At 54.5% G+C, this 57,671-nt stretch carries 44 protein-coding genes and 2 tRNA genes (1 of these 46 running past the window's edge); 29 read left to right on the forward strand and 17 right to left on the reverse strand.

Annotation, left to right across the window (positions count from 1 at the left end):
- The first annotated feature begins 235 nt into the window (after positions 1-235).
- Together KM934_RS04280 and queF are read left to right on the forward strand one after the other, a co-directional pair.
- Positions 236-925: a queuosine precursor transporter gene (locus KM934_RS04280; protein ID WP_215759389.1), complete on the forward strand. Its 690-nt coding sequence runs from the start codon at positions 236-238 to the stop codon at positions 923-925.
- A gap of 1 nt (position 926) precedes the next feature.
- Complete coding sequence (gene queF / locus KM934_RS04285; protein ID WP_215759390.1) at positions 927-1,394, forward strand: preQ(1) synthase; 468 nt, start codon at positions 927-929, stop codon at positions 1,392-1,394.
- A 138-nt stretch (positions 1,395-1,532) separates the two neighbouring features.
- On the opposite strand, the gene KM934_RS04290 is transcribed toward queF, so the two are convergent.
- Entirely contained in the window at positions 1,533-2,378 is an 846-nt protein-coding gene (locus KM934_RS04290) for a hypothetical protein (protein ID WP_215759391.1), read from the reverse strand.
- Between the two features lie 245 nt (positions 2,379-2,623).
- On the opposite strand from KM934_RS04290, the gene KM934_RS04295 reads away from it, so the two are divergent.
- The 3 genes from KM934_RS04295 to KM934_RS04305 all read left to right on the forward strand — a co-directional run bounded on the left by KM934_RS04295 (position 2,624) and on the right by KM934_RS04305 (position 8,181).
- The gene (locus tag KM934_RS04295) at positions 2,624-4,393 is read left to right on the forward strand and encodes a biotin/lipoyl-binding protein (protein WP_215759392.1); all 1,770 of its coding nucleotides are present in this window, start codon (positions 2,624-2,626) and stop codon (positions 4,391-4,393) included.
- Between the two features lie 24 nt (positions 4,394-4,417).
- The gene (locus KM934_RS04300; RefSeq protein ID WP_215759393.1) at positions 4,418-4,957 is read left to right on the forward strand and encodes an HD domain-containing protein; all 540 of its coding nucleotides are present in this window, start codon (positions 4,418-4,420) and stop codon (positions 4,955-4,957) included.
- Between the two features lie 410 nt (positions 4,958-5,367).
- Positions 5,368-8,181, forward strand: coding sequence for a putative LPS assembly protein LptD (locus tag KM934_RS04305; protein WP_215759394.1), 2,814 nt, complete (start codon positions 5,368-5,370; stop codon positions 8,179-8,181).
- A 148-nt stretch (positions 8,182-8,329) separates the two neighbouring features.
- Here the strand turns inward: KM934_RS04305 and KM934_RS04310 are convergent, their stop codons facing one another.
- The 3 genes from KM934_RS04310 to KM934_RS04320 all read right to left on the reverse strand — a co-directional run bounded on the left by KM934_RS04310 (position 8,330) and on the right by KM934_RS04320 (position 12,025).
- Positions 8,330-10,582: a cation:proton antiporter gene (locus tag KM934_RS04310; RefSeq protein ID WP_215759395.1), complete on the reverse strand. Its 2,253-nt coding sequence runs from the start codon at positions 10,580-10,582 to the stop codon at positions 8,330-8,332.
- A 122-nt stretch (positions 10,583-10,704) separates the two neighbouring features.
- Entirely contained in the window at positions 10,705-11,928 is a 1,224-nt protein-coding gene (gene pepT, locus KM934_RS04315; protein ID WP_215759396.1) for a peptidase T, read from the reverse strand.
- 23 nt (positions 11,929-11,951) lie between these two features.
- Positions 11,952-12,025 (reverse strand) — tRNA-Arg (locus KM934_RS04320).
- A 499-nt stretch (positions 12,026-12,524) separates the two neighbouring features.
- On the opposite strand from KM934_RS04320, the gene KM934_RS04325 reads away from it, so the two are divergent.
- From KM934_RS04325 to mnmA, 6 genes are all read left to right on the forward strand, one after another.
- The gene (locus KM934_RS04325) at positions 12,525-12,755 is read left to right on the forward strand and encodes a hypothetical protein (protein WP_215759397.1); all 231 of its coding nucleotides are present in this window, start codon (positions 12,525-12,527) and stop codon (positions 12,753-12,755) included.
- Positions 12,756-12,899: 144 nt separating this feature from the next.
- Complete coding sequence (locus KM934_RS04330) at positions 12,900-15,128, forward strand: alpha-N-acetylglucosaminidase (RefSeq protein ID WP_215759398.1); 2,229 nt, start codon at positions 12,900-12,902, stop codon at positions 15,126-15,128.
- Between the two features lie 5 nt (positions 15,129-15,133).
- Positions 15,134-16,339, forward strand: coding sequence for an acyltransferase family protein (locus tag KM934_RS04335; RefSeq protein WP_252344888.1), 1,206 nt, complete (start codon positions 15,134-15,136; stop codon positions 16,337-16,339).
- 160 nt (positions 16,340-16,499) lie between these two features.
- Complete coding sequence (locus tag KM934_RS04340; protein WP_215759399.1) at positions 16,500-18,191, forward strand: putative transporter; 1,692 nt, start codon at positions 16,500-16,502, stop codon at positions 18,189-18,191.
- 84 nt (positions 18,192-18,275) lie between these two features.
- Entirely contained in the window at positions 18,276-19,712 is a 1,437-nt protein-coding gene (locus tag KM934_RS04345; protein WP_215759400.1) for a threonine/serine exporter family protein, read from the forward strand.
- A gap of 36 nt (positions 19,713-19,748) precedes the next feature.
- The gene (gene mnmA, locus KM934_RS04350) at positions 19,749-20,831 is read left to right on the forward strand and encodes a tRNA 2-thiouridine(34) synthase MnmA (protein WP_215759401.1); all 1,083 of its coding nucleotides are present in this window, start codon (positions 19,749-19,751) and stop codon (positions 20,829-20,831) included.
- 142 nt (positions 20,832-20,973) lie between these two features.
- Here the strand turns inward: mnmA and KM934_RS04355 are convergent, their stop codons facing one another.
- The 5 genes from KM934_RS04355 to lysS all read right to left on the reverse strand — a co-directional run bounded on the left by KM934_RS04355 (position 20,974) and on the right by lysS (position 27,715).
- A complete protein-coding gene (locus tag KM934_RS04355; RefSeq protein ID WP_215759402.1) occupies positions 20,974-21,930 on the reverse strand; it encodes a hypothetical protein in 957 nt (318 codons plus the stop codon).
- 482 nt (positions 21,931-22,412) lie between these two features.
- Entirely contained in the window at positions 22,413-23,147 is a 735-nt protein-coding gene (locus KM934_RS04360) for an HAD family hydrolase (RefSeq protein ID WP_215759403.1), read from the reverse strand.
- A gap of 377 nt (positions 23,148-23,524) precedes the next feature.
- The gene (locus tag KM934_RS04365; RefSeq protein ID WP_215759404.1) at positions 23,525-24,883 is read right to left on the reverse strand and encodes a glucose-6-phosphate isomerase; all 1,359 of its coding nucleotides are present in this window, start codon (positions 24,881-24,883) and stop codon (positions 23,525-23,527) included.
- 2 nt (positions 24,884-24,885) lie between these two features.
- Complete coding sequence (locus KM934_RS04370; protein WP_215759437.1) at positions 24,886-25,881, reverse strand: NAD(P)H-dependent glycerol-3-phosphate dehydrogenase; 996 nt, start codon at positions 25,879-25,881, stop codon at positions 24,886-24,888.
- Positions 25,882-25,981: 100 nt separating this feature from the next.
- Positions 25,982-27,715 carry a lysine--tRNA ligase gene (lysS, locus tag KM934_RS04375; protein WP_215759405.1) on the reverse strand — a complete coding sequence of 578 codons (1,734 nt, stop codon included), beginning with the start codon at positions 27,713-27,715 and terminating at the stop codon, positions 25,982-25,984.
- A gap of 257 nt (positions 27,716-27,972) precedes the next feature.
- On the opposite strand from lysS, the gene KM934_RS04380 reads away from it, so the two are divergent.
- The 3 genes from KM934_RS04380 to KM934_RS04390 are packed head-to-tail and all read left to right on the forward strand — an operon-like array spanning position 27,973 to position 30,065.
- Entirely contained in the window at positions 27,973-28,953 is a 981-nt protein-coding gene (locus KM934_RS04380; RefSeq protein ID WP_215759406.1) for an SPFH domain-containing protein, read from the forward strand.
- 12 nt (positions 28,954-28,965) lie between these two features.
- The gene (locus KM934_RS04385) at positions 28,966-29,184 is read left to right on the forward strand and encodes a DNA-binding protein (protein ID WP_215759407.1); all 219 of its coding nucleotides are present in this window, start codon (positions 28,966-28,968) and stop codon (positions 29,182-29,184) included.
- A gap of 53 nt (positions 29,185-29,237) precedes the next feature.
- Positions 29,238-30,065, forward strand: a complete 828-nt coding sequence (locus KM934_RS04390) for a hypothetical protein (RefSeq protein WP_215759408.1) — start codon at positions 29,238-29,240, stop codon at positions 30,063-30,065.
- Positions 30,066-30,243: 178 nt separating this feature from the next.
- On the opposite strand, the gene KM934_RS04395 is transcribed toward KM934_RS04390, so the two are convergent.
- Positions 30,244-31,203 carry a DMT family transporter gene (locus KM934_RS04395; RefSeq protein WP_215759409.1) on the reverse strand — a complete coding sequence of 320 codons (960 nt, stop codon included), beginning with the start codon at positions 31,201-31,203 and terminating at the stop codon, positions 30,244-30,246.
- Between the two features lie 577 nt (positions 31,204-31,780).
- On the opposite strand from KM934_RS04395, the gene KM934_RS04400 reads away from it, so the two are divergent.
- Together KM934_RS04400 and KM934_RS13280 are read left to right on the forward strand one after the other, a co-directional pair.
- Positions 31,781-32,503, forward strand: coding sequence for a hypothetical protein (locus KM934_RS04400; protein WP_215759410.1), 723 nt, complete (start codon positions 31,781-31,783; stop codon positions 32,501-32,503).
- A gap of 23 nt (positions 32,504-32,526) precedes the next feature.
- Positions 32,527-34,644: an outer membrane beta-barrel protein gene (locus KM934_RS13280; RefSeq protein ID WP_215759411.1), complete on the forward strand. Its 2,118-nt coding sequence runs from the start codon at positions 32,527-32,529 to the stop codon at positions 34,642-34,644.
- Between the two features lie 412 nt (positions 34,645-35,056).
- Here the strand turns inward: KM934_RS13280 and rsgA are convergent, their stop codons facing one another.
- From rsgA to rsmA, 3 genes are all read right to left on the reverse strand, one after another.
- A complete protein-coding gene (gene rsgA, locus KM934_RS04410) occupies positions 35,057-35,989 on the reverse strand; it encodes a ribosome small subunit-dependent GTPase A (protein WP_215759412.1) in 933 nt (310 codons plus the stop codon).
- A 3-nt stretch (positions 35,990-35,992) separates the two neighbouring features.
- On the reverse strand, positions 35,993-36,553 hold the full coding sequence (gene frr / locus KM934_RS04415; protein ID WP_215759413.1) for a ribosome recycling factor: 561 nt from the start codon (positions 36,551-36,553) through the stop codon (positions 35,993-35,995).
- 74 nt (positions 36,554-36,627) lie between these two features.
- Entirely contained in the window at positions 36,628-37,428 is an 801-nt protein-coding gene (gene rsmA / locus KM934_RS04420; protein WP_215759414.1) for a 16S rRNA (adenine(1518)-N(6)/adenine(1519)-N(6))-dimethyltransferase RsmA, read from the reverse strand.
- A 2,001-nt stretch (positions 37,429-39,429) separates the two neighbouring features.
- Between rsmA and KM934_RS04425 the strand changes: the two genes are divergently transcribed.
- The 5 genes from KM934_RS04425 (at position 39,430) to KM934_RS04445 (ending at position 46,312) form a co-directional block, all read left to right on the forward strand.
- Positions 39,430-40,434 (forward strand): lysylphosphatidylglycerol synthase transmembrane domain-containing protein, encoded by a 1,005-nt coding sequence (locus KM934_RS04425; protein WP_215759415.1) that lies wholly within the window; start codon positions 39,430-39,432, stop codon positions 40,432-40,434.
- A gap of 27 nt (positions 40,435-40,461) precedes the next feature.
- Entirely contained in the window at positions 40,462-41,916 is a 1,455-nt protein-coding gene (locus KM934_RS04430) for an aminoacyl-histidine dipeptidase (protein ID WP_215759416.1), read from the forward strand.
- 254 nt (positions 41,917-42,170) lie between these two features.
- Positions 42,171-43,097: a magnesium transporter CorA family protein gene (locus tag KM934_RS04435; RefSeq protein ID WP_215759417.1), complete on the forward strand. Its 927-nt coding sequence runs from the start codon at positions 42,171-42,173 to the stop codon at positions 43,095-43,097.
- 487 nt (positions 43,098-43,584) lie between these two features.
- Positions 43,585-44,127 carry a tetratricopeptide repeat protein gene (locus KM934_RS04440; protein ID WP_215759418.1) on the forward strand — a complete coding sequence of 181 codons (543 nt, stop codon included), beginning with the start codon at positions 43,585-43,587 and terminating at the stop codon, positions 44,125-44,127.
- Between the two features lie 214 nt (positions 44,128-44,341).
- Positions 44,342-46,312, forward strand: a complete 1,971-nt coding sequence (locus KM934_RS04445; protein ID WP_215759419.1) for a DUF349 domain-containing protein — start codon at positions 44,342-44,344, stop codon at positions 46,310-46,312.
- 302 nt (positions 46,313-46,614) lie between these two features.
- On the opposite strand, the gene KM934_RS04450 is transcribed toward KM934_RS04445, so the two are convergent.
- Both KM934_RS04450 and KM934_RS04455 read right to left on the reverse strand, forming a co-directional pair.
- Positions 46,615-47,373 carry a M15 family metallopeptidase gene (locus KM934_RS04450; RefSeq protein WP_252344889.1) on the reverse strand — a complete coding sequence of 253 codons (759 nt, stop codon included), beginning with the start codon at positions 47,371-47,373 and terminating at the stop codon, positions 46,615-46,617.
- Between the two features lie 54 nt (positions 47,374-47,427).
- Positions 47,428-47,498: transfer RNA gene (locus KM934_RS04455), tRNA-Gln, on the reverse strand.
- 330 nt (positions 47,499-47,828) lie between these two features.
- On the opposite strand from KM934_RS04455, the gene rsfS reads away from it, so the two are divergent.
- From rsfS to KM934_RS04470, 3 genes are read left to right on the forward strand one after another with little or no spacing between them, the layout of a single operon-like run.
- Positions 47,829-48,188, forward strand: coding sequence for a ribosome silencing factor (rsfS, locus tag KM934_RS04460; protein WP_215759420.1), 360 nt, complete (start codon positions 47,829-47,831; stop codon positions 48,186-48,188).
- Positions 48,189-48,243: 55 nt separating this feature from the next.
- Positions 48,244-50,349 carry an ATP-dependent zinc metalloprotease FtsH gene (gene ftsH, locus KM934_RS04465; protein WP_215759421.1) on the forward strand — a complete coding sequence of 702 codons (2,106 nt, stop codon included), beginning with the start codon at positions 48,244-48,246 and terminating at the stop codon, positions 50,347-50,349.
- Positions 50,350-50,404: 55 nt separating this feature from the next.
- A complete protein-coding gene (locus KM934_RS04470) occupies positions 50,405-51,274 on the forward strand; it encodes a phosphatidate cytidylyltransferase (RefSeq protein ID WP_215759422.1) in 870 nt (289 codons plus the stop codon).
- A gap of 150 nt (positions 51,275-51,424) precedes the next feature.
- On the opposite strand, the gene lpxB is transcribed toward KM934_RS04470, so the two are convergent.
- Entirely contained in the window at positions 51,425-52,624 is a 1,200-nt protein-coding gene (lpxB, locus tag KM934_RS04475) for a lipid-A-disaccharide synthase (RefSeq protein WP_215759423.1), read from the reverse strand.
- 33 nt (positions 52,625-52,657) lie between these two features.
- Positions 52,658-53,428, reverse strand: a complete 771-nt coding sequence (gene surE, locus KM934_RS04480) for a 5'/3'-nucleotidase SurE (RefSeq protein ID WP_215759424.1) — start codon at positions 53,426-53,428, stop codon at positions 52,658-52,660.
- Between the two features lie 135 nt (positions 53,429-53,563).
- Between surE and KM934_RS04485 the strand changes: the two genes are divergently transcribed.
- From KM934_RS04485 to KM934_RS04505, 5 genes are all read left to right on the forward strand, one after another.
- Complete coding sequence (locus KM934_RS04485) at positions 53,564-54,328, forward strand: ParA family protein (RefSeq protein WP_215759425.1); 765 nt, start codon at positions 53,564-53,566, stop codon at positions 54,326-54,328.
- Positions 54,329-54,337: 9 nt separating this feature from the next.
- The gene (locus tag KM934_RS04490; protein WP_215759426.1) at positions 54,338-55,231 is read left to right on the forward strand and encodes a ParB/RepB/Spo0J family partition protein; all 894 of its coding nucleotides are present in this window, start codon (positions 54,338-54,340) and stop codon (positions 55,229-55,231) included.
- A gap of 54 nt (positions 55,232-55,285) precedes the next feature.
- Entirely contained in the window at positions 55,286-55,981 is a 696-nt protein-coding gene (locus KM934_RS04495; protein ID WP_394369480.1) for a DUF5683 domain-containing protein, read from the forward strand.
- Between the two features lie 97 nt (positions 55,982-56,078).
- Complete coding sequence (locus KM934_RS04500) at positions 56,079-57,557, forward strand: lytic transglycosylase domain-containing protein (protein ID WP_317192659.1); 1,479 nt, start codon at positions 56,079-56,081, stop codon at positions 57,555-57,557.
- Between the two features lie 87 nt (positions 57,558-57,644).
- Positions 57,645-57,671: the start of a RelA/SpoT family protein gene (locus tag KM934_RS04505; protein ID WP_215759427.1), read on the forward strand. It continues 2,256 nt past the right edge of the window; the window shows 27 of its 2,283 coding nt (coding positions 1-27); its start codon is at positions 57,645-57,647; the stop codon falls past the right edge of the window.

Consider the following 57,671-nt stretch of genomic DNA (forward strand, 5'->3'; position numbering starts at 1 on the left):
CGCGCCTGTCGCAACCTGCTCGAAACAAACGCTAACAAGAATTAAAATCTAATGATCGATTTGGGTTAAAGCCCCATTGGCAAACCCGTTTCCTCTTTAACCCAATCATCGCAGCACAAAGCGTACGTTTCACTTTTCCTTCCAGAAAGAGGAATTCTTTGGAGTTTTATTCGTAACTTTGCACCCGCAAACTTACCGAGGGGTACTTGCTCAACCCCCTTTAACAAAACAAGACATGAAAAAACAGAACCAAACCGTGAGTGTGCTGTTTATGCTTTTCAGCATACTCTTCTGCGTTTGCCTCATTGCGGCAAACGTGCTCGAGACCAAACAAATTGCCGCTGGCCCCATCACGCTGACCGGAGGGCTTATCGTGTTCCCCATTTCCTACATCATCAACGACTGTGTGTGTGAGGTGTGGGGCTTCCGCAAAGCGCGCCTGCTCATCTGGACGGGCTTCGCCATGAACTTCCTCTTTGTGGCCCTCGGTGCCCTCTGCGACGCCATTCCCGGTGCCTCCTATTGGCACAACGACGAGGGATTCCACGCCATCTTCGGCTTGGCTCCGCGCATTGCGGCCGCCTCGTTTGTGGCGTTCCTCATCGGCAGTTTCATGAACGCCTACGTGATGAGCAAGATGAAGATACGCGACGGCGGACGCCATTTCTCGGCTCGCGCCATCCTGTCGACGGTGGCGGGCGAAACATGCGACAGCCTCATCTTCTTCCCTCTGGCCTTGGGAGGCGTAGTGCCGGCCGAAGAATTGCCAGCGCTCATGCTCTGGCAAGTGGTGCTCAAGACCGCCTACGAGGTGGTAGTGCTGCCTGTCACCATCCGTGTGGTGAAGGCCATGAAGCAACATGAGGGCGAAGACGTTTACGACAATGGCATTAGCTACAACGTTTTGAAAATCAAAGCTTTATAATATGCAAACAAGAGAAGAAGAGGGACTGAAGTCGCTCGGAAAGAAAACTGAATACCGGATGGATTATGCGCCCGAGGTGCTGGAGACCTTCGTCAACAAGCATCAGGACAACGACTATTGGGTGCAGTTCAACTGTCCCGAGTTCACCAGTCTCTGCCCCATCACCGGGCAGCCCGATTTTGCGGAAATCCGCATCAGTTACATCCCCGACGTGCGAATGGTGGAGAGCAAGAGCCTGAAGCTTTACCTGTTTAGCTTCCGCAACCACGGCGATTTCCATGAGGATTGTGTCAACATCATCATGAAGGACCTCATCAAACTGATGGATCCCAAGTATATCGAGGTAACCGGACTGTTCACCCCACGCGGTGGCATCAGCATCTATCCTTACGCCAACTACGGTCGCAAGGGCACAGCCTACGAGGAGTTGGCCCGCACGCGCTTTGCCCAGCACGGCCTACGCGGTTAATCGCCCACAAAACAAAATCGGTCATTAGACGCATGAACAACAATGCTTGTTCCGTCTAATGACCGATTGTTTTTATTCCCAACCGAACGTCCCTATTGAGCCAAACGTTTGACTATAAGGCGGCTGGCCGCCATTCCACTACTCGGTGGTCTGTTCCAACGCCTTCTGCGAGCGCATGGCGGCAATGGCCTTGGCGCGCCGGTTCACGTCGTTGATGTCGTTCTTGCGGTAATAGCTGCGCGAAGCCTCGCGGTCGGTAAGCACCAGCGAGTCGTCGTCGAGATAGTCGATGGAGCACGTGTCGTACGAAACGCTCTCGTAGCCCACCACCGTATTGTCCTTGCCCGAGTACTTGGGCTTACCGCTAATCATCACAAACTTGCCGTTCCAGATGTGCCATGCGATGAACCATCCCAACGGAGGATAAACCACCGGGCTCTCTTCAGCCAGCGTGCTCGACTCCTGCACATACCCCACACTGGTGGCCTCCCACTGGCGCTTCAGCCAAAAGCCATACTCGCGGGGAATGAAATACATGTTTTTCAGCGAGTCGGACATCTGCCGCATGGCCTGTGCCTGCTCCTGCTTCGTCATCGTCTCATGGCCGCGCAACTGCGGCATAACGATATAGCACCAAACGCCCTTGAGCTGGTCGAGGTCGATCACAATGTCGGCCTCATGCTTATTGGTCTTGTTCAGCACCACACCAATCCAGTCGCCCGTCTTTATTCGGCCCAACACCCGGTGCTGCCTACTGGCCTTGAGGATGTTATAGGTCACGGGGTCGCTACCATCATTGGGCAGCAACACCACCACCGTGTCGGAGCACCCCTCACACGCCAGTCCGTAGATGGTGCTATCGCCCTTCAAGGGCTGGTCGTAACTGGGAAGCTGTTGAACCTTCTCAACAGGCTTCTTCTCTTCGTGGCACGCCGTCAGAGCAAGGGCGGCCAACAGGGAAACAAACAGAATCTTGACGTTCATCTTAATGTTGTTTATGGTGCGGAGATAGCGCAAACGAGCGCCATGAAAGCTTGCTTTCAAATGGCCGAGTGCAGCCTATCTTATGCAAAGATAGTTATAAAACATAAAAAAACAATCGGATAGTCCGTAATTTGATTTTTTTTATCTAATTTTGCAGCCCAGTACCAACTCCTCATTTATTAGGTATGCAAATGGGTGTTGGCTGCTATCTTTATAAAAATAAGAAATCATCAAGATAAGAATAAATGAAGAAGAAAATTCAGTTCAGTCTCGTCTATCGCGACATGTGGCAGAGCTCAGGCAAGTTCCAGCCACGTAAGGACCAGCTGGAGCGCATCGCTCCCGTCATCATCGATATGGGCTGCTTTGCCCGTGTGGAAACCAACGGTGGCGCTTTCGAGCAAGTGCAGCTCCTCGCCGGCGAGAACCCCAACGACGCCGTGCGTGCCTTCTGTAAGCCTTTCAACGATGTGGGCATCAAAACACACATGCTCGACCGCGGCCTTAACGCCCTCCGCATGTACCCCGTGCCCGACGATGTTCGCGCCATGATGTACCGCGTGAAGCACGCACAGGGTGTTGACATTCCCCGCATCTTCGACGGTCTGAACGACATCCGTAACATAGCTCCGTCCATCAAGTGGGCCAAGGAGGCTGGCATGACACCGCAGGGAACACTCTGCATCACCACATCGCCCGTCCACACCTTGGAGTACTACGCTGAGTTGGCCGACAAGGAGATCGAGGCAGGTGCCGAGGAGATCTGCTTGAAGGACATGGCCGGCATCGGACAGCCCGCTTTCCTGGGCAAGCTCACCAAGATGATCAAGGACAAGCACCCCGAGATCATCATCGAATACCACGGACACTCAGGACCCGGACTCTCTATGGCCTCTATCCTCGAGGTCTGCGAGAACGGCGCCGACATCATCGACACAGCCATCGAGCCTCTGTCATGGGGTAAGGTTCACCCAGATATCATCTCTGTGCAGTCGATGTTGAAGCACGCCGGTTTCGACGTTCCCGAGGTCAACATGAGCGCATACATGAAGGCTCGCGCGCTCACTCAGGAGTTTATCGACGAGTGGTTGGGCTACTTCATCAACCCCGGCAACAAGGTCATGTCGTCGCTCCTGCTCACCTGCGGACTGCCTGGCGGCATGATGGGCTCTATGATGGCCGACCTGGGTGGCATGCGCACCACCATCAACAACCTCAGAAAGAAGAAGGGCGAGGAAGAGTTGTCGATGGACGACCTGCTCATCAAGCTCTTCGATGAGGTGGCATACGTATGGCCTCGCGTGGGTTATCCTCCCTTGGTAACCCCGTTCTCACAATACACCAAGAACATCGCCCTGATGAACCTGCTCACCATGGAGCAAGGCAAGGGCCGTTTCGTCATGATGGACGACGCCATGTGGGGCATGATCCTTGGCAAGAGCGGCAAGGTGCCCGGAGAGATCACACCAGAATTGAAGGAGCTTGCAAAGAAGCAAGGCCGCCAGTTCACCGACGCCGATCCCCACACGCTGCTCCCCAACGCCCTCGACGACTTCAAGAAGGAGATGGACGAGAACGGCTGGGAGTATGGCAAGGACGACGAGGAGCTCTTCGAGCTGGCCATGCACCCCGAGCAGTATCGCAACTATAAGAGCGGCCAGGCCAAGAAGAACATGTTGGCCGATATGCAGAAAGCTAAGGACGCCGAGATTGGCGCAACCGTTTCGCCTGAGGAGGCTGCCGCATTCAAGCACGCCAAGGCCGACGCTATCGTGGCTCCTGTCAAGGGCCAGATCTTCTGGGAGTTCCAGGGCGACGGCGAGGCTGCACCCGCAGTGGAGCCTTACATCGGCAAGGCTTACAAAGAGGGCGACGCCTTCTGCTGGATCCAAGCTCCTTGGGGCGAGTTTGTCGAGGTCAAGGCCGACCTGGGTGGCAAGCTCGTAGAGATCAACGCCAAGCAGGGATCGAAGGTCCAGAAGGGCAATGTGCTGGCTTACATCCAGCGCGACTAATACGCTTTGAATCCCCTATCGAAGATGGATTATCAGAAAATCATCGACAAATATTATCCCGAGGCCAATCGGCTTCGGGATATTTTGATTCTGCATAGCCGGCAAGTGGCCGACCGTGCCTTGCGCATCTGCAACGCCCACCCAGAGATGGGGCTCGACCGCCAGTTTGTAGAGGAGGCTGCCATGCTACACGACATCGGCATCTTCCGTTGCGATGCGCCAGGCATTGCCTGCCATGGCACGGAACCCTACATCTGCCACGGCCGCATCGGAGCCGAGCTCTTGAGAAGCGAGGGCTACGAACGCCACGCCCGAGTGTGCGAGCGCCACACAGGCGCCGGACTGTCGCTCCACGACATCACCTCGCAAGACCTGCCCCTCCCCCACCAAGATTTCCTGCCCGAAACGCCTGAGGAGAAGGTCATTTGCTATGCCGACAAGTTCTATAGCAAGTCGAATCTGCAAAAGGTAAAGACCCAAGAACAAGCCGAGAAGAGCCTCGCCAAGTTCGGACAAGAGGGCCTGGCACGCTTCAAGACATGGGAAAAGCTGTTCGAAGGATAGTTAAAAATAAGAAAAACATCCATAAATCCCTTATTATTGCGTAATTTTGCAGTTCGTTGAGGACAAGCCCTCTCCAACAAGGAGGGCACACATCCTCCCAAAGGAAGGCGCTTCTTATCCAACCAAGAAACGCGTTTCCAATAAAAGGAACATAAATCTCCAACAACGAGAGCACAAACTCTCAGTAACGGGAACTCAAAGTTTCAACTACGAGGACTCAAAAACTCGACAACAAGAACTCTGAGGTTTGACAACAAGAACTCTGAGGTTTGACAACAAGAACTCTGAGGTTTGGCAACAAGAACTCTGAGGTTTGGCAACAAGAACTCTGGAGGGCGACAACGAAGACACACGTCTTCGGTGACGGGAACGCACTTCTCATATTTCAATAAGGGATATTCCGCAGTTTAATGAGGACGAAATCATTCATAGCACTTCTGCTTTTCGCCGTGGCATTTGCCATGGCCGATAGCTCCGTGCCCCAATTTTGGAAACGCAATAAGCCTGCCGCAGCCGATTCGGTAGGCACGGCCGATTCCATCCTTTCACCCACCGACACGACTCAGATGGACTCTCTTCAACTGGCCATCTACCGTCACAACAAGGCCATCGACGACTCCATCCGCCTCGACTCGCTCAACCGCCAGAAGAAGAACGGCATCGACGCCCCCGTGGTCTACGAGGCGCAAGACTCGCTGGTCTACGATGCCGCTTCCAACACCGCACACCTTTATGGCTCATCGACTGTCGACTACGAGAACATGAACCTCCAAAGCGACAAGATCTACATGAGCCTCGACAGCAGCCTGGTGCACGCCACAGGCTCGCCCGACTCAACGGCCGAGGATGGTCTGAAGGGCAAGCCCGTGTTCACCATGGGTCAAGACAAATACGACACTGACACAATGGCCTTCAATTTCAAGACGAAGAAGGGCCTTGTTCGCAACGCATACACTGAGCAGCAGGATGGTTTCCTCACCAGCCAGGTGTCGAAACGCAACGACAACGGTGACATTTACCTGGCTCACGGACGCTACACAACGTGCGATGCGGAGCATCCCGACTTCTACATCGCCCTTTCTCGCGCCAAGGTTCGCCCGGGCAAGGACGTGGTTTTCGGCCCCGCCTATCTCGTTGTGGCCGACGTTCCCCTGCCCTTGGCCATTCCCTATGGCTTCTTCCCCTTCACGAAGAGCTACTCCAGCGGCTTCATCATGCCTACGTATGGCGACGAGAACACACGCGGTTTCTATCTCCGCGACGGTGGATACTACTTTGCCATGAGCGACAAGTGGGACCTGAAGCTGTTGGGCGAGATCTACACGAAGGGCTCATGGGGCATCTCCGCCGCCAGCAACTACCGCAAACGCTACAAGTATAGCGGATCGTTCTACTTCAGTTACCAGGACACCAAGACCGGCGACAAGGGCATGCCCGACTTCCAAAAGCAAGAGAGCTTCAAGATTCAATGGAGCCATCGCCAAGACGCCAAGGCCAACCCGTTCAGTTCCTTGTCGGCCAGCGTAAACTTTGCGTCGACGAGCTATGAGCGCAACAACCTGAACAGCATGTACAATCCGCAATCGCTCACCCAATCGACGCGCACCTCTTCCGTCAGCTGGAGCACCACGTTCTCGAGCCTCGGACTGTCGCTGAGCAGCTCGGCCAACCTCTCGCAGAACATGCGCGACTCATCTATCGCGATGACATTGCCCGACCTGAATGTCAGCATTAGCCGCTTCTACCCCTTCCGCCGCAAGCACATGGTGGGCGATGAGCGCTGGTACGAGAAGATCTCGCTGAGCTACACGGGTCACCTGAGCAACTCCATCAGCACGAAAGAAGACAAGTTGATGCACTCGAACCTCATCAAAGACTGGCGCAATGGCATGCAACACAACATCCCGGTGAACGCCAACTTCACGTTGTTCAATTACCTCAACGTCACTCCTTCGTTCAACTTCACCGACCGAATGTACTCGAACAAGGTGACCCGCTCGTGGGACGAGGAGCGCCAAGTGGAAGTTTCCGACACCACTTACGGCTTCCATAACGTTTACAACTGGAACCTCAGCCTCTCGGCAAGCACCAAGCTCTACGGTATGTACACGGGTAGCCCGCGCTTGTTCAAGAAGCATCCATGGCAAATTCGCCACGTGTTCACGCCGCAGGTGAGCTTCAGCTACGCTCCCAACTTCGGTTCGGCTCGCTACGGCTACTACGACACTTACCAGAAGACCGACGCCAACGGCAACGTATCGCTGGTGGAATACTCGCCCTATAGCAACTCCCTCTATGGCGTTCCCGGCAAGGGTCGCACGGGAAGCATCTCTTGGGACGTGAGCAACAACGTGGAGATGAAGATAAAGACCGACAAGGACTCCACAGGCTTCAAGAAGATTAGCATCATCGACGAGTTGGGTGCCTCCATGTCTTACAACATGGCAGCCGCCACACATCGTTGGAGCGACCTGTCGATGCGCTTGCGCTTGAAGTGGTGGAAAAACTACACCTTCAACATGAACGCCGTGTTTGCCACCTACGCCTACGAGCTCGACGAGAACGGCCATCCCTACGTTGGCAACCACACCGAGTGGGGCAAGGGACGCTTCGGACGCTTCCAGGGCATGTCGCAAAACTTCTCCTTCACGCTCAACCCTCAGCAACTGAAGAAGTGGTTTGGCGGAGGCGACGACAAGAAGGACAACAAGAAAGACGACAACGATGATGAGGGCATGGACACCGACGTTGAGAGCAACGTCGACGACGACATGGTGAAAGGCCAGCGTGGCGCCAAGGGCGGCAACAACGGCGGCAAGGCCGAGACCGACGCCGACGGCTATATGCGCTTCTCCTTGCCTTGGTCGCTGACCATCGGCTATGGTGTCACCATGCGTGAGGACACCCGCGAGGCCAAGTTCAACAAGAAAACCATGCGTTATCCCTACCGTTTCACGCAGACCTTGAACTTCAGCGGCAATGTGCGCATCAGCGACGGCTGGAACATCAGCTTCTCGAGCGGTTACGATTTCGAGAATAAGGAGATCAGCATGACCACCGCTTCCTTGCAGCGCGACCTCCACTGCTTCAACATGAGCTGCTCTGTGGTGCTCGCTCCCTACACCAGCTACAACTTCTCCTTCCGTTGCAACGCCGCCACTCTGACCGATGCGCTCAAGTATGACAAGCGAAGCGGCTACAGCAACGCAGTGCAGTGGTACTAAGCCCTCAATCGGTCATTAGAACGAAAAGATTAGATTATTAGGCATTTTCAACAACCAATTTGGACTAAACGCAACACCCCGGTGCCAACAATGGTTAGCACCGGGGTGTTGCGTTTTTATATCCTAAGGGGCTGTAAGGCCCTAACAGCTAATTGGTCGCCACCAGATCGGCGATCGATTTGCGCTCCCCCACTATCCAGATGATGTCACCCTGCTTGAATTGTCGCGAGGGATTGATCATCGTCAGGTCGTGCTGGCCATCCTCCAATCCCACCAACATACAGTTGTAAACGTCTCTTATGCCACTCTCCGAGAGCGACTTGCCGATAAACGGGCAGTTGGCCGAAAGCTTCATCTTCTGCAGTTTCATCTCGCGCTCCTCGATATGGGGATCCTCAGGCACCAGCTCCCCCTTGAGCGACTGTCCGAAAGCCTGCAACTGTTCGTCGTTTCCGATGACCTGCAACCTATCGCCAGGGAAGATGATGGCGTCGCCACCGGGTATGTTGATACGCTGTCGGCCACGCAGCACACTGCTGACGTGCACGCCAAAGCGCGAACTAAAGCGCAGGTTGGCCAGCGTCTGTCCGGCCCACTGCGAGTCCTTGGGAATGTCGAACGACCCAATATGAATATCGCGGTCTATCAGTTTTCCTTCGAAGAGCGGGCGCCTCTTTCCACTCACCTGCTCAGCAATGTCGCGCGAGCGGAGGTTCTGCACAAAGCGCCTCTCCATGGTGATGCTCTGCCTTTTCAGGTTTCTCGACATCACCATGAGCACGATGGCCACCACGGCCAGCGTGATGACGATGGCGTTGGCAAAGCGAGCCAGATAGTTGCAGATGTAGAACAGGATGGCGGTGGCTATGGCGCTGCGCACCAAGATGGTGAAGAGGAGCGGCAGGCGATTGAGGCGGCTCTCCGTCCACAGGGTGCGAAACTCCTCGCTATGGTTGTTTTTCATGACCAACGCACGCATGAAGGGCGACAGGCAGAGCACCGTCAGCACTCCCGTCACACCGTTGGCCCACCAGTGGGGCAGCAGGTGACGCATGAACTGGAGCACAAAGGTAAGCATCACCGCCGTCACGGCGATACACAGGATGGTATAGATCAGCGTGTTGACCCCCATCTTCTTGAAGAGCCTGCGCCACAAGCTCTGCTCGGCGTTGGTCGACTGGTGGGCCACGCCCATGTGCTCAAGGCGTCGGCGCCACCTATGCGGCAAGTGGTGTTCCAACAACGAATAGGTGGGCTCAGCGGCCCTTATCATATAAGGTGTGAGAAACGTGGTGATGACGCTCACCGCCACAATGACCGGGTAGAGAAAGTCGCTGATGACATGGAGCGACCGTCCCAACGAAGCGATGATAAACGCAAACTCGCCCACCTGCGCCATGGAGAAGCCGCAGCGCATAGCCGTTCGGAGCGGTTGGCCACTGAGCATGTAGCTGAACGTGCCAAGCACCGCCTGCCCCAAGAGAATGGTCACCACCAGCACACCGATGGGTGCGGCATAGGCCACCAGCACATGGGGGTCGACCAGCATGCCCACCGACACGAAGAAGATGGCTCCGAAGAGGTTCTTCACCGGTGCCACCACCTCCTCGATACGCTCCACCTCAATGGTCTCGGCCAAGATGCTACCCATGACAAAGGCGCCAAAGGCCGAGCTGAAGCCCACCGCCGTGGAGATCCACGCCATGGCACAGCAAAGGCCGAGCGCCACGATGACCAGCGTCTCGTCGGTCATGAGTTTGCGGGTGGCCCTCAGGAACGTGGGCACCACATACAGTCCGACCACGAACCACAACACCAGGAAGAAGCCGATGCGCACCAGCGACCCAAGCATCTGCCCGCCATCGGGGTTGCTGCCACTGGCAATGGCCGACAGCATCACCATCATCACGATGGCCAGAATGTCCTCCAGGATGAGAACGCTCATCACCAGTCGGGCAAACGACTGCTGCAAGAGTCCCATGTCGTCGAACGCCTTGTAGATAATGGTTGTCGACGACATGGCCACCATACCGCCCAGGAAGATGCAGTCCATGCGGTCCCAGCCGAAGGCCCCCGCCACTCCCATGCCCATCATGAGCATGAAGAAGATGATGCTTACGGCCGCTATGACGGGCGCCATGCCCATCTTCAGGATTTTCTTAACCGAGAATTCGAGTCCCAATGCAAAGAGCAGGAACGTCACGCCTATGTCGGCCCATGTGTGTATGTCGCCCTTGTCGACCACCGACATGGTGTAAGGCATGTGTGGCGACACCACGAATCCGGCCACGATGTAGCCCAGCACGAGAGGTTGTTTCAGCCGTTTGAACACAAGGGTCACCACGCCGGCCACCACAAGGATGAGCGCCAGGTCTTTAATAAGGTTGGGAAGTTCTGCCATAAAGGAATGTGTTTGTATGTTATGATGGCCTGAGCCGCTCGCCGGCCCCGCCCAAAAAGCAAAAAGGGGCACATCTACATGCGCCCCTTATCTCATACTGATTGTGCTAACACGAGCACACGTTAGTCGTTGTAAGTACCAGTTATCTCGCAAATCTTAGTGATGACCTTCACGGCTTTCTCCATCACCTGGATGGAAACAAACTCGTAGGGGCCATGGAAATTGACACCTCCGGCGAAGATGTTGGGGCAAGGCAGGCCGCGGAAGGAGAGCTGCGCGCCGTCGGTTCCGCCACGGATGGGCTCCACCTTCGGTGTGACACCACTTTCCTGCATGGCTTTGAGCACGATATCGATGACATACATGTTGGGATCGATCTTCTCCTTCATGTTGTAATACTGGTCTTTCATCTCGATGGCCACAGTGCCTTCGCCATACTTCTTGTTCATCTGCTCCGCAATGCTCTCCAGGAAGTCCTTGCGCTGCTCAAAGCGCTTGCGGTCGTGGTCGCGTATGATATAGCTGAGCTTGGCCTCCTCACAGTGGCTGTTGATGCCTATCAGGTGGAAGAAGCCCTGATAGCCCTCGGTGGTCTCAGGGATGTCGGTGTCGGGGATGAAGGCGTTAAACTCGCATGCCAATCGCGAGGCGTTCACCATCTTATCCTTGGCATAGCCCGTGTGTACGCTGATGCCCTTGATGGTCACCTTGGCTGCCGCAGCGTTGAAGTTCTCATACTCCAAGTCGCCAATGTCGCCACCATCCATGGTGTAGGCCCACTGGCAACCAAACTTCTCCACGTCGAAATGGTGGGCGCCCATGCCAATCTCCTCATCGGGGTTGAAGGCCACACGGATGTCGCCGTGCTTTATCTCGTTGTGGTCGCGCAGGTAGCACATGGCCTGCACAATCTCGGCGATGCCGGCCTTGTCGTCGGCGCCGAGCAGCGTGGTGCCGTCGGTCACGATGATGTCCTCGCCCTTGTGGGCCAGCAGCTCGGGGAATTTCTTGGGCGATGACACGATGCCAGGCGAGAGCTCAATGTCGCCGCCATCGTAGTTGCTCACCACGCGCGCCTTGATGTTGGCGCCACTGGCGTCGAGCGCCGTGTCGTAGTGGGCGATGAATCCGATGGTGGGCACGTCCTTATCGGTGTTTCCAGGCAGGGTGGCGTAGATATAGCCCATCTCGTCCATCTCAACGTCCTTGAGCCCCTCGTCCTCAAGCTCTTTCTTGAGATACTGGGCGAAGATCAACTGTTTTGGGGTACTGGGTACGGTCTGAGAGTCCTCAGCCGACTGTGTGTCAAACTTGGTGTAGTTAATAAAGCGTTCGGCTATGTCCATAGTACTATGGTTATTGATTGTAGTGACTCCGGCGGGACTCAAACCCGCGACACTCAGAACCGGAATCTGATGCTCTATTCAACTGAGCTACGGAGCCTTAGTTTCCTTTCACTTGCAAAGTTAGCAATTCTTTTATATAAAACCAAGGCTTCGCAAAAAAAAATCGGTGGTCCCACAAACACAAGAACGAAATGGCCAACCACTGCCGCCCCACTTTCTCGCATTGCTTTCCCCGTTCTCATTGGTTTTCGGCAGTTCCGACCGACCATCGGTTCACCACCCCACCCTCATTCGTTTCATGCCATCGCCCACACCCGAACACCCGCCGCACAACAACCTAAAAATCGCAACAAACTACATTAAAAACTACACATTTGTTTTCCACGACACAATGATTTGTCGCAAATACGCAATTCTCAGCACTTTTACGCAAACACCTAACAATCAGCACATTACGTTTTTAGCCCTACATTTCACACTTCATTTTTCACCTCACGCCTTGCGATACATGCCTTTTCGCAATGCGATAGCTTACCTTTCGAGCCACGAAACATGCCTACAGGCAACTCCATTAGCCATCTTTCGCAACTCGATACATGCCTAACGGCAACCGCATGGCTATTTTTCACCGCGCCCATCCCACAAAAACGCCGTTTTCGCACTCTATTTCACGCAAAATCCTGACACAACTTTATGGCAATAAAATCGAACAAGCGGGCACAGGCAATCGACCATCCGACGGACAAGGGCAAGCGACCCTAAAGCACCAATGGAAAGAAACAAAAAAAGGCGACCCACTTGCCGCCCCGATACAAAGAGAGAAATAACAAAAGCAAAAACTATTGGCCCTTTTGTTTTGCATTACCCTTCGTTTGCATTATCTTTGCATATTGGAAAGGATGGAACTCCAATCCACAAGAAAGCCTTTTCCAATCAGACGAACTGTTATCGCTACATCTATCTATTAAATTATGAGAGCCCTACTTTTATCCCTCTTCTGCCTGTTGACCCTGGGAGCACAGGCCAATCCCGTAGACGGACTATTGGAACGCATCGACCATGGCGCATCGCGGAAGATCAAGACCGAACTGGTTAAGCAAGACCGCGACTTTTTCGAAATAACCACCAAGGGCGGAAAGCCTTGCATCAAGGGCAACACCTGGGTGAACATAGCCTCAGGACTCAACTGGTACCTGAAATACTACGCAGGCGTGCAACTGACGTGGAACCAGATGAAGGCCACGCTGCCCGCCACGCTGCCGCTGCCGAAGAAGCCTGAGCGGCGCGAGACCGACCTGAAGTTGCGCTACGATTTCAACTACTGCACCTTCTCCTACTCCATGGCCTTCTGGGACTGGGCACGCTGGCAGACCGAGATCGACTGGATGGCGCTCCACGGCGTCAACCTGCCGCTGGCCGTGGTCGGCGAGGAGTGTGTGTGGCGCAACTTGCTGCTGCGCTTGGGCTACACCAAGGACGAGGTGAACCAGTTTATCGCCGGACCAGCCTTCTTGGCGTGGTGGGAGATGAACAACCTGGAGGGTTGGGGCGGCCCACTGCCCGACACATGGTACACACAGCAGGAAAAACTGCAAAAGCAGATACTCAGGCGCATGAAGGAATGGGGCATGGAGCCTGTGCTGCCCGGCTACAGCGGCATGCTGCCCAGCAACGCCCACAAGAAGTTGGGCGTGAACGTGGCCGACGGTGGAAAATGGAACGGTTACACACGGCCCATCTTCCTGCAACCCACCGACAGCAGATTCCATGAGATAGCCTCGCTCTACTACGATGAGCTCACCAAGCTTTTCGGCAAGGCCAACTACTACTCCATGGACCCCTTCCACGAGGGGGGCAACGCGCAGGGCGTGGACCTCGACGCATCGGGCAAGAGCATCATGCGCGAGATGAAAGCCGTCAACCCCAAAGCCGTATGGGTGATACAGGGATGGAGCGAGAACCCACGCAAGGCGCTCATCCACAACCTGCCGCAGGGCGACCTGCTCATCCTCGACCTCTTCGCCGAGTGCCGCCCGAAGTGGGGCATCGCATCCATCTTCCAGAACGACGAGGGCTACGGACAGCACCAGTGGCTCTTCTGCATGCTCGAAAACTTTGGAGGAAACGTGGGACTGCACGGCCGCATGGACCAACTGCTCAACAATTTCTACCAAACCCAAACCAACCCCAAGGCCGCGCACCTCAAGGGCATCGGCTTCACCATGGAAGGCTCAGAAAACAACCCTGTGATGTTCGAACTGATGAGCGAGCTGCCCTGGCGCCCCACGAAGTTTGGCAAGGAGGAGTGGCTCAAGGGCTACGTGCGCGCCCGCTACGGCACCAACGACCCCACGCTCCAAGAGGCTTGGCAACTGCTGGGCGCCACCATCTACAACTGTCCTATGGGCAACAACCAGCAGGGGCCTCACGAGAGCATTTTCTGCGGACGGCCATCGGCCAACAATTTCCAAGCATCGAGCTGGTCGAAGATGTCGAACTATTACGACCCCGACGACATATTGCGCGCCGCCACGCTCTTTGCCAGTGTGGCCGACAAGTATCGTGGCAACAACAACTACGAATACGACCTCGTCGACATTGTAAGGCAGGCCATGGCCGACCAGGCCCGTGTGCAGTATGAGCAAACCATGGCCAGCTACAAGTCGTTCCGCCGCAAGGCGTTTGCCACCAACAGCGAGCGCTTCCTGAAGATGCTGCTGTTGCAAGACAAGTTGCTGGGCACACGCAGCGAGTTTCGCTTGGGACGCTGGACCACACAGGCCCGCAGCCTCGGCACCACGCCCCAGGAGAAAGACCTATACGAATGGAACGCCCGCGTACAGATTACCACATGGGGCAACCGCACCTGCGCCGACGAAGGCGGACTGCGCGACTATGCCCACAAGGAATGGCAAGGACTGCTCAAGGACTTCTATTACCTGCGGTGGAGCACCTATTTCCGTGAGCTCACGAAGCAGATGGAGGCCAAGTCGAAGCCCGACATCGAGAAACTGGGGTCGGGCAAATACAAGGGCATGACCACCGATGAGCTCTTCAGCCTGGCCTTGGAGCAGGACGTGCACATCGATTGGTACGCCATTGAGGAGCCGTGGACCCTGCAGCACAACCCCTACTCGCCCCAGCCCGAAGGCCAACCGGTCGACGTGGCGAAAGAAGTAATCAGTTTTCTTAACCGATAAAGCCCATGAACGAACCAAACGCAACACCCCACACGCAACCCACCCACGCCACACCTCCCACGGCCACAGGAAAGAACCAACGACTGATGAGCCTCGACGTGCTCAGAGGACTCACCGTGATGCTGATGATCTTCGTGAACAACGGAGCGGGCGACGACATCTTCCCCATGCTGAAACACGCCAAGTGGAACGGCATGACGCTGGCCGACTTGGTGTTTCCCTTCTTCCTCTTCATCATGGGCGTAGCCTCTTATCTCAGCCTGAAAAAGTATCAGTTTGAATGGTCGGCGCCTCTCGTCAGGAAGATTATGAAGCGCACCGTGCTGCTCTTCGCCATTGGCCTGGGCCTCAACTGGTTCCATATGCTCTGCGCCGGCAACCCATTCGACCTGGCCCACCTGCGCGTGATGGGTGTGATGCAGCGCATCGGCCTCTGCTATGGCTTCACCTCCTTCGCGGTGCTCATCTTCGCCACAGTGGCGCGCGCCAGCGGCACCAAGCGTGCCATGACGGGCGGCCTGTCGGCGCTTATCGCCATCATCATCATCTACCACGCCTTCATGTTGCTGGCCTATGGCGGCTTCAACTACGACGCGTCGACCAACTTCTTGGCCCAGTTCGACCAAACAATTCTCGGCAGCGACCACCTCTACCACAAGTCGCCCGTCGACCCCGAGGGCCTAAGTTCAACGCTGGCCGCGGCCTGCAACACGCTCATCGGGTTCCTGATGGCATCGCTGGCCTTCGGCAAACGGCGCCCCGACCCCGCCCGCGTGGCCCTGCGCGTGTTTGGCGACGGTGGCGGACTGCTCCTGGTGCTGGCCACCTTGCTGTGTGGCTTCATCAGCCTCAACAAGCGAGTGTGGAGCCCCACCTACATTCTCATGACCTGCGCGCTGGCCGCCCTGCTGCAAGCGGCGCTCATAGCGCTCATCGACGTGTACCCCATGGCACGCAAGTGGATGGTGGCGAAAGGCTTGGGCAAACTGACCCTCATCTTCGGCACCAATCCTCTCTTCCTCTACGTGGGATCTGAGATGGTGGCCATCGTTCTCTCGGCCATCGGTGTGAGCGACGCATACTACAACCTGCTGCATAGCGCCATACCCAGCGCTGCGTGGGCCAGCGTGGCCTATAGCCTCACTTTCGTGGCCCTCATGACCCTCATGGGCTACCCCCTGTGGAAGCGGCGCATCTTCATCAAACTGTAATCCATTTTGACGGCCATGGCCCCCGCCAACCCAAACGGCGAGAGCCATGGCCCACCTTTTACCACTTACTCGCTGAATGAAAGGTGTTTCCGTTGGTCGGTTCGGAAAAACTTCGTAACTTTGCACTCACAAAATTCATCTATTAAGTTTTTCGACATCCATGGAATTGCTTAACAAATTATTTTTTGGATCGGACCAATACTGGGCCGGCGGAGTTTCCCACTCCATCTTTATCTTGGCACTTGTCATCACGCTGGGCTTGACTCTCGGCAAACTGAAGGTGCGCAACGTATCAATCGGGCTCACTTGGGTGCTGCTCATCGGTGTGGTATTCGGCTATTTCAGCCTGAGCCTCAATGAGCAACTGCTCCACTTCCTCCGCGAGTTCGGCCTCGTACTCTTCGTTTATTCCATCGGTTTGTCGGTGGGTCCCAGTTTCTTCTCATCATTTAAGAAAGGAGGACTGGCGCTCAACATACTCGTGCTCATCACGATCTGCCTGAGCCTGCTGACCGTGGTGGCCATTCATTTCACCACCAACACGCCCTTCACCGCCCTCGCAGGCATCCTCTCGGGTGCCGTAACCAACACACCCGGACTGGGAGCCGCTCAGCAAACATACTTTAGCATGACCGGCGTAGACGCACCCGACATTGCCATGGGTTACGCCGTGGCCTACCCCATGGGTGTCATTGGCACCATCCTGGCTTTCATCCTGCTGCGCTACCTGCTGCGCATTAAGCCTACCGACGAGGAGCAACAGGCTGAGCGCGGACTCGGACAGCTGGAGCAGCTCACCGTGAGAAGCATCACGCTGGAGGTGACAAATCCCCGCATCGACGGACAGACGGTGAAGGAGCTGCGCCACATCGCTGAGCGCCGCTTCGTGGTGTCGCGCATTATCATGGATGGCGACGAGAAGCACAACAAGCTCGTCAACGGCGCCACAACACTCCACATGCACGACAAGCTGCTCATCGTGGCAGCACCTATGGACATCGACGCCATCACAGCGCTCGTGGGCACACCAGTTGAGGTTGACTGGGCGCCGTATGAGAAGGAGTACATCAGCCGCCGCGTGCTTGTCACCAAGCCCGAGGTGAACGGCAAGACCCTGAGTCAGCTCAACCTCGGCGACAACTTCGACGCTACCGTGACGCGCGTGAACCGTTCGGGCGTGGACCTCGTGGCACACCCCAGCCTGATCCTCCAACTTGGCGACCGCCTCACCGTGGTGGGCTCAGAACTGGCCATCGGCAAGGTGAGCAAGATGCTGGGCAACTCGCTCAAGCGCCTCAACCACCCGAACCTCATTCCCATCTTCCTGGGCATTGCACTGGGTTGTGTTGTGGCAAACATTCCCCTGCTCATTCCGGGCATTCCTGAGCCCGTCAGACTCGGACTGGCCGGCGGTCCGTTTATCGTGGCCATCCTCATGGGCTACTTCGGCCCGCGTTACCACCTCGTTACCTACAACACCATCTCTGCCAACATGATGCTCCGCGAGATCGGCATCACCATGTTCTTGGCTTGCGTGGGTCTGGGAGCCGGGCAAAGCGTTAACAGCAGCCTGTTCAACACACAAGGTCTCTCATGGTTTGCGTATGGCATCATCATCACCATGGTGCCCATCATCTTGGGTGGCATCATCGGCCGCAAGTTCTTCCACCTCAACTACTACACACTGATGGGTGTGCTCTCGGGTGGCAACACCAACCCGCCGGCCCTGGCTTTCTCGAACACGCTTACCGACAGCGACTCGCCTGCCGTGGGATACGCCACCGTTTACCCCTTCGCCATGTTCCTGCGTATCATATCGATACAAATCATGGTGCTGCTCTTCCTATCGTAAGCAGCGCCACAATACATAACCCTTTCATTCACCTAACATTCTTACATGAAGAAAGAGATTCAAGAATTATCGTTTGAAGAACAAATGAAACAAGAAGAAGCCATCGTCGAAGAACAAGAAATCAAGAGCGAACAAGGCACCGACGTGCAAACGCTACGCCGCAAGCTCGACCTACTGGTGCGCACAGCATGCCTGCTGATGGCCAGCAACGCCGACTGTGCACGCATCATGCGCAACCTACACCGTTGTGAGGCGTATCTGGGTTTGCCGCACGAGTACATTCACATTTACCTCAACTTCAACATCGTGATGGTGAACCTCAGCGATGAGACCCACTCCTTCTCCAAATACCAGCGCATCGACAGCCACTGCGTGGATTTCACCATCATCTCGAAGGTGAGCAAGGTGCTGTGGACAGCCATCAGGGAAGACTGGAGCCTCGACAGATACGAGGCGGAGCTCACGGCGCTCAAAAATGCCAAGAAGAACTACACGCCTTGGATGATTGCAATTGCAGCAGGCTTTGCGTGCGGCGGATTCTGTGTGCAGTTTGGTTGCGACTGGCCCGCCTTCTTCTATGCGTCGTTCGCTGCCATTCTGGGCTTCCGCCTGAAAATGTTCTTGAGCAAACTCCATTGGAACGGATATGTGGGCATCGCCATTAGCGCGTTCTTCGCCACCCTGCTGGGCTGGCTCACCACATTCCTGTCGACCAACCCAACGCTGGCCAGCCAGGTCCCCGACTTCATGCATTCCGACACGCCTTTCCATCCGCTCATGGCCTGCACACTGTTTATCGTGCCGGGCGTGCCGCTCATCAACTTTGTGACCGACATGGTGGGCAACTATGTGCAAGTGGGCATCACCCGAGCCCTCATCACGCTGATGATGATCATTGCCATGTCGTTCGGCATCGTGTTTGCCATACAGATCTGTGGCATCGACAACTTTGTGAAGGACCTCAGCATGACACCGCACAACACCTTTGTAAACTACGCTATCGCAGCAGCCGTCTCGGCCATGGGTTTCGCTACCATCTTCAACGCCCCGAAACGCATCATGCCGGTGCTGGCCATCATGGGCATCTGCGCTGTCTGCATACGCAACTTTGTGAACCTCGGTCCGTCGAATGGCAACGTCGGTCTCGACCAAGGCATCATCATCGGTTCGTTTGTGGGATCATGCGTGGCAAGTCTTATCGCCACACAGTCGCAGCATTGGCACCATGTGCCCCATCAGGTCATCGCCATACCAGCGGTCATCCCCATGATTCCGGGTGTGATGATGTATCGCGCACTCTTCGGATTCATACAGATGGACGGCGTGATCGGCGAACTCACCGTGGCCTTCAACTGGGCCATCAAGGCTTCGCTCGTCATCCTCTTCATCGCACTGGGTGTGGCCATCCCTAACATCTTCGTGCGCCGACTGATTCAGCCGAAGCGTAAGATGAAGCTGCTGAAGCTCGTGGAGGAGCGCCACAGACGCCATAACGACATGGTGGACCTCAAGAAACTGTAAACCACAGGGGCAACACCCCGCAACAACCAACGGCAAATGAACATAGACGAGATAAAGGACAAGCGCATAGCCCTGCTCCTCTCAGGAGGGGTGGACAGCAGCGTGGTGGTGTACGAGCTGACAAGGCTCGGCCTCCATCCCGACTGCTTCTACATCAAGATTGGACCTGAGGAGAAGGAGGAATGGGACTGCAGCTCGGAGGAAGACCTCGAAATGGCCACCGCCGTGGCAGCCAAGTATGGTTGTAAGTTGCAGGTAGTCGACTGCCACAAGGAATACTGGAACCAAGTGACGCGCTACACCATGGACAAGGTGAAGGCGGGCTTTACGCCCAACCCTGACGTGATGTGCAACCGCCTCATCAAGTTTGGCGCATTCGACGAGAAGGCCGGGCACAACTACGACCTCATCGCCACAGGCCATTACGCACAGACGGAATGGATCGACGGACGGAAATGGCTTACCACAAGCCCCGACCCCGTGAAAGACCAAACCGATTTCTTGGCGCAGATACAGCAGTGGCAACTCAAGAAGGCCATCTTCCCCATCGGCCATTACCTGAAACATGAGGTCCGTGAGATTGCCGAACGCGAGCATCTTGTCAGCGCAAGGCGCAAAGATTCGCAAGGCATCTGCTTCCTTGGCAACATCGATTACAACGAGTATGTGAGGCGATACCTCGGTGAGAACCCAGGCGAAGTGATCGAACTGGAGACGGGAAAGAAGATCGGCGAACACAAGGGACTGTGGTTCCACACCATCGGACAACGCAAGGGACTGGGCCTCGGAGGCGGTCCGTGGTTTGTTATCAAGAAGGATGTGGAGCGCAATGTGTTGTATGTTAGCCACGGATACGACCCCCAAGACGCATATAAGCAGGAGTTTGTGATCCACGGTTTCGACTTCCTGACAGAGGGAATCAGCGAACTGCCCAAACGTGTTACGTTTAAGATTCGGCACACTCCCGAGCATCATGGAGCCACCGTGGTGACAGAGGAGGGTGGCCGTTACCGCATCTTGTCGGACGATAAGATACACGGTGTGGCACCTGGCCAGTTCTGCGTGATATACGATGCGGAGCACCACCGTTGCTACGGTTCAGGCGAAATCACGGTTTAACCCAAACATATATAATAAGGTCGAGACGTTTTGGTTATCCTATTGGAAACCAAAACGTCTCGACCTTTTTTATCTCTAATCCAACTACGGAGCGCCCTTCGGCATCATTTCTCCCAAATCCGTCATTAGATTTCAATTCTTGTTAGTGTTTGTTTCGAGCAGGTTGCGACAGGCACGACTTGTTCTTTTTCGTTACCGCCTCTTGCTGTTGGCGCTCCGCATGCTCCTTTTCGGCAGTTGTCGATTGAAGGTTGGCAGCGCCTTGCATGTCGAGTTGCAGCTCACGACGGGTGTTTGTGGTCTGTTCGCGCAGGCCATTCGTTTTCTTGGCAACAAGGGTGTCGGACTTAACGTGAAGCGAATCGGTGGCGATGGGCAGGCTATCGCCACTTGTTGCCAAGCTATCTTGCTGCGTCAGGCGTTGCGTTTCGGCCGCCGCCTGCCTCAGTTTTTCCTCTCTTTTCTTCCGCAACAGCGCAATTCGCTCGTCCAGGGCTTGCTGTTGTTCCTGATGCAAGCGGTTGGCTTCTTGGCCTTTCAGATAAGCATTCACCACAGGGTCGTCGTCGAGCTGATCCATCTTCTTAAACGCTGCGCGCACCTTCTTCAAGTGCTTGCGGTCGCGTCGGCCCCTTTTATCGAGCATATTGGCAAAGTCGAAGCTGGCCACACCACTGGGAGCCTCGGCCGCGCCTTGCTGAATGGCTCGCGCAAAGCCGTCAGCCATTTTCTCGTTGATGCTTTGAGAACCATCCTTTCCCCACACCACGACCTCACGAAGCGAACTGCCGCTCGGAATGAGATAGGTGGTATCGGCCACCTCTTTCATCGTCAGCTTAGCGGTTAGGTAGCCCGCCTTATATACCATTAGCGTGTCGAAATCGGTGGGAATGTGCACAACGCCCCGATAATTGGTACTGTCGCGATAACCATCCTTGGTGGCGACAACGGCCTTGCGAATTGGAACACGGGTCTCCATGTCGGCCACAACAAACTTGCGCACGGGTCTATCGGGCACGGGATAAACCCGTGTCGACTCTTGCGAAAATGCCAACAGCGAAGGCAAGAATAGCAATATCAAACAAATTACTCGCTTCATTACTGCAAAAGTAATGCTTTCGCATGGTCTCTCTCCCGTCCATTATCATCTTTTATGTTATTTAATCTTAATCCCCAAACGGTCAACAGACGGGAACGTGGAAACGGAAAGCAATAACGGTTAGGCACTTATGCTGTGATCCATCGAAACAATTGGTGGGCCCAAATCGGGAAACAAGAGAAAGCGTTCGGCGAGGGAAAAACTATGTCAAGGGCGAAAGATAGTCAGAAGACGGCCGATATGGAATTGCGAAAAAGACGAATCGGAGATGGGAGCAAGGGAAGATAAAGATGGAAAAAAGATGAAACAAGGATGGGAACAGGAGAAAACAAAGACGGGAAAATGGAGAAACGAAACCGGGATTGGAAATGTGCAACGGGTAGAAACGAAAGGTGTCGGACAAACAGAACGCTCTATTCGCATAACGATTTGGGCATTTTGCTTGTCCGACACCTTGTGTTTCCTATCGACTTTTGGGAGCTCTACAATCCAAAGTCAGCCCACTGCTCGCTCAGTTGGGCAATGCATGGGAAGAGCAGATGTGCCCCTTCGTTTGTCAACGCCTCATCAGGCAGCGGACCACTGTTCACAGCTACCGTGAAGCATCCGGCAGCCACGCCAGCGCGAACGCCCAAAGGAGCGTTCTCTACCACGATGCCTTGGTACGGCTTAAGGTTTCCGGCCTTCTTCAATCCCATCAGATAAGGGTCGGGATTGGGCTTGCCACGCTCCACATCGTAAGCCGTCACGATGTGTTTCTCATCCACAAACTCACCGAAATCCGCGAGCAACCGCTGGATAAGGGGGCGCTGACCAGAGCCCGTCACCACACCAACCTGCAGGCCGCAACGCTTGATCTGCTGCATTAGCGAATACACGCCATCGAAGATTTTGGCCTCGCCCATCTCATGAAAGAGGGCTGTCTTCACATCGTAAATGCGTTGGGCTTCCTCCTCGGAGATGTCTTCACCCTTCTGTTGCTTGACAAACACGCGAATGGTATCGATGCCACGAGCACCTTCCGTGGCGTAAGCGTCGGCAGCGGTCATCACCAAGCCAAACTGCGCCATGGCCTTCTGCCACGCAATGGCATGATGAGGCATGGAGTCGTAAAGAACGCCATCCATATCGAAAAGCACCACCTTAAACGGCCGTTCACCACGCTGAACGCTAAGGTTTCCGTTGCTCAAATACTTGTTTATTGCTTCTTGTATCATTGTTGAATGCGTCATCGTTGGCCATCAACCTGCAAACCAACCGTCTAACCCAAAACGGTCGTCAGACCGAATCATGTGATATAACCTGTGAATTGTTCTCCTTTCCAACTCCAACCGGCCCTTCTTTCCGCCTCGTATTTGAAGTCAGCATATCGCCTTGTTGCGCTACACCTTCCACGAAGCCAGCAGAACCTACTTGAGACAAAGCCAATCAAATTGAAAAAACAATGACCGATTGGGGGTTAAAGAAGAGCCATTCCTACCCAAAGGATGAGGAATGGCTCTTCGCATTTTGTCCTGTCTTAAGGGGGAGGGGCGATTGTTAACGTTCAATGTCCCATCCCACACAAGACGTCAAAAGGTTCACGCTATGCCAATTACTTCTCCTTGGCAAGACGCTCTTGGATAGCCTTGCTGTCGGCCTCATAGCCAGGCTTGTTGAGCAGCGCGAACATATTCTTCTTATAGGCCTCAACACCCGGCTGGTTGAACGGATTGACCTCCTCCAACAGACCGCTGATGCCACAAGCCTTCTCGAAGAAATAGATGAGCTGACCAATGTAATACTCGTTGAGCTTGGGCATGCTGATGCGGATGTTGGGAACGCCACCATCCACGTGAGCCAGCTTCGTACCCAGTTCAGCCATCTTGTTCACCTCGTCAACACGCTTGCCCTCCAGGAAGTTCAGGCCGTCGAGGTTCTCGTCGTCGTGGGGGAAGAGCACCTTGTTGTTGGGCTCCTCAATCGAGATAACCGTCTCGAAGATGGTACGCTCGCCATCCTGAATCCACTGGCCCATAGAGTGCAGGTCTGTGGTGAAGTCGCAAGCTGCGGGGAAGATGCCCTTATGGTCCTTACCCTCGCTCTCTCCGTAAAGCTGCTTCCACCACTCAGCGATGAAGTGGAGCTTCGGCTGGTAATTGGCAATGATCTCGATCTTCTTGCCGGCCTGCGTGTAAAGAGCCTGGCGAACAGCGGCATACTGAGCGCTGATGTTGTCGGCGTAAGCCACGTCGGAAGCCGTAGCCTTCTCCATGTCCTGAGCACCGCTCACCAAAGCCTTGATGTCGAAGCCTGCCACAGCGATGGGAAGCAGACCCACCGGAGTAAGAACTGAGAAACGACCACCCACATTGTCGGGAATGACAAATGTCTTGTAGCCTTCCTTATCGGCAGCGGCGCGAGCGGCTCCCTTGTGTGCGTCGGTAATGGCAACGATGACATCCTTGGCGGCCTCTTTGCCCATCTGCTCCTCACACTGTTTCTTCAGCAGGCGGAACGTGAGGGCGGTCTCGGTGGTTGTGCCCGATTTAGAGATGTTGATCACGCCAAACTTCTTACCCTTCAGATAGGCGGTGAGTTCAGCCAGGTAATCTTCGCCAATATTGTTTCCAGCGAACAGGATAACCGGGTTCTTCTTATCGCCAACGAGCCAAGCGAAACTGTTGCCCAAAGCCTCGATGACGGCGCGTGCGCCAAGATAGGAACCGCCGATACCAGCGACCACTACCACTTCGCACTTCTCACGCAACGTGTTGGCCACAGCCTGCACACTGTTGAGGAACTCCTCTGTTATCTCTGAGGGCAGATGAAGCCATCCCAGGAAATCGTTGCCTGGGCAAGTAGCGTTTTCCAATGCCTCTTGGGCCTCTTTCACTTTGCTCTCATAGCCTTCCACTACGCCTGCATTTAGGAACTGGGTGGCTTTTCTAATGTCTAATTGGATGTTTTCCATTGTTATCTGAAACTATCTGTTAATAACTTTATTTCTATTTGGGGATTGATGCCTTCGTAAAGGATGTTGTACATGGCATCGAGGATGGGCATGTTGACGTGCATGTGTCGGTTGATCTCTTTCATACACTTCGTTCCGAAGTAGCCCTCGGCAATCATCTCCATCTCGATCTGCGCCGTCTTCACGGAGTATCCCTTACCGATCATCGTTCCAAAGGTCCTGTTGCGCGAGAAGTTTGAATATCCGGTCACCAAGAGGTCGCCCAGATAAACACTGTCGTAGATGGAACGTTGGATAGGATGTACGGCTGTCAAGAATCGGTTCATCTCCTGCACAGCGTTGCTGATGAGCACCGCCTGAAAGTTGTCGCCATACTTCAATCCGTTGCAGATGCCGGCTGCAATGGCATATACGTTCTTGAGCACCGACGAGTACTCAATGCCAATGACATCGCTCGACGTCTTGGTCTTGATAAACTCCGACGCGAGCACCTCGGTGAAAGCGGCAGCCTTGTCCACGTCCTTGCATCCCACGGTGAGGTAGCTCAGTCGTTCGAGCGCCACCTCCTCGGCATGCGACGGACCGCCAATGCACGCCAAGTTCTCCAACGGCACATCGTAGACCTGATGAAAATACTCGGAGCACACCAGGTTCTCGTCGGGCACAATACCCTTGATGGCCGTAACAACAAACTTGTCACGGATATTGGTCTTCAGCTTCCGAAGATGATTCTTGAGATAGGGAGAGGGAGTTACAAAGACGAGCGTGTCGTACTCCTTGACGATTCTGTTGATGTCTGACGAGAAGAATATCTCGTCGACATTGAACCGAGCCGACCTCAGGTAGGCAGGGTTGTGTCCCAGCCTCTTAAAGTCTTCGATACGGTCGTCGCGCCGCATGTACCACCCTATGTGGTGCGTGTGACCCACAACAATCTTTGCAATGGCCGTGGCCCACGACCCGCCTCCAATGATGGCAATCTTTCCTACGTTGTACATAAGCTCTAAGTCCCTAAGCATTCCTCCCACTTTCATGGGAGGATTGTCTGATTACACAACGGTGGTTCCCTTTGGCGGTCGCCACCCGCGAAGCTTATTCTCAGGCCTTAGCCCCGTCGATCCATTTCTGGATCTCCTCGACAGAAGGCTTCTCGTAGCCCAACTTGTATTTCTTGTTGATGTCGCCCAACTTCTGCTGCAAGCCTTGCGCCTTCTGGTCCTTGATGTCGGAAATGAGGTTGAATCCAGCCTTACGCAACACGTAAACCCAGTTTTCCTCCACACCGAGCTCGGCCCATTCCTTCACAGTGCTCTGCGGCATCTTGGCCTCGGGCTTCAACTGCGGGAAGGGCATTACCTCTTGGATGTTCTCCTTACCCGTTACGAGCATAACGAGACGGTCGATACCGATACCGATGCCACTTGTTGGAGGCATGCCATACTGCAGGGCGCGCAGGAAGTCGTGGTCGATGACCATGGCCTCATCGTCGCCCTTGTCGGCAAGCTTCATCTGGTCGATGAAACGCTGTTCCTGGTCAATGGGGTCGTTGAGCTCCGAGTAGGCGTTGGCCAGCTCCTTACCGTTGACCATCAGCTCGAAGCGTTCGGTCAGTCCGGGCTTTGAGCGGTGCATCTTCGTGAGCGGCGACATCTCCACAGGATAGTCGATGATGAAGGTCGGCTGAATGAAGGTACCCTCGCAATACTCGCCGAAGATCTCGTCGATGAGCTTACCCTTGCCGGCAGTCTCGTCCACGGTCTCAATCTTGAGTTTGTTCAAGGCGATGTCGCGAATTTCCTCCTCGCTCAGTCCGTTGAGGTCGTAGCCTGTCTTCTCCTTGATGGCGTCGAGGATAGGTATACGCTTGAAGGGAGCCTTGTAGCTGATGGTCTTGCCTTGGTATTCCACCTCGTCTGTTCCATTGACGGCAACGCAGATGGTCTCGAGCAATTTCTCGGTGAACTTCATCATCCAGTTGTAGTCCTTATAGGGCACATATAGCTCCATGCAGGTAAACTCGGGGTTGTGGAACTTGTCCATTCCCTCGTTACGGAAGTTCTTTCCGATCTCATACACGCCATCGAAGCCACCCACGATGAGTCGCTTCAGATAGAGCTCGGTAGCGATACGCATGTACATATCGGTGTCGAGCGCATTGAAATGGGTGATGAACGGGCGTGCCGATGCTCCACCCGGTATGTTCTGCAGGATAGGTGTTTCCACCTCGGTATATCCATGCTTGTCGAAGAAGTCGCGCATGGTGCGCAGCACGGTGGCTCGCTTGATGAACGTTTCCTTCACGCCATCGTTGACCACGAGGTCCACGTAGCGCTGGCGGGCGCGCATCTCCGGGTCGTCAAACTTGTCGTAAGCCACACCATCCTTATACTTCACGATGGGCAGCGGCTTCAGGCTCTTGCTCAGCATTGTCAGCTCCTCCACATGCACAGAGATCTCTCCCATCTGTGTGCGGAAGGCATATCCCTTGACACCCACGATGTCGCCGATGTCCATGAGCTTCTTGAATACCTTATTATATAAGTCCTTGTCCTCACCGGGGCAAAGGTCGTCGCGTGAGATGTAGAGCTGAATGCGGCCCTTGCCGTCCTGGAGCTCAGCGAATGAGGCCTTACCCATGATTCGCTTCGTCATCAGTCGTCCGGCGATGGTCACTTCGCGTTTCTCGTCGTCCTTGAAGTTAGCCTTGATATCCTCACTGGTGGCATTCACGGGAAACTCGGCGGCGGGATAGGGGTCGATGCCCATATTGCGCAGCTCCTGCAGGCTTTGGCGGCGGCCAATCTCCTGCTCACTTAACTCTAAAATGTTCATAAGTCCTTGTTAATCGAATATATTCTTACGGTGTGCAAAGGTAATAAAAAACAATTGAAACTATGTCGTTTTTAATAATAAATAACCTCGCGCATCGCCATGCTTCCACTCCGCCCCACCCCAACAAGCGCCCCATGCAGTCATAACAAGTGTTAAATAATAGGGCAAACTCTTGACGGGAATCTCGTTTTTACATATCTTTGCGATATCATAATGATATTATACTGAACCCAATATCTCATCAAACAAACTTCAATATGGAAACAACAAAAACAACACAAGCCGTTTCCTCGCCCGCGACCAGCGGCGAGCGCAGTTTCGAGGGCTACACCATGAATGGTTTCTTAGCGCTCTTCATCATTCTCGCCCTGATTTTGGCCGTAGGCGGATGGCTCATCTTGAGCATCATTGCTGAGAATTCCGTGCCCTGCGTCATCAGTTCCCTCCTCCTCGTCTGCCTTCTGTTTTGCGCCAAAGGTTTTGTGCAGCAAGAGCCCAACGAGGCACGTGTCATGATGTTCTTCGGCAAGTACAAGGGCACGTTCAAGAGCGTGGGCTTCTATTGGATGAACCCATTCATCAACACAAAGCGCCTCTCCCTTCGCTCGCGCAACATCGACGCCGAGCCCATCAAGGTCAACGACAAGCAGGGCAACCCGGTGATGATTGGCCATGTGCTGGTGTGGCGCCTGAAAGACACCTACAAAGCCATGTTTGAGATCGACTCTCAGACCATGGCTCGCAACACGGCTTCCGTGGGCACCGATGTAAACAGCATCATGAGCGCGTTCGAGAACTTCGTGAAGATTCAGAGCGACGCTGCCCTGCGCCAGGTGGCCGGCCTCTATTCGTACGATAACAACGAGAGCAGCGACGAGGTGACGCTGCGCGGTGGTGGCGACATCATCAACAAGCAACTGGAGGAGCGCCTCGACGAGCGCCTCAACATGGCGGGCATCGAGATTGTGGAGGCGCGCATCAACTACCTGGCCTACGCTCCCGAGATTGCCGCCGTGATGCTGCGTCGCCAGCAGGCCGATGCCATCATCGCTGCTCGCGAGAAGATCGTGGAGGGTGCCGTCAGCATGGTGAAGATGGCGCTCGACCGCCTCTCATCCGAGCAGGTGGTGGAGCTCGACGACGACAAGAAGGCGTCGATGGTCTCCAACCTCTTGGTGGTGCTCTGCGGCGACGACAGCGCCCAACCCGTGGTCAACACAGGCTCTCTCAACATGTAATTCTCTTGTTCTATGGCTAAAGCAACCAAAAGTTTTGTGCTCAGGCTCGACTCCGCCACGATGCAAGCGGTGGAGAAATGGGCTGCCGACGAGTTTCGGTCCACCAACGGCCAGTTGCAGTGGATCGTAGCCGACGCCTTACGGCGCAACCGCCGCCTGCCTAAGCACGCGCCGGCCAGTAGGCAGGGCGACAATCTTGAGGAGAGCGCCGAGGCCCAAACACAACACTAATCATCATCCGGCGGTGAGGGCCACACGCGCTCACTGCCGCTTACTTCCCATTCATGAAGCCTCTTATCTTAAGCACCCGCAACATCATTCCCACGGGCAACAAGGAACGCCCTGTCGTCGTGCGCCGCACATGGTCCAGCACCCTCATCAACGTGCTGTTGGGCATGCTTCTTCTCACCTTCAGCGTCTTGCACATCTGCGTCTCCGGCGTTGAGCACACCTTCCGCTTTTACTTCACGTCGGCACTGTCCGCACACGTCATCCTCATGTACTTCACCCACGCCGTGAAGGGCGAGCATCCCGAGAACAACCTCGACACCGAGGAGTTCACTTGCCTGCAACAGTATGCCTTGTTCATCTGGAAAGAGCGGCTGAAGAGCGCCAGCCTTGCCGTGGCCCTCATCTGCTGCTGCTTCAGCGACGACGACCTTGTGGGCGTCATTGGCATTCTGTTCTTGGCCTTTTTTTTCATAACGACATGGTATTTCAAACAGCAGATCAAACTTGCCGGACGGTTAGCGCCCGACCTGAACCTGTCGCCTCGCATACAGGTTGTGCTCGGCCTCTCGCCGCTGGCCGCCAAGTTGGAGAAGGTGGCGCTGGCCTCCATGGCCGTGGCGGTTGGTGTGGGTCTGTGGGGCGGCCTGTCGTCATTTCTCAACGATTCCAATAGCGGCATGCTCATCTGGGGCCTTTGCCTATCGTTCTGCGCTGTGGGGGTCACCTTCTCGCTCCGCAAGATGATGCGCCAACCCATCAGTCTGGCCGACCAAGACGAGGCCAACGAGGTGATGCGCGACCGTTGGATCGTTCCGCTCATCAGCCTCTGCATCAATGTCATAGGCTCCATCGTCTTCGTTGCCTTCCGCCTGTTTTGCTAACCCCCAGGCAACCGTTAGGCGTTCTGGCCGACGAGACGCATGGCCGACGCCCACATGGCCTCCCAAAACCAGTTGTCCCCCTCTCCCACATGTCGTGTGGAGGAGGGGGACAACTGGTTTTGGACATCCCGAGAGGCGATACGCCCATGAGCCGAATCGCGCGCATGGGCTATGGCGCTCACTCATGCTTCCTATGGAACGGGAAGCGGAGGCGGGGCGGCACAAAGCTGATGCGGTAGCGCTTGGGTGCCGCTTCTTGAGGCTTCTTGTCGCTTCGCGCCATGATGATGATGATAACGGCCGAGAGGACGAGCACAATGCCGATGGCGAGACGCAACGAGAAGGTCTCAGAGAACACCACGCAACCGATAAACACGCCCGTGACGGGTTCCAAGGCGCCCATGATGGCCGACGGCGTACTGCCGATGTTGTTGATCGACACGGTCATGAAATAGAGGCTCAGCACGGTGGGCAACAAGGCCAACTGGACGGCCGAGACCCACTGGCGCGTGCCGTGGAGCATCTGCAAATGCTCGCCCGACACAAACGAGAAGGCCACAATGGAAAACAGTCCGCCCAGCACAATCCAGAAGGTGAACTTCAAGGGCGAATAGCTGGTGGTCCACTGGTTTACGCTGATGATGTAAACGGCGTAGAGCAGCGAGGACAGCAGCACAAGCACCACGCCCACCGAGGAGAGCGCCACGTCGCCGTCGCCCCGATAGAGCATGGCTATGCCAAGGGTGGCCAAGGCTATGGAGAGCGTGGTGGTCAAGGTGATGCGCTCATGGAAGAACGCCACCATGAGCACCGCGGTCATGATGGGATAACTAAAGAGAATGGTCGAGGCAACGCCCACATCCATATAGTGGAAACTGAGGAAGAGGGCTATCGACGACAAGGCGAACACGCCGCCTAAGACGACAAAGCGGATGGCGTGGCCCCAACTGATGCGAAAGCTCTCGCCCTTCACCATCATCCACAAGGCGAAGAACACCACTGCCAAGCCATAGCGGTAAAACAACACCGAGGCTGAGTTGATGTCGTCCTGGTACAAATAGACGGCTCCCAACGGATTGGTGCCATAAAAGATAGCGGCCAGCACGCCAGCCACAAAACCTTTCACTTTTGAGTTCATGCGTTTTAAGCGATTTAAGTTAACCTTACATGATAGAATAAAACGATTGCAAAGGTAAGCATTTCCCCGTACGCCGCCAAGCAAACCCCAAGAAGATTGCCGAAAGGCCGCATATCAAAAAAAATAAGGAAAAAAACAAGCCAAACCCTTGCATGTTAAACCATTTTGCCCTATCTTTGCGATACAACAAGAATCTAAAACATCGAACTGAAAGCAGAACACCCCTCCCCAACCACAAACACCAATACTTTTTGGTATCATCTGCAAAAAATGGCGAGTGGCACAGCCTAACTAAAAACACAAGCCTATGGCAACAGTGCCCATATCAGTCGTTATGCCCGTCTATAATGGCGCTAAGCATATCAAGGAATGTTTGGAAAGCATACTTTGCCAATCATTCCAAGGCCTTAATAGGATCATTGTAATAGGTGCTCCCGTGGAATACCCCCCCTTAGTTACAACCATAATTCCTGCACAACTTGTTTCAGGAATCAATCCTCCGTTTGTTTCCCTACTTATTTTTCATCTGCTGCACATTGGTCCTCACAGGCTTTTGTGCAGTCATAACTGTAATTGTATGCGCAAATTACTCTTACTTATTTTTATCTTCACATCCTCTTTGGCTTTTGCCCAAAAGTATCATATAGACGGATTCATCAAGGACTCCTTTACGAAGGAAGATCTCGATTCCGCAACTGTGACGCTCATGAGCATGGACAGCACAGTAGTGGAGACCTTCTCGGCAAAGCGTTTCGGTTGGTGGCAGGTGTATCGCGACATCAAGGCCCCGGGCAAATACATCATGAAGTTTGAGCACGACGGCTATTACCCCGCCTATAAGAACGTCGACTTCAAATACACGAAGTACAGGCACACGGGCGACTCGTTTGGCGAGATACTGATGCACAAGATACGCATGAAGAAGGAGGTGACGCTGAAAGAAGTGGTCGTAACGGCAACCAAGCTGAAGATGGTGATGCGCGGCGACACCATCGTCTACGACGCCGACGCCTTCCAGCTGAGCTCAGGCTCGATGCTCGACAAGCTGATCCGTCTCCTTCCCGGTGCCCAGCTTGAGCCTGGAGGCGAGATTTACATCAACGGACAAAAAGTGGAAAGTCTGCTCGTAAACGGCGAGAATTTCTTCAACGGTGATCCCAAGGTCGCCTTGGACAACCTACCCCACTACATGGTCGACAAAATCAAGGTGTACCGCAAGATGGATGAGCGACTGATGGTCGCCTCCGACTTGCGGACGCTGCGCAAAGACCAGCTGCCCTTGGTGCTCGACGTGGGCTGAAGAAGGAGTACACCACCTCGTGGGTGGGCAACGCCACGGTGGGTTACGGAACCGACCACCACCATGAGGCACGCATGTTTGCCATGCGCTTCACCCCCAACTCGCACATCGCCATGGTGGGCAACAGCAACGACGTGCGAGGCGACAGCTACTACAGCTCTGATGGCAACTGGCAGGAGCCTTACGGAAACACGGCCGAGGTGACCACACATGAGGTGAAGGTCGACGGCATGCTGCGCGACGAGGACAAGAAGTGGAAACTGTCGGACCAGCTCTCGCTGAAGGCGCAGAAACGCGATTACCTCAGCAAGACGTCGAGCACCATGTTCCTGGGCGACGACGTGTACAGCCGCTACCTCTTTAACAACACCAACAAAAACATCAAGCTGGGCTTCAGCGGCACCAACAGCTACACGCCATCCAAGCAATTCACCCTCGACTTTACGCCCAAGGTCAGCTATTACCATTACGACAACAACTACACAAGCACATCGGCCGACTTCAACCGCCAGCTGACTGAGCGCTACATGGGCGAGGCTCTCGACAGCCTGTTTGGCGGAAACCTGGAGAGCGAATACCGCAAGATCCTCATCAGCTCACTGAAGAACCAATATTACGGCAAGGGCAACGAACTGACTGCCGAAGGCAAGGTTTCATCCTCCTATCGAATCAGGAACGACCGGTTGAGTTGGTCGCTGTCGGGTTACTACAACAACAAGAAGAACCGCAGTCTGAACAACTATGAGCGGGTGGAAAGCGCCAACGACATGGCGCGATTCTCCGACATGCCCCAACGCAACTACCGCTATGAGGGAAATATTGGATACGATTATTCACTTGACTTTCCTGCATTAATTCTATACATCTCTCCTCAATACGGCTTCAAACAGTCGTATGCCTCCGACAGCCGCTGGCACCACATCCTTGACGGGACAGAGGCATCGGCATGGGGACTTGACCAGTTGTACTCTAACCGCGACTCCATCTCACGGTACATCGACTATTCCAACAGCTACCGCTCACAGGCGTGGAACAAGACCAACACCATGGGGCTTGACTTTTCCTTCTATTTCAAACGCGAAGACTACAAGAATATCACACTTGACCCTTCCATACAGTTTCGCAACGTGTATGACCGCATCAGCTATACGCGCGCCCAGACAGACACTACCATCCGCAGGTCGCGTTGGCTGATGGAGCCATCGGTAGCCTTGCGCATCGACGCCAACACGGGAAATGATTTAGAATACCACTGGCGCCTCAACTACAAGTTGCAACACCAACTCCCATCGCTGCTTTATGCCGTGAACTACCGCGACGACGCAACACCGCTGCTCGTGCGCGAGAGCGGCTACAACCTGCCCAACACGCACCAACACACGGCGTCATTCAGCTACGAGCGCAAGATGATCAAGACGCAGCGATTCTTCAACACGTCGCTCACCTACAGGCTGTGGCAGAACATGCTGTGCCAGTCGATGCGCTACGACATGAGCACGGGTGTAACGACCTATCGTCCCGATGTCATTGCCGGCAACTGGGAACTAAGCGGACAGGCGCGCTACCAAATGCCGCTCGACAAGAAGCGCAAGGCATGGAAGCTGACCTCGCAGACCAACCTCAACTACCGTAACTTCCGCGACTATCTCAACTCCGCAAGCGCCACCACCTCGTTGGTGAGCTCGGTAAGAAGGTTCAGCGCCTCGGAGAGCCTCCAGGTGGGCTATTACCGCAATTACTACTCACTGACCGTCTCGGCCAACGTGTTCTACAACCACTCGGAGAGCGACCGCTTCGCCACGCTCAACGCCTTCGACTTCAACTACGGCGTCAACTACGGCATGCCACTGGTTTGGGGCATCGACTTCTACACCACCCTGAAGATGTACAGCCGAAGGGGCTATTCGGACGACAAGTACAACACCGACCAGTTTATCGTCAACTTCAACCTTGGCAAGGACATCTTCAAGGGAAAGGCACGCCTAAAGTTTGAGGTGTTCGACCTGCTGAACAAGATGTCCAACTACAGCTACAACATCAACGCGCAGATGCAACAGGAAACCTACACCAACCTGCTACGACGATACGCCATGGTGAGCTTGACTTACAGGTTCAGCCAAAAGAAGAAACACACCAAATAGCCATATAATCGAGAAGGAGGGTGTCAAAACAGCACGCCCAAAAAGGGGCAGAAGCGTTGAAACAGAGTCAATTAGACACGCTTTTGCCCTTAGCAGGGCGTGGCGTAGCGCTAACGGTTTACCCAGGGCGTCGCTTCGCTTGCCCTGGGCTATGCGCAACCTTGGGCTTTCAGCCCGCTTCGTTTGACTTTTGCCACACTCCCTTCTTTTGCGTTTAACCCCAAGCGGTCATCATAGACGACCGTACACCGACACCCGCCTTTGGCGCACATCAGGGCAAAAAGCGTGCTTGCCACGCAAGGGGAAAATGCCATAGGCCCGTCGGCTTGCACCAATGGGTAAGTGTAAATGGGGAGAATGGCGTTGGAAATAAAAAGCTTATTAGCCTCAGCGCCACGATGGGCGCGCAGGGCTAATAAGCTTCTCTGTATTTGTTTTCGTCTTTGTCTTGCAACATGGAGATGTAGCTGCGGTATCGGCTCTCGGCTATGTAGTGGTCTTCTACGGCTTTCCGCACGGCGCACCCGGGTTCATGGGTGTGTGTGCAGTTGTTGAAGCGGCAGTCTTTGGAGAACTTGAATATTTCCTTGAAGTAGCTTCCTATCTCCTCGGGCTCCATGTCGAACGATCCGAAGCCCTTGATGCCCGGTGTGTCGATGATCCATCCGCCGCCCGGCAGTGGCATCATCTCCGAGAAGGTGGTGGTGTGCATACCTGTGTCGTGGGCGTCGCTGATGTCGGCCACGCGCGCTCCCGCTCCGGGTATGAGCAGGTTGAGCAGGGTCGACTTGCCCACGCCGCTGTTGCCGCTGAGCAACGTTACGCGGTCGCCGAGCAGGGTGCGCAGGTCGTCGGTGCCCTCGCCGGTGGCCGCCGACACCTGTCGGCACTCGTAGCCCACGGTTTCGTAGAGCCTTACCATCAGTTCCTGGTAGCGTCGCTCCTCGTCGCTGAGCAGGTCGGTCTTGTTGAACACGAGCACCACGGGCACCGAGTAGGCCTCGGCTGACGCGAGGAACCGGTCGATGAAGGTGGTGGCGGTCTCCGGGTGTGCCACGGTGACCACCAGGAAGGCCTGGTCGACGTTGGCGGCAATGATATGGCTCTGCTTGGAGAGGTTGGTGGAGCGCCTCACGATGTAGTTGCGTCGGTCGTCGATGGCGGTGATGAGCGCCTGGCCCTCGGCGTTGACACAGATTTCCACACCGTCGCCCACGGCCACGGGGTTGGTGGACCGTATGCCTTTGAGGCGGAAGTTGCCTTTCACCTTGCTGTCCACCTCACGCCCATCGTCGGTGAGGACGGTGTACCAGAATCCTGTGTTCTTGATGACTGTGCCGTGCATTGCTTAGACAGTCATGATCTCTTTCTGCTTTCTTGCCAAGATGGCGTCGATGTCCTTGATATACTTGTCGTGGAGTTTCTGCAGGTCGGCCTCAGCGTCCTTGCTCTGGTCCTCCGACAGTCCGTCCTTCACAGCCTTCTTCAGCTTGTCTTTCACCTCTGAGCGCACGTTGCGCACCTCGACCTTTGTCTTCTCTCCGGTCTTGTTGCACTGCTTCACCAGTTCCTTACGACGCTCCTCGGTGGGCTGCGGCAGTCGCAGGATCACCATCTCGCCATTGTTCTCGGGCGTGATGCCCACGCCGCTGTCGAGGATTCCCTTCTCAATGTCCTTGATGGCCTTGCGGTCCCAGGGGCGGATGGTGATGGTGCGTGCGTCGGGCACCAACACGTTGCCCACCTGGTTGAGGGGCACGGTCTGTCCGTAGGCGGTTACTCGCACGCCATCGAGGATGGCGGCATTGGCACGGCCGGCGCGCACGCGGGCCAACTCTTCTTCGAGATACTTCGACGCCTTCTGCATGCGAGCCTCAGCGTCCTTCAATGTTTGCTTTACGTCTATCATGTGTTTTTGCTGAATTGTTTCTTTGCACAAATTTAGGGATTATTTCCTAATGATGCAACTAATTGGCTAAAAATTTATGGCTTGGGCATTACTTCTGCCACTCGGTTGGTGAGGTCCACAAACTGCGCCACGGTGAGTTGCTCGGGCCGGCGCGTCATGATGTCCTGTGCGAAGAAGGCGGCGTCGGGCATTTGGTCCTTGCCAAAGAGGGGCTTGAGCGACACGCGCAGCATCTTGCGGCGCTGGTTGAAGGCGGTCTTCACCACGCGCTTGAAGAGGCTCTCGTCGCACCCGAGGTTCTCCACGCCGTTGCGCGTCATGCGGATAACGGCGCTCTTCACCTTGGGCGGCGGGTTGAACACGTCCTCGTCGACGGTGAAGAGATACTCCACGTCGTACCACGCCTGTATCATCACGCTGAGGATGCCGTAGGCCTTGTTGCCGGGCTCGGAGGCGATGCGCTGGGCCACCTCGCGCTGTATCATGCCCGTGCAGCAGGGAATGAGGTCCTTGTAGTCGAGCATCTTGAAAAAGATCTGCGAGGAGATGTCGTAGGGATAGTTGCCCGTCAGCACAAACTGCTTTCCGCCAAACACCTGGTTGAGGTCCATGCGCAGGAAATCCTCGCCCAGGATCTGGTCGCGCAACTGGGGATAGGTGGCGTTGAGGTAGGCCACGCTCTCATCGTCGATCTCCACGGCTTTCACCTCGCGCGGTTTCTGCACCAGGTACTGCGTGAGCACGCCCATGCCCGGCCCTATCTCGAGCACGGGAATATCGGGGCAGGCATCCACCGTGTCGGCGATGCGGCGCGCTATGTTGAGGTCGGTCAGGAAGTGCTGACCCAGGTTTTTCTTTGGCCTAACTTTTTTCATGTTTATCGTTTTTGCGGATTGTGTGCTCCTTCCATCATGCGCAAAATTACGAAATTTTATCCATTCCACCGCATGACGAGCGCGATAAGTGAGTGGGCAATACCGAAAAAGGCAAGAATGATTAAGCCCATCACATGCGTGCATCTCAAACGGCCCGATGGCCGAGGTGCGAATTGATGATGATTTAATCGGACAAAAAGTAAAATACCGTAACAAAAATATTTTTTATTTTAGCGTCATTCGTCGACTTCCAAACCGCTGGGCGAGGCGGATGGGTGGTAGGTGGCGCATGGGAAGGACCCGAATGGTGACAAGGGGTGGTTTTACCCACATAAATACAGGGATTTTTTGCGAAAGATGCCTAACCGAGTTGCGCCTGGGCACCTTTCGTCACTCGATACATGCCTAACCGAGGCTCGATACATGCCTAACCCCAACTCAATACATGCCTAAACGCAACGGGAAACCTATGGTTTTTATTACAAATTAGGCATCTTTGGAGGTTGGTGATGTGAGACGAGCACCCCCAAAAAGGGGTCTTTTCCTATGGTTTTTCACCCCAAAACAGGGGCAAAAGAGGGCCTTTGGCTGCCACACTAAACACAACCAACTGATAGTCAGCACTTTGCAAACAGCCCGCCATGGGCGTATTTCAGGGCGAAGGCGCGGTGGTGGAAAACGCGGTCCTTCTCAGAGGCCATCCGCATGAGTTTTGTTTTACACCGCACCATGGCCGCCACAACAGGAAAAGGCTGGGACTCCACGTGGGAACCCCAGCCTTCTTTATCGAATCAAAACTAATAGTCAAAATTAAAAAGCGGCTGTCCGCTTACTTGGCACCCTCCACCATGTGGTTCATAACCAATGCCAGGGCTGAAGCACCTACGAACATGACAGCTGCAATTGTGATAAATGTCATCATACTCATAACTTTTTCCTTTCTCTGTTTTTTTAATTTTCTAATCACCACCCCTTGTGGGCGGCCTTTCTTTTTCCCGCTTGCGCGGTGTTACTTGAATTACAATCTTCTTGTCTTTCGACGATGCAAAGATACAAAAAGCGTGCTGTGTGCGCAAACAGTAGGCTAAAATCGTGTGTTTTTCCTATATTTAATTGACCGATATCAACTCGCTTGACGTATGTCAGCGCCCCCGTTTGACATAGGTCAAGCCTAAGTCGGCAGTTTGCCGCCGGCTTCTTTCAGATTCCAACTCACGATGGACACCCTTGCCTTTGGCTATGTAATTCCCGCTATTAGGGCTTACTCGGGAGTTCCACCCGTTAGACAATGCTCATGCCGAGCATACAGAAAGGCTGGGACTCCACGTGGGAACCCCAGCCTTCTTTATCGAATCAAAACTAAAAATCAAATTAAAAAGCGGCTGTCCGCTTACTTGGCACCCTCCACCATGTGGTCCATAACCAATGCCAGGGCTGAAGCACCTACGAACATGACAGCTGCAATTGTGATAAATGTCATCATACTCATAACTTTTTCCTTTCTCTGTTTTTTTAATTTTCTAATCGCCACCCCTTGTGGGCGGCCTTTCATTTTTCCGCTTGCGCGGTGTTACTTGAATTACAATCTTCTTGTCTTTCGACGATGCAAAGGTACAAAAAGCGTGCTGTGTGCGCAAACAGCAGGCTAAAATCGTGTGTTTTTCCTATATTTAATTGACCCGCGTCAATTCGCTTGACGCATATCAACGCCCCCGTTTGACATAGGTCAAGCCTAAGTCGGCAGCATGCGCCTATATGTCATTCAGCGTGTGCCATCGGCCATTTTGGCACGCCACGGCGGCCCACCCCGTCCCCTACCATGCCACTGGCAGATGGAATAAAGAGGTGGAAAATCAAAAAAAAGTTTATTTCCTTTGCCGTTCGACCGATTTACACTATCTTTGTACTAATAAAGTTGCATCACAGCATAACACAGATTGCATTCGGCGCAGCACGCGCAAACGCCCATTGCGCCCTATGGCAAGACCTTGATAGAAATAAATGAAAAAGACCCTCTGCGACATTCTCAAAGTGGCGCTGTCGTTGATACTCGGCGGTGCCATTCTCTATTGGATGTATCGCGACTTCGATTTCCATCGCATGGAGCACGTGCTGTTCCACGAGATGAGCTGGACATGGATGCTACTGTCGTTCCCATTCGGCATCATGGCGCAAGCCTTCCGTGGCTGGCGATGGCGGCAAACGCTGGAGCCCGTGGGCGAGAAGCCCCGCACCGCCGTGGCGATCAACTCCGTGTTCCTGTCGTATGCCGTAAGCCTGATCATACCGCGCATCGGCGAGTTTGCACGGTGCGGCGTGCTCAAACGGTGGGACGGCGTGTCGTTTCCCAAAGCCCTGGGCACCGTGGTGACAGAGCGGGCCATCGACTCGACGCTCATCCTCGTGGTAACGGGCGTCACGCTGCTCTGCCAATTCAGCATCTTCGACACCTTCTTCAAGAAGACGGGCACACGCGTCGACGAGATGCTGGCCAGCTTCTCCTCCACAGGATGGATGGTGACGGCCATCTGCGGCGTGGCGGTAATCATACTGCTGTGGTACCTGCTGCGCAGCATGGCCATATATAATAAGGTGAAAGGAATATTCCTCGGACTGTGGCAAGGCGTGCTGTCGGTGCGCTACGTGAAGAACGTGCCGCTCTTCATCGGCCTCACGGCGGCCATCTGGCTGAGCTATTTCCTCCACTACTACCTCACGTTCTTCTGCTTCGACGCCACCTCCCACCTGGGAATGAGCAGCGCCCTGGTGACCTTCATCGTGGGATCGATAGCCGTGGTGGTGCCCACGCCCAACGGAGCAGGGCCCTGGCACTTCGCCGTGAAGACCATGCTCATGCTCTATGGCGTGGGAGCCAACGACGCGCTCTTCTTCGTGCTCATCGTGCACACGGTGCAGACACTGCTGGTGGTGCTCCTCGGCGTTTACGCCTGGCTGGCGCTCTCGTTCACACGCAAGCGGTCGGCCATGGCGCCACACACAGCCTGATTCCATTAACTTTTAAAACATAATATTATGAGTGAAATCGCAAACCTGAAACCCGCCGCCATCTGGCGCAACTTCCATGCGCTGACACAGGTGCCACGTCCGTCAGGACATCTTGAGAAAGTACAGCAGTTCCTGCTCGACTGGGCCAAGGAGCACAACGTGGAGGCCTTCCAAGACCCCGCCGGCAACATCGTGATGCGCAAGCCCGCCACACCGGGCTACGAGGACCGCAAGGTGGTCTTGCTGCAGGCACACATGGACATGGTGCCGCAGAAAACGCCCGAGAGCACGCACAACTTCGAGACCGATCCCATCGAGACCTACATCGAGGACGGATGGGTGCATGCACGCGGCACCACGCTGGGCTCTGACGACGGCATCGGCGTGGCAGCCATCATGGGTGTGATGGAGAGCGCCGACCTGAAGCACGGACCCGTGGAGGCGCTCATCACGCGCGACGAGGAGACCGGCATGTACGGCGCCAACGAACTGCCGGAGGGCGAGTTGCACTCTGACATCCTCATAAACCTCGACTCGGAGCTCTGGGGCAAGTTTGTCATCGGCTCAGCCGGAGGCATCGACGTGACCTCATCACTCGAGTACAAGCCCGTGGCCAACAACCAGGAGAAGGCCGTGCGCGTCACGCTGAAAGGACTGCGCGGCGGACACAGCGGACTGGAGATCAACGAGGGACGCGCCAACGCCAACAAGGAGATGGTGCGCCTGGTGCGCAAGGCCATCGCCGAGACGGGCGCACGCCTGGCCTCATGGCACGGCGGCAACATGCGCAACGCCATCCCCTTCAAGGCCGAAGTGGTCGTGGCCCTGCCCGCCGACCAGGTGGAAGCCCTGAAAGCTCTCGTGGACAAGCAGCGCGCCATCATCGAGGATGAGTATCGCGGCATCGAGAAGAACGTAGAGTTCTTTGTCGAGGATGTGGAGAACCCCGCCGAACTGGTTCCGCAGGAGATACAGGACAACCTCGTGAACGCCATCTATGCCTGCCACAACGGCGTGGTGCGCATGATCCCGGCCTACCCCAACGTCGTGGAGACCTCTTCCAACCTCGCCATCATCGACATCGAGGCCGGAAAGGCCGTCATCAAGATCCTGGCACGCTCAAGCCGCGAGGACATGAAGGAGTATGTGGCCACCACGCTCGAGAGCTGCTTCGACATGGCCGGCATGAAGACCGAGCTCAGCGGCAGCTACGGCGGATGGGACCCCAACCCCGACAGCGAGATACTCAACCTCATGAGAAAGGTCTACAAGGACCAGACGGGCGAAGAGGCCATCGTACAGGCCGACCACGCCGGACTGGAGTGCTCGGTCATCCTGAGCAAGTATCCGGGCATGGACGTGGTGTCGTTTGGCCCCACACTGCTCTCGCCGCACACCACCACGGAGCGCTTCGAGATTGCCACCGCCGAGCCGTTCTGGAAGATGCTCATCGCCGTCCTGGAGCAGGCTCCGAAGAAGTAAACACACAAGCGGAGGTGCCACTTGCCATGGCAGCCTACCCCTGTGTGACAAAACGGATAAAATAACCAAGGGCGCGCAAAAAATAGAGTTTTTTGCGCGCCCTTTGGTTGTTTTTTTATAATTTTGCAGCCACAAAACCAATATCACAAAACAAATGGACGATTATCACGCGGACAATTTCAACCAATGACGTGAGGATCAGACGCAGACGCGGCTAATCCCCACAACATGTTTAATGACGGAGATTAGCTACAATGAAGACATATTGGAACATTGAAAAGACCCTGAAAGCCATTCCCGAATGGCAACCCAACTGCTGGATTCAAGTGACATGCCCCACCGACGAGGACCAGCGAGAACTCGAAGAGAAGTTCAACATACCCGATTATTTCCTCAGCGACATCAGCGATACCGATGAGCGCGCACGCTATGAGTACGACGACGGTTGGATGCTCATCATCCTGCGTATACCCTACGTCAAGGAGATACGGTCGCGCACGCCCTACACCACCGTGCCCCTCGGCATCATCCACAAGCGCGACGTAACCATCACGGTATGCTTCTACGAAACCAACATGATGATCGACTTCGTGTCGTATCAGCAGAAACGCGGTGAGGGATTCACCGACTACGTTGACATGATCTTCCGACTCTTCCTGTCGTCGGCCGTTTGGTACCTCAAACGGTTGAAGCAAATCAACGCGCTCATCGAGAAAGCCAAGCACAACCTCGACCACGAGGTGAACAACGAGAGCCTCATCGGACTATCAAGGCTGCAAGACTCGCTCACATTCTTCATCACCTCCATCAGGGGAAACGAGAACCTGCTGCAGAAACTGAAGTTCAAGCTGCAGGTGGACGAGCTCGACGCAGACCTCATCGAAGACGTCAACATCGAGATGACGCAGGCAAGAGAAACCACCAGCATCTACTCAGACATCCTGGAGTCGACCATGGACACCTACTCGAGCATCATCAACAACAATATGAACACGGTGATGCGTACGCTCACCTCCGTCACCATCATCATGATGTCGGCAACGTTCATCGCATCACTTTATGGCATGAACGTAATCAACGGACTGGAAGAAAACTCATGGGGATTCGCCATTACGCTCGTCATGTCGTTCGCCGTCAGCGCCCTCTGCTGGGTGGTGCTGCGATACAAGCGGTTGCTGTGAGCCATCCTGCCTGAGCAAACCACACGCCTTTTTGTTACGACAACGGGGCGGTAGGTTCCTTGCGAGCTTACCGTCTCCACCTCTATTCACGCCACAAGCCACAAAAGACACGATGCGTCTTTTATGTCCATGCCTTACAGCAGAAGGTTGGGCACATGACATGCAACATGACACGCTGAAGGCTCGTGTTGCATATTCCCAGGCGTTACGCATTTACAACTCGATCATAAAAAAAGATCCCAATATGTTCAACTTAGTCAACCGTGCTTTCATCATACAAGCGCTCCATGGGAAAAATGCCTACAACAAAGCACTTGACGAGATATTGGCCATCAGACATAACCACAAGGATTCACTGAAAGTGGAACAATATTGGAGGAAGGCGGATTATGACTCTATAAAGTCACAATTGCATTTTGCACAATAAGCGGATCAGAAAAACTCCACGGATACCAAAACACCTTTCATACACTTAAAACATAAACCTATGGTAACAGAGACTATCAAGACACTCTTTTTCATGGTGTGCGCGCTGTTGCTCACCTTGCTGCTGTGCAAGGCGAGAAACGACAGGCAACAGGAAGCCAAGCAAGAACGCTTTCAAGCCGGAATGCGTATTGACGCATTGATGCGCAGCCATGACTTCCAAAACCTGTATCCATGCCTCGACTCCCTGCACCGGGTATATCCGCAAGACCCGATGTTTTACACTCTTGAGGGAATGGCGCACGACTATCAGGGCGACCGCACCCAGGCACGCAAGGCCTTTGCCAAAGCCATTGAACTCTACGATGTCCTCATCAGCACCAAGCACAACTTTGACGACCGCATCAACCGAGCCAGCGTCATCCTATTCAAGGATGGCAAGATGGCTTACTTTCTGGCACTCGACGAGGTGCTCACCCATGCCAAGACCCCGCAAGAAGAGCAAGAGGTCAAGATGCTTAGGAAAATGGACTATGAGAATCTCCTCAAGGAATCATTCGGTGAGCCCGTCAAGGCCAAGATAACCGAAGAAGAGTATTATTAGCCAGATGGCCCTTGCCTTCGCCCAGCGATGAAAGGGCAAGGACCACAAAAAGGGCCATGCAACGAAAAAAAAACATCGATTTGTTGCCATATCCGTTTTTTTTGTTTAAGTTTGCAAAAAATAATTTAAAACATTGGTCGCCACGCCCTTCAACGGCTATCGTTGCGCAAAGGGCATGGCACAGGAACCTGAGTCATAAACTTAAAACAGTGAAATGATGGACTCTCAAGAGAATGTTCTGCAGCAGGACAAGTTTGAAAACGAGCAGAAGACAGCGCAAGCTGCTTCTGAAGTGGAGAATGTGAGCACCGAAGAGGTGAAGGCGGAAGCAACGCCCAACGACAAGCCGGAGGCGAAAGCCGACAATGTGGCCAGCAACCAAGAGGTGGCTGAAGCCCAAACGGACGACGCTGAGGGCGCACCCAAGGAAGAGACATTCAAGAAAATCTACGCCAACAAGCAAGAGGTGCTGGCGCGTGCCAAGGAAATAGCCAGCAGCGAGGATGCTCCCAACAAAGACGAGGTGGAGCACCTGAAGTCGGCTTTCTACAGGTTCCACGTAGCAGAGCGCGAGCAGCAACAGAAAGATTACCTGGAGGCCGGAGGCGACCCCGAGAAGTATGTCGTGACACCAGATGAGGACGAAGACGACTTCAAGGCGCAGATGCAGGTCATCAGAGAGAAGCGCGCCAAGCTGTTCCAGCAGCAAGAGGCTGAGAAAGAGAGCAACCTCAAGCGAAAGCTGGAAATCATCGAAAAGATAAAAACCATGGCTACCTCACCCGAGGAGGCCAACAAGTCATACAATGAGTTCAAGGCCCTGCAGCAGGAATGGAAAGACATCAAGGCCGTTCCCGCTGAGAAGGCCAACGAGGTGTGGCGCAACTACCAACTCTATGTGGAGCAGTTCTACGACTTGCTCAACCTCAACCGCGAGGCACGCGAGTACGACTTCAAGAAAAACTTGGAACTGAAGACCAAACTTTGCGAAGAGGCTGAGCGCCTGGGTACTGAGGATGATGTGGTGAGCGCATTCCACCAGTTGCAGGAGCTGCACGTACAGTATCGCGAGATTGGCCCCGTTGCCAAGGAGCTTCGCGAGGAAATATGGAGCCGCTTCAAGGCCGCCAGCACCGTCATCAACAAGAAGCACCAGCAGCACTTTGAGCAGCTGAGAGCCCAGGAGGAAGAGAACCTGCAGAAAAAGACCGAGCTTTGCGAGCAGGTAGAAGCCATCGCCAAGGAGGAGAACAAGAACTCAAGCGACTGGGAGAACCACAGCAAGCAGATCATCGCTATCCAACAGCAGTGGAAGAGCATCGGATTCGCACCGCAGAAGATGAACGTGAAGATCTTCGAACGCTTCCGCGCCGCCTGCGATGAGTTCTTCACCAACAAGGCTGCACACTTCAAGGAGATGAAGCAGCGCTTTGCTGAGAACGCCGAGAAGAAGCGCGCCCTCGTGGCTCAGGCACAGGAGCTCGCCGACTCAACCGACTGGAAGGCTACCAGCGACAAGCTCGTGGCCCTGCAGAAGGAGTGGAAGACCATCGGAACAGTGCCCAAGAAATTGGGCGACAAGCTCTGGAGCGATTTCCTCACGGCCTGCAACCACTTCTTCGACGCACGCAAGGCCGCTCACGCCGGCACAAGAAGCGAGGAGAACGCCAACCTGGAGAAGAAGCGCAACGTCATAGAGCAGCTGAAGGCTATAGCCGAGGAAGCTACCGACAATGTGCAGGAGAAGGTGCAGCAGCTCATCGAGGAATACAACGGCATCGGCCATGTGCCCTACAGGGAGAAGGACAAGGTGTACAAGGAGTTCCACGATGTGCTTGACAAGATCTACAAGGACTTGCACATTTCCACACAGCGCCGCCGCCTCGACAACTTCAAGAGCAACCTCAAGAGTGTGGCCAAGCGAGGAGAAGACGCCGTCGACAACGAGCGTTCACGCCTCATGCGCCGCTATGAGCAGCTCAAGCAAGAGGTGTCGACCTACGAGAACAACCTCGGATTCCTCAACATCGCCAGCAAGCGCGGCAACTCACTCGTCGACGAGATGAACCGCAAGGTGCAGAAGCTCAAGGACGAGGTGGAGCTGACACGCCAGAAGATCAAGGCCATCGACAACCAGAACAAGGAAGAGAAGACGGCCAACGAAGCTGCTGAAAACAAAGACTAAGCGGCATCCAAGCGCCTGAACGCTACGCCACGGCCCACAACCGCCGAATCAATCGTAGCCACAACAATCACAGCCCTCTCCGTGCGAAAGACAACGCACGGAGAGGGCTGTTTGCTGATATAAGATGCAGGGGGGAAGAATCAAGAGAGCACAAATAATCCCCAATCGGTCATTAGTCCAATTGGGGCTCAATTCTAATGGCCAATTGAAAGCAAGACCTAATGGCCGACGGGAATTAAACCATGGCCGATCGAGGGTAAACCTTGGCCAGCTGAAAGCAAGACCTGATGGCTGATGAGGAACTATTTCTCGAAGTGCTGATAGTCCTTTACCGTGCGCCATGCGCCTCCCCAACGAAATCCGTGGGCTACAAAGAGACGATAGGCCAGGTCGCCACGTGTAATCTTATAAGGGAAAGATGCCATGCGATCGCAGTATTTGGCGGCATTCGACGGTTGGATCGTCACCTTGCCATTGCGATGCTTGCGATAATAAGGATTGTAAAGGGGGTTGATGTCAACCGCTGTCCCAAGGGCATGAGCCGAGAGCTTACTCGACCCTTTCACCTCACGATAGCAGAAACAACTGGTGTTGTTGGCGCGCATCGACCGCTCATCGTCTGCCCCAAAGTCATCGATCAACCGCACACTTTGGATGGGATAGCGCTCATCATAGAGCCGACGGAAGATACGAAGCATGTCGGAAGCCACCTCTTTGTGGCACACCAACTCACCCATGCGAATCCTACCGTCCGCATCGCGATGCAACAACCGTACATATCGCAAGCTCTCACGGCTCACGCGGCAGTGAGCAGGGTACGACTTGCCACGCATGCGGGCAAACACCTCATCGGGTATCGGTTCCACACGGAAGCATCGCTCCACACCTACCCTATCCACCTTCTGTGGGCTGACAACCGTCCCTGCACGCCACAAAAGACCTTTTCGGGGCGCAACAGGACCCTGGGCCTGACCCAGGCAAGGCCAAACCAACATGCCGACGAACAACAACGACAGCGCCACATACGCCAGTCGGACTATCCATTTTTCTCTTGATACCATAAGCGTTATAAAACAAAAAAACCAAACTGCCGTTGAAAGCAATTTGGTTTATTGTTGGGGTACACGGACTCGAACCATGAATGACAGGACCAGAATCTGTAGTGTTACCATTACACCATACCCCAAAGTTTCTTGCGTATTCATTTCTGAATTGCGAGTGCAAAGGTAGTGGGTTTTCTCGAAACCACCAAAGGTTTCACCAACTTTTTTCGCAAAATCTATTATTTTTTCTCCTTTTTCAACAAAACACCCCAATTCGGATCTTCACAGCTCGCATCGCATCATAGCCAACATATATAATAAGGTAGAAAGGCGCGAACCTTAAGGAATGCACTTAGTTCATAAAAAACATCAAATATGTATGTTTTTCCAAGGATATGTCAATGATTTGATGTAACTTTGTACCAACTATCTAAGATAATTATCACGACAATCGTATTATTAAGAACATTTTAATGACAGAGACAACAAATCTTGTAAACGCCATTATCAAAGGTATCCAAGAGAAGAAAGGACAAGACATCGTCATCGCCGACCTGAGCCACATCGACGGAGCCATCGCAAAGAGCTTCGTCATCTGCCAGGGCAACTCACCCTCACAGGTGGAGGCCATCTCCGAATCGATCAGCGAAGTGTGCCGAAAGGAACTGAAGGAGAAGCCCGTTGGAGTGAACGGACTGGGAGCCAACCAATGGGTGGCCATCGACTTCGTAGACGTCCTGGTGCATATCTTCGTTCCCGAACTGCGAACATTCTACGACTTGGAGAACCTTTGGGAAGACGCCAAACTGACCAGGTTGCCCAATATCGACTGATCGTTGGCACACCAACAGGCAAGTGCCGACCAAGCACACACATCAATAAGTAATCATGGAAAACAACAATCATCCCTTCCCCAATAAGGATAACCAACCCAAGATGCCCCGGTTCAACATGAACTGGCTATACATCTTCATTGCCGTGGCCCTGGCATTCTTGTTCTTCACGGGCGGCGGCGACTCCTTGGCCAAATCGGCAGGCGCCAGCAAGGATGCCTCTTACACCGACTTCAAGTCGTATGTGGAGAAAGGTTACGCCGACAACGTCATCATCAACAAGGACGAGAACACGCTCCAGATGTTCGTCAAGGCCAAATACATCCGCAACGTCTTCCAACAGACGGCCCAGCAGGTAGGATCAAGCCCCTTTGTCAAGGTGGAGTTTGGCTCGGTCGACGAGCTTGAGCGATACCTCGACACGCAACAGAAAAGCGGAAAGCTGAAGAGTTTCAGCTATAAGAACGAGAAGAGCGGCGACATGCTCAACCTCTTGGTCAATGTGCTGTGGCTCCTGCCATTGATATTCTTCTTTTGGTACATGACACGCGGCATGCGTGGCGGTGGCGGAGGAGGCGGCATCTTCAACGTGGGGAAAAGCAAGGCCAAGCTCTACGACAAGGCTGGCGAGATGGGCATAACCTTTAAGGACGTAGCAGGCCAGGAGGGTGCCAAACAAGAGGTGCAGGAGATCGTCGACTTCCTCAAGAACCCACAGAAATACACCGAACTGGGCGGAAAGATTCCCAAGGGAGCACTGCTCATTGGCCCTCCGGGAACCGGTAAGACCTTGCTTGCGAAAGCCGTGGCGGGCGAAGCGGGCGTGCCCTTCTTCTCCATGTCGGGTTCCGACTTCGTTGAGATGTTTGTCGGTGTGGGCGCATCGCGCGTCAGAGACGTATTCGCGCAGGCCAAGCAAAAGGCTCCGTGCATCATCTTCATCGACGAGATCGACGCCGTGGGACGCGCACGCTCCAAGAACCCCTCGATGGGTGGCAACGACGAACGCGAGAACACGCTCAACGCACTGCTCACCGAAATGGACGGATTCGGCACCAACTCGGGTGTCATCGTGCTTGCAGCCACCAACCGTGTCGACATGCTCGACAAGGCATTGCTGCGCGCCGGACGTTTCGACAGGCAGATCCACGTGGACCTGCCCGACCTGGCCGAGCGAAAGGCCATCTTCCAGGTGCACCTGAAACCGCTGAAGACCGACCACACGCTCGACATCGACTACCTGGCCCGACAGACGCCGGGATTCTCGGGCGCCGACATCGCCAACGTGTGTAACGAGGCTGCCCTCATCGCAGCTCGCCACAATAAGAGCACGGTAAGCAAGCAAGACTTCCTCGACGCCGTAGACCGCATCATCGGCGGACTCGAAAAGAAGACCAAGGTGATGACTGCCGAGGAAAAGCGTTCCATCGCCATCCATGAGGCCGGACACGCCACCATCAGCTGGTTCTGCCGCCACGCCAACCCGCTGATTAAGGTAACCATCGTGCCACGCGGACAGGCTTTAGGCGCCGCTTGGTACCTGCCCGAGGAGCGAGTGATCACCACCAAGGAGGAAATGCTCGACGAAATGTGCGCCCTGCTGGGTGGACGAGCCGCTGAGGATCTCTTTGTGGGACAGATTTCAACGGGTGCCATGAACGACCTGGAGCGCGCCACCAAGAGCGCTTACGGCATGGTGGCATACGCAGGAATGAGCGAGAAATTGCCCAACATCTGCTATTACAACAATCAGGACTACCAGTTCCAGCGCCCCTATAGCGAAACAACGGCCAAGATCATGGACGATGAGGTGCTCAAGATGATCAATGAGGAGTATGCTCGCGCCAAGGACATCCTGACCCAGCACAAGGAGGGCCATCACCAACTGGCCGAACTGTTGTTCAGCAAGGAAGTGATCTACGCCGACGACGTGGAGAAAATCTTTGGCAAGCGCCCTTGGGCAAGCCGCTCGGAAGAGATCATCCAAGAGAATGAACGACTGGCCAAAGAGAAAGAAAAAGAAGACGAGCCTAAGTTGGAAGACATGCCCGACATCGTGAAGCAGGCGCAAGCTGAGCACGACGCTGCGCAAGCCGAGCAGAAACGCCTGACCAACGAACAGGGCAGCAACGACGAAACGCAAGATACCAACAAGGCATAAGCCCCCACAGGTGCCAAGCCATGGCCTTCGCAAGGGCATAAAAACACTGACAGACATGACAGAAAAACAAAAGAACCTGATTGTGAGATCCATCACAGGAGTGCTCTTCGTAGCCGTGATGGTAGCGGGATTTCTCAATCCCCGGGCAATGATCCTGCTCTTCACCCTCATCACCGGACTGACGATGTGGGAGTACACAGGACTGGTCAACGACAATGCTGCCTACGTGCAAGTGAACCGCTTCATATCGACCGTGGCCGGCGTTTACCTCTTCATCGCCGTGGCTGCATGGCGAACGGGAATCGTGAGCAACTTCATCGTCATGGTTCCTTATGTGCTGACCATAGTTTACCTGCTCATCAGCGAGCTCTACGCCAACACCAAGAACGCCATCAACGATTGGGCATACACCATGTTCGGACAAGTGTATATTGCCATGGGCTTCTCGCTCATCAACATTCTCGCCTTCGAGATGGCTCCCGACGGCAGTGGCGTCAGCTACGACATGTTGCTGCCCCTGAGCGTCTTCATCTTCCTTTGGGTGAACGACTCAGGTGCTTACTGTGCCGGCTCACTGCTGGGCAAGCACAAACTGTTCCCACGCATCTCACCGGGTAAGACATGGGAAGGCAGCATTGGCGGCGGCATACTGGTCATTATCGTGGCGGCCATCATTGGCTACCTGGCCAACAAAGGCACCGAGACCCACACGCTCAGCATGGTAGGCTGGATAGGTTTGGGACTGGTGGTCGTGGTGTTTGGAACCTGGGGCGACTTGGTGGAGAGCCTGTTTAAGCGCACATTGGGCGTAAAGGATAGCGGCAGCATCCTGCCCGGACACGGCGGCATGATGGACCGCTTCGACTCAAGCCTCATGGCCATACCCGCAGCTGTGGTTTATCTTTACACCATCACCATGCTGTAAGCGCAATCGCCACATCCTATCATTGTTAAGCTATTATTTCCGAGGCGCAAGAAATCGGCCCGGAAATAATAGCTTAACTGTTTTGTTACCACACCCCCAAAACGGCCATTAGACCGAAATGGGGAAATTACCAAGATGTTCCGATTCTTTTCAACACTTGTCTGCGTTTCTCTTGAGCATCTTCACCATGATATGGGCAGCGTTGTCGGGCGCCACTTCCTTGCCCAGGGCGGCCCTTACAGCCTCATAATCGCGCATCATCTGTTGACGGCCCTGACGGCCAGGCAACAACTTGGCCAGTTCCCCGCGTATCTCATCCACTCGGAAACGGTCGGCAAACAACTCCTGCACAACCTCCCGATCAGCAATAAGATTGACCAGCGAGATAAACTTACATTGTATGATATGGTTGAAGGCGAAACGCATGAGGCGCGGTAGTGGCGTCTTGTAGCACACCACCTGCGGCACGCCGAAAAGAGCCGTCTCCAACGTAGCCGTGCCACTGGTGACCAGCGCTACCGTGGAATGAGCCAACAACTGATAGGTCTCACCAGTCACCATACGCACAGGCTGACCACCCACAAAGGGCTCATAATAATCGTGGTCGATGCCGGGCGCACCCGCCACCACCAGTTGGTAAGGCTCCATCGGCGCCTGCGCGCCTTGTCCAACGTCACCACTCTTCTCGGCCAGGGGTGCCGCCGCCCGAATCATCGAGGGCAGGTTGTCCTTGATTTCTTGTTTTCGGCTGCCCGCCAACAAGGCGATGATAGGTCGCTTGGGGTCGAGCTGATGACGCAAACAAAACGCCTCACAACTCTCTTGGTACGACGCGCGAAAACCGTCGACCTCTTCCACAGTGGGGTTGCCTACGTAATGAATCTTGAAATGGTGCTTCCCCTCAAAGAACGGAACCTCGAAAGGCAGAATAGAGAACAACTCGTCAATATCGCGCTTGATGCGCTTGATGCGCCATTCCTTCCACGCCCATATCTTGGGCGATATGTAGTAATAAACCGGTATCCGCGTCTCGGCATGCACAAACTTCGCTATGTCGAGGTTGAATCCCGGATAATCCACGAGAATCACCACATCGGGGTTCCACTCCACGATGTCGCGCTTGCACATCGCCATGTTGCTAAAGATGGTGCGCAAGTGGAGCAACACCGGCACGAAGCCCATGTAAGCCAACTCCTTATAATGCTTCACACGGCATCCACCCTCCGCAGCCATCAGGTCGCCACCGAAGAAGCGAAACTCCGCTTGGCTGTCCTCGCTCTTCAGGGCGTGCATCAACCGGGAAGCATGGAGGTCGCCCGACGCCTCGCCAACTATCAGATAGTATCTCATGAATTATCTTTTTTCAAGAAAAATCGTAGTGTTTTATTCATAAATCTGCTTCAGGCCATCCATCGCATCATAGGCCGTCACATCAGTCTGCGTGGGCGTGATGGCCACGTAGCCATTGTCGAGCGCCCACTGATCGGTGCCTTCCACACCCGGCTCATCGTTGCGATACTTGCCCACCACCCAATAATAATCATAGCCACGCGGATGGCGCTCCTTCACCGTCTCCTCAATCCAACTACCAAAAGTCATTCGGCACACTTTGATACCCTTAAATTTCTGGGCGGCGGGGAAGTTCACATTGAGGCAAACACCCTTGGGAAGCCCCTTTTGCAGCACGTCGCCAACAATGCGCTGAACATACGGACGTAAGGGCTCCAGGTTGGCGTTCTCATCGTAATAGCAACTCGAGAAGGCCACAGAAGGGATGTATTTCATGCAACCTTCCTTGGCCACGCCCATTGTTCCACTGTAATGATTATTCACAGACGAATTGTCTCCGTGATTGATGCCGCTGAGAATCAGCGTTGGGCGACGCTCCGCGCACAATTGGTCGAGCGCAATCTTCACACAGTCGACAGGTGTGCCGGTGCACGAATAGACCATTGTGTCGCCCATGTTGTGGCGAGGTTTCAGCCGCAAATAATCGACAGCCGAGAAGGCGCAGGAATAACCCGAGCGAGCGGCCTCAGGGGCACAAACCAGCACATCGGCCATGTCCTTGACAAACTCCACCAATTTGCGAATTCCAGGGGCGTGATATCCATCATCGTTCGATATCAGTATCAAAGGTCTTTTGTTTTCCATCTTTTCAAAAAGTTTTGCCTTGCAAAAGTACGAAAAAACCTTTAATTATCTTCTTTTTCGCACAAAATATGTATCTTTGCATTCAAAACCTTGTTGCAACAGGGTTTGCTCGAAAAAAGAAAAGATATTCGGAAAATGGCAAAAATCATTGCATTAGCTAATCAGAAGGGCGGTGTGGGCAAGACAACCACCACCATCAATCTGGCTGCATCGCTGGCCACGCTGGAAAAGAAGGTTCTCGTCGTCGACGCTGACCCGCAGGCCAACGCATCCAGCGGATTGGGAGTAGACATCAGCGAAGTGGATTGCTCGCTCTATGAGTGCATCATCGACCACGCCGATGTGCGCGACGCCATCTACACCACCGACATTGAAGGGCTCGACATCATACCCAGCCACATCGACCTGGTGGGTGCCGAGATAGAGATGCTCAACCTCGACAACCGCGAGAAGGTCATCAAGAAAATTCTCGACCCACTGAAGACGGAGTACGATTACATACTCATCGACTGCTCACCCTCATTGGGCCTCATCACCGTCAACTCACTGACGGCTGCCGACTCGGTCATCATCCCTGTGCAATGCGAGTATTTTGCATTGGAGGGAATCAGCAAACTGCTCAACACCATCAAGATCATCAAGAGCAAACTCAACCCGAAACTGGAGATCGAGGGATTCCTGCTGACCATGTACGACAGTCGTCTGCGCCTGGCCAACCAAATCTACGACGAGGTGAAACGCCATTTCCAGGAATTGGTTTTCAAGACCGTCATCCAGCGCAACGTGAAGCTCTCGGAAAGCCCCAGCCACGGTCTGCCCGTCATTCTCTACGACGCCGACTCCACAGGTGCCAAGAACCATTTGGCCTTGGCGAAGGAAATCATTGGCCACGAACATTAAACCACACCCATGACAGTACGCAAGAAATACAACGCCTTAGGTCGAGGACTCGACGCGCTGCTCTCTACGGAGGCCGTGCGCACAGCAGGGTCGTCGACCATCAACGAGATACCGCTGGACCAGATTGAGCCCAACGCCGACCAGCCCCGTAGCCTCTTCGACGAGGACGCACTGAAGGAGTTGGCCGTCAGCATCCACGAGATAGGCATCATTCAACCCATCACCCTGCGCCAGATAGCCGAAAACCGCTTCCAAATCATAGCCGGCGAGCGTCGTTGGCGCGCCTCGCAGATGGCCGGACTGAAGAGCATTCCCGCCTACATCCGCACCATCGACGACGAGAGCGTCATGGAGATGGCGCTCGTGGAGAACATCCAGCGCGAGGACCTCAACGCCATCGAAATAGCCCTGGCCTACGAACACTTGCTCGAACAGACAGGCATGACCCAGGAGAAGGTGTCGGAGCGTGTGGGCAAGAGCCGCACAGCCATCGCCAACTACCTCCGACTGCTGAAGTTGCCGGCACAGGTGCAGATGGCCTTGCAGAAGAAAGAGATCGACATGGGCCACGCCCGTGCCCTGCTGGCGCTCAACAGTCCGTCGTTGCAGCTCAAGGTGTTCAAGGAGATCCTGAAGAACGGATGGTCGGTCCGCAAGGTGGAGGAAATTGCGCAACACCTGAAAAACGGCGACGACATTGAGGACGGAAAGAAAAAAATTGTGGCCAAGCCACAACTTCCCGAGGAGTTCAACCAACTGAAAGACCGCCTGTCGTCATTCCTCCAAACCAAAGTGCAGATGACCTGCTCCAGCAAAGGCAAGGGAAAGATTAGCATTCCCTTCAACAACGCCGACGAATTGGAGCGCATCATGATGATTTTCGACCAAATCAAACAGCAATAGGTGAAACGTCTTAAGACCATAATCACACAGGTGGCAATGGCCACCACCCTGCTCATGGGTGCGCCATCGGCCCACGCCCAAACCGATTCCGTGGCGGCGAACGCCCCGGCCCATCGGTCGTTGAAGCCAATAGCGTTGGCCGACGACAGCGTGCGCATCGACGGCGAACAACTGTTGGCTGTCGACACCACGGCACTCTCCGTCATCGACAGCGCATCCGTCCGCCACAAGCGCAACTGGAGCACATGGCGACCCTCACCCAAACGCGCGCTATGGATGGCACTCGTCCTGCCGGGAGCCGGACAGATTTACAACCGCAAATATTGGAAACTTCCCATCATATACGGTGGGTTTGTGGGATGCGCCTACGCCATGCGTTGGAACAACATGATGTATCGCGACTACAGTCAGGCATACCTCGACATCATGGACAACGACCCCACAACCGAGAGCTACAACCAGTTTCTGCACCTCGGAACACAAATCACAGAAGCCAATAAGGCCCGCTGGCAGGAAATCTTCCGTAAACGAAAGGACCGTTACCGCCGTTGGCGCGACATGAGCTTCTTTGTCATGGTGGGCGTTTACGCCTTCTCGGTCATCGACGCCTACGTCGACGCATCGCTGTCGGAGTTTGACATATCGCCCGACTTGAGCCTCAACATCGCTCCCGCGGTGCTCAACGCCAACCCAAGCCAAGGCCCCCTGAGCCACGCAGCCATCGGCCTGCAATGCAGCCTGAGCTTCTAAGCAAAGGCCCACACCCCAAAAACATTATACGAATCGTTACTCCTCGCGCGTGGGCACACCACTCCACACGCATGGGAAACATAAAAAGAATAGAACCGTGAAGAAAATATCATTATGGATTGCCTTGCTCATGATGGGCTGCGCCACCCCCACCCTCGCACAAATCAACGAGGAGGAGACGGTGGAAGTCACCAACTACCAAGGCAAAAAGGAAAACATCGAACTGCCGGCTTCCATGACACAGGAGCTCGACAGCCTCATGAACCTCTACAACGCGAAGATGCATCTCAAAGCCGACAGCGATTGCAACCTGCCCGATGTCAACCCGGTTTACGACCAAGAGGTTTACAAGGAGCGACTCGCACACTTGCCCACCATCATCGAGATGCCCTACAACGATATCGTTCAGAAGTTTATCGACCGTTACAGCAGCGACCTTCGCCGCAAGGTGGCCTACATGCTCGGCGCGCAAAACTTCTACATGTCGACCTTCGAAGAGGCCCTCGAGGCCTACGACCTGCCCTTGGAGCTCAAATACCTGCCCGTCATCGAGTCGGACCTCAACCCCAAGGCCGTATCGCGCGCCAAGGCCGTGGGCCTGTGGCAGTTTATGCTTCCCACCGCCAAACGTTACGGACTGACCATCAACTCGCTGGTTGATGAGCGTCGCGACATCATCAAGGCATCATACGCCGCCGCCCATTACCTGAGCGACCTCTACAAGATCTTTGGCGACTGGAACCTGGTCATCGCCGCATACAACTGTGGACCGGAGAAGATCAACAAGTCGATCCACCGCCTGAAGGGCGAGAAGGACTATTGGAAGATCTACTCCCTGCTGCCAAAGGAGACACGCGGATATGTGCCCGCCTTCATAGCCGCCAACTACATCATGAATTACTATTGCGAGCACAACATCTGCCCGCTTTCGGCCGACCTGCCCGCCAAGACCGACACCATCATGCTCGACCGCGACGTTCACTTCGAACAGATAGCCCATGTGATAGGAATCGACATCGAGCAACTGGAAGACCTGAACCCCCAATACCGTCGCAACATTGTGAATGGGAGCAGCAAGCTGTCGGCTCTGCGCCTTCCCGCCGACCTGGTGAACGTGTTCATCGACAACGAGGAGGCTGTTTACGCCTTCAATCCTAAGAACTACGTGCCCAAGCGCAAGGAGGCCGGACCTACCGACGGCGGCACTTACGTGGTGCACAACAACCAGGTGGTGCGCATCGAGAACCCCAACAGCCATGCCGCAAGCGCCTCTGCCACCGATGGAAACCTCGTGACCACCGTCATGGATGGCAACGAATATGATGCCACCGAGCGCAAGACCACCACGGCAACAAGCCGAAGCAGCGCGAGCCACAAAAGCCGCTCAAGTAGTAAGAGGTCGAGAAGCAGCAGGAGCAAGAAGCGTACCGCACGCTCAAAGAACGTCACCATCAAGAACGGCGACACCCTGAGCGAGATTGCAGAGCGCCACCACACCACCGTGTCCAAGTTGCGCAAGCTGAACGGCATCAAGGGCAACAGCATCAGAGCCGGTAAGAAGATTAAGGTGAAATAATCACCTCCCATCCTAAGGATACACCCCCAAGAAGCCTTTTCACACGTTTTCCCATTCGCCAAGTCATACCCATAAAACCCCAATGCCATGGATGAGCAAGAGCTGAAAAACAAA

Origin of the sequence: Hallella faecis (assembly GCF_018789675.1) — a bacterium.
In the GTDB taxonomy this organism is placed as follows: Bacteria; Bacteroidota; Bacteroidia; order Bacteroidales; family Bacteroidaceae; genus Prevotella; species Prevotella faecis.

What these genes read in the sequence shown, in the direction of transcription:
- KM934_RS04280 (WP_215759389.1), top strand. Translation starts at nt 236, where the DNA reads ATGAAAAAACAGAACCAAACCGTGAGTGTGCTGTTTATGCTTTTCAGC.
- queF (WP_215759390.1), top strand. Translation starts at nt 927, where the DNA reads ATGCAAACAAGAGAAGAAGAGGGACTGAAGTCGCTCGGAAAGAAAACT.
- KM934_RS04290 (WP_215759391.1), bottom strand. Translation starts at nt 2,378, where the DNA reads ATGAACGTCAAGATTCTGTTTGTTTCCCTGTTGGCCGCCCTTGCTCTG.
- KM934_RS04295 (WP_215759392.1), top strand. Translation starts at nt 2,624, where the DNA reads ATGAAGAAGAAAATTCAGTTCAGTCTCGTCTATCGCGACATGTGGCAG.
- KM934_RS04300 (WP_215759393.1), top strand. Translation starts at nt 4,418, where the DNA reads ATGGATTATCAGAAAATCATCGACAAATATTATCCCGAGGCCAATCGG.
- KM934_RS04305 (WP_215759394.1), top strand. Translation starts at nt 5,368, where the DNA reads ATGAGGACGAAATCATTCATAGCACTTCTGCTTTTCGCCGTGGCATTT.
- KM934_RS04310 (WP_215759395.1), bottom strand. Translation starts at nt 10,582, where the DNA reads ATGGCAGAACTTCCCAACCTTATTAAAGACCTGGCGCTCATCCTTGTG.
- pepT (WP_215759396.1), bottom strand. Translation starts at nt 11,928, where the DNA reads ATGGACATAGCCGAACGCTTTATTAACTACACCAAGTTTGACACACAG.
- KM934_RS04325 (WP_215759397.1), top strand. Translation starts at nt 12,525, where the DNA reads ATGCCTAACGGCAACCGCATGGCTATTTTTCACCGCGCCCATCCCACA.
- KM934_RS04330 (WP_215759398.1), top strand. Translation starts at nt 12,900, where the DNA reads ATGAGAGCCCTACTTTTATCCCTCTTCTGCCTGTTGACCCTGGGAGCA.
- KM934_RS04335 (WP_252344888.1), top strand. Translation starts at nt 15,134, where the DNA reads ATGAACGAACCAAACGCAACACCCCACACGCAACCCACCCACGCCACA.
- KM934_RS04340 (WP_215759399.1), top strand. Translation starts at nt 16,500, where the DNA reads ATGGAATTGCTTAACAAATTATTTTTTGGATCGGACCAATACTGGGCC.
- KM934_RS04345 (WP_215759400.1), top strand. Translation starts at nt 18,276, where the DNA reads ATGAAACAAGAAGAAGCCATCGTCGAAGAACAAGAAATCAAGAGCGAA.
- mnmA (WP_215759401.1), top strand. Translation starts at nt 19,749, where the DNA reads ATGAACATAGACGAGATAAAGGACAAGCGCATAGCCCTGCTCCTCTCA.
- KM934_RS04355 (WP_215759402.1), bottom strand. Translation starts at nt 21,930, where the DNA reads ATGAAGCGAGTAATTTGTTTGATATTGCTATTCTTGCCTTCGCTGTTG.
- KM934_RS04360 (WP_215759403.1), bottom strand. Translation starts at nt 23,147, where the DNA reads ATGATACAAGAAGCAATAAACAAGTATTTGAGCAACGGAAACCTTAGC.
- KM934_RS04365 (WP_215759404.1), bottom strand. Translation starts at nt 24,883, where the DNA reads ATGGAAAACATCCAATTAGACATTAGAAAAGCCACCCAGTTCCTAAAT.
- KM934_RS04370 (WP_215759437.1), bottom strand. Translation starts at nt 25,881, where the DNA reads ATGTACAACGTAGGAAAGATTGCCATCATTGGAGGCGGGTCGTGGGCC.
- lysS (WP_215759405.1), bottom strand. Translation starts at nt 27,715, where the DNA reads ATGAACATTTTAGAGTTAAGTGAGCAGGAGATTGGCCGCCGCCAAAGC.
- KM934_RS04380 (WP_215759406.1), top strand. Translation starts at nt 27,973, where the DNA reads ATGGAAACAACAAAAACAACACAAGCCGTTTCCTCGCCCGCGACCAGC.
- KM934_RS04385 (WP_215759407.1), top strand. Translation starts at nt 28,966, where the DNA reads ATGGCTAAAGCAACCAAAAGTTTTGTGCTCAGGCTCGACTCCGCCACG.
- KM934_RS04390 (WP_215759408.1), top strand. Translation starts at nt 29,238, where the DNA reads ATGAAGCCTCTTATCTTAAGCACCCGCAACATCATTCCCACGGGCAAC.
- KM934_RS04395 (WP_215759409.1), bottom strand. Translation starts at nt 31,203, where the DNA reads ATGAACTCAAAAGTGAAAGGTTTTGTGGCTGGCGTGCTGGCCGCTATC.
- KM934_RS04400 (WP_215759410.1), top strand. Translation starts at nt 31,781, where the DNA reads ATGCGCAAATTACTCTTACTTATTTTTATCTTCACATCCTCTTTGGCT.
- rsgA (WP_215759412.1), bottom strand. Translation starts at nt 35,989, where the DNA reads ATGCACGGCACAGTCATCAAGAACACAGGATTCTGGTACACCGTCCTC.
- frr (WP_215759413.1), bottom strand. Translation starts at nt 36,553, where the DNA reads ATGATAGACGTAAAGCAAACATTGAAGGACGCTGAGGCTCGCATGCAG.
- rsmA (WP_215759414.1), bottom strand. Translation starts at nt 37,428, where the DNA reads ATGAAAAAAGTTAGGCCAAAGAAAAACCTGGGTCAGCACTTCCTGACC.
- KM934_RS04425 (WP_215759415.1), top strand. Translation starts at nt 39,430, where the DNA reads ATGAAAAAGACCCTCTGCGACATTCTCAAAGTGGCGCTGTCGTTGATA.
- KM934_RS04430 (WP_215759416.1), top strand. Translation starts at nt 40,462, where the DNA reads ATGAGTGAAATCGCAAACCTGAAACCCGCCGCCATCTGGCGCAACTTC.
- KM934_RS04435 (WP_215759417.1), top strand. Translation starts at nt 42,171, where the DNA reads ATGAAGACATATTGGAACATTGAAAAGACCCTGAAAGCCATTCCCGAA.
- KM934_RS04440 (WP_215759418.1), top strand. Translation starts at nt 43,585, where the DNA reads ATGGTAACAGAGACTATCAAGACACTCTTTTTCATGGTGTGCGCGCTG.
- KM934_RS04445 (WP_215759419.1), top strand. Translation starts at nt 44,342, where the DNA reads ATGATGGACTCTCAAGAGAATGTTCTGCAGCAGGACAAGTTTGAAAAC.
- KM934_RS04450 (WP_252344889.1), bottom strand. Translation starts at nt 47,373, where the DNA reads ATGGTATCAAGAGAAAAATGGATAGTCCGACTGGCGTATGTGGCGCTG.
- rsfS (WP_215759420.1), top strand. Translation starts at nt 47,829, where the DNA reads ATGACAGAGACAACAAATCTTGTAAACGCCATTATCAAAGGTATCCAA.
- ftsH (WP_215759421.1), top strand. Translation starts at nt 48,244, where the DNA reads ATGGAAAACAACAATCATCCCTTCCCCAATAAGGATAACCAACCCAAG.
- KM934_RS04470 (WP_215759422.1), top strand. Translation starts at nt 50,405, where the DNA reads ATGACAGAAAAACAAAAGAACCTGATTGTGAGATCCATCACAGGAGTG.
- lpxB (WP_215759423.1), bottom strand. Translation starts at nt 52,624, where the DNA reads ATGAGATACTATCTGATAGTTGGCGAGGCGTCGGGCGACCTCCATGCT.
- surE (WP_215759424.1), bottom strand. Translation starts at nt 53,428, where the DNA reads ATGGAAAACAAAAGACCTTTGATACTGATATCGAACGATGATGGATAT.
- KM934_RS04485 (WP_215759425.1), top strand. Translation starts at nt 53,564, where the DNA reads ATGGCAAAAATCATTGCATTAGCTAATCAGAAGGGCGGTGTGGGCAAG.
- KM934_RS04490 (WP_215759426.1), top strand. Translation starts at nt 54,338, where the DNA reads ATGACAGTACGCAAGAAATACAACGCCTTAGGTCGAGGACTCGACGCG.
- KM934_RS04495 (WP_394369480.1), top strand. Translation starts at nt 55,286, where the DNA reads ATGGGTGCGCCATCGGCCCACGCCCAAACCGATTCCGTGGCGGCGAAC.